Source organism: Ensifer sp. Root954 (genome assembly GCF_001429005.1).
GTDB lineage: Bacteria > Pseudomonadota > Alphaproteobacteria > Rhizobiales > Rhizobiaceae > Ensifer > Ensifer adhaerens.
The window spans coordinates 561,280-616,765 of record NZ_LMJM01000001.1; the positions used below are offsets into that span (position 1 = coordinate 561,280).

General features: G+C 63.6%; 54 protein-coding genes (1 of these 54 cut by a window edge). 28 read left to right on the forward strand and 26 right to left on the reverse strand.

The window, feature by feature from the left end:
* Positions 1 to 85: 85 nt before the first annotated feature.
* Complete coding sequence (locus tag ASE71_RS02460) at positions 86 to 1,897, forward strand: phosphoenolpyruvate carboxykinase (GTP) (RefSeq protein ID WP_060519202.1); 1,812 nt, start codon at positions 86 to 88, stop codon at positions 1,895 to 1,897.
* A 75-nt stretch (positions 1,898 to 1,972) separates the two neighbouring features.
* Here the strand turns inward: ASE71_RS02460 and ASE71_RS02465 are convergent, their stop codons facing one another.
* From ASE71_RS02465 to ASE71_RS02475, 3 genes are all read right to left on the reverse strand, one after another.
* Positions 1,973 to 2,251: a GNAT family N-acetyltransferase gene (locus ASE71_RS02465; protein WP_060519204.1), complete on the reverse strand. Its 279-nt coding sequence runs from the start codon at positions 2,249 to 2,251 to the stop codon at positions 1,973 to 1,975.
* A gap of 113 nt (positions 2,252 to 2,364) precedes the next feature.
* Entirely contained in the window at positions 2,365 to 3,129 is a 765-nt protein-coding gene (locus ASE71_RS02470; RefSeq protein WP_034789829.1) for an SDR family NAD(P)-dependent oxidoreductase, read from the reverse strand.
* Positions 3,130 to 3,351: 222 nt separating this feature from the next.
* Positions 3,352 to 4,392: a LacI family DNA-binding transcriptional regulator gene (locus ASE71_RS02475; RefSeq protein WP_060519206.1), complete on the reverse strand. Its 1,041-nt coding sequence runs from the start codon at positions 4,390 to 4,392 to the stop codon at positions 3,352 to 3,354.
* A 251-nt stretch (positions 4,393 to 4,643) separates the two neighbouring features.
* On the opposite strand from ASE71_RS02475, the gene ASE71_RS02480 reads away from it, so the two are divergent.
* The 12 genes from ASE71_RS02480 (at position 4,644) to ASE71_RS02535 (ending at position 15,158) form a co-directional block, all read left to right on the forward strand.
* Positions 4,644 to 5,927, forward strand: a complete 1,284-nt coding sequence (locus ASE71_RS02480) for an amino acid ABC transporter substrate-binding protein (RefSeq protein ID WP_034789825.1) — start codon at positions 4,644 to 4,646, stop codon at positions 5,925 to 5,927.
* 96 nt (positions 5,928 to 6,023) lie between these two features.
* Positions 6,024 to 6,770 (forward strand): ABC transporter ATP-binding protein, encoded by a 747-nt coding sequence (locus ASE71_RS02485; RefSeq protein WP_034789824.1) that lies wholly within the window; start codon positions 6,024 to 6,026, stop codon positions 6,768 to 6,770.
* Positions 6,770 to 7,498, forward strand: a complete 729-nt coding sequence (locus ASE71_RS02490; RefSeq protein WP_034789822.1) for an ABC transporter ATP-binding protein — start codon at positions 6,770 to 6,772, stop codon at positions 7,496 to 7,498. The genes ASE71_RS02485 and ASE71_RS02490 overlap by 1 nt, the downstream gene beginning before the upstream one ends.
* 11 nt (positions 7,499 to 7,509) lie before the next feature.
* Positions 7,510 to 8,388, forward strand: coding sequence for a branched-chain amino acid ABC transporter permease (locus ASE71_RS02495; RefSeq protein ID WP_034789820.1), 879 nt, complete (start codon positions 7,510 to 7,512; stop codon positions 8,386 to 8,388).
* Positions 8,388 to 9,431 (forward strand): branched-chain amino acid ABC transporter permease, encoded by a 1,044-nt coding sequence (locus tag ASE71_RS02500; protein WP_034789818.1) that lies wholly within the window; start codon positions 8,388 to 8,390, stop codon positions 9,429 to 9,431. The genes ASE71_RS02495 and ASE71_RS02500 overlap by 1 nt, the downstream gene beginning before the upstream one ends.
* Before the next feature lie 9 nt (positions 9,432 to 9,440).
* Complete coding sequence (locus tag ASE71_RS02505) at positions 9,441 to 10,226, forward strand: glutathione S-transferase family protein (protein ID WP_060519209.1); 786 nt, start codon at positions 9,441 to 9,443, stop codon at positions 10,224 to 10,226.
* A 19-nt stretch (positions 10,227 to 10,245) separates the two neighbouring features.
* Entirely contained in the window at positions 10,246 to 11,187 is a 942-nt protein-coding gene (locus ASE71_RS02510) for a dioxygenase (protein WP_082566254.1), read from the forward strand.
* A gap of 39 nt (positions 11,188 to 11,226) precedes the next feature.
* Positions 11,227 to 12,105 (forward strand): 3-keto-5-aminohexanoate cleavage protein, encoded by an 879-nt coding sequence (locus ASE71_RS02515; RefSeq protein ID WP_060519212.1) that lies wholly within the window; start codon positions 11,227 to 11,229, stop codon positions 12,103 to 12,105.
* 27 nt (positions 12,106 to 12,132) lie between these two features.
* Positions 12,133 to 13,137, forward strand: coding sequence for a quinone oxidoreductase family protein (locus tag ASE71_RS02520; RefSeq protein WP_060634934.1), 1,005 nt, complete (start codon positions 12,133 to 12,135; stop codon positions 13,135 to 13,137).
* Positions 13,138 to 13,150: 13 nt separating this feature from the next.
* Positions 13,151 to 13,483: a cupin domain-containing protein gene (locus ASE71_RS02525; RefSeq protein WP_060519216.1), complete on the forward strand. Its 333-nt coding sequence runs from the start codon at positions 13,151 to 13,153 to the stop codon at positions 13,481 to 13,483.
* Positions 13,484 to 13,510: 27 nt separating this feature from the next.
* Positions 13,511 to 14,119, forward strand: a complete 609-nt coding sequence (locus ASE71_RS02530; RefSeq protein WP_063891146.1) for a gamma carbonic anhydrase family protein — start codon at positions 13,511 to 13,513, stop codon at positions 14,117 to 14,119.
* Positions 14,106 to 15,158: an alpha/beta hydrolase family protein gene (locus ASE71_RS02535; protein WP_060519218.1), complete on the forward strand. Its 1,053-nt coding sequence runs from the start codon at positions 14,106 to 14,108 to the stop codon at positions 15,156 to 15,158. Before ASE71_RS02530 ends, ASE71_RS02535 begins: the two co-directional genes overlap by 14 nt.
* 52 nt (positions 15,159 to 15,210) lie before the next feature.
* On the opposite strand, the gene ASE71_RS02540 is transcribed toward ASE71_RS02535, so the two are convergent.
* On the reverse strand, positions 15,211 to 16,269 hold the full coding sequence (locus tag ASE71_RS02540) for an adenylate/guanylate cyclase domain-containing protein (protein ID WP_060519226.1): 1,059 nt from the start codon (positions 16,267 to 16,269) through the stop codon (positions 15,211 to 15,213).
* A 169-nt stretch (positions 16,270 to 16,438) separates the two neighbouring features.
* Between ASE71_RS02540 and ASE71_RS02545 the strand changes: the two genes are divergently transcribed.
* Together ASE71_RS02545 and ASE71_RS36170 are read left to right on the forward strand one after the other, a co-directional pair.
* Complete coding sequence (locus ASE71_RS02545; protein WP_060519228.1) at positions 16,439 to 16,894, forward strand: SRPBCC family protein; 456 nt, start codon at positions 16,439 to 16,441, stop codon at positions 16,892 to 16,894.
* A 165-nt stretch (positions 16,895 to 17,059) separates the two neighbouring features.
* A complete protein-coding gene (locus ASE71_RS36170; RefSeq protein ID WP_089042981.1) occupies positions 17,060 to 17,227 on the forward strand; it encodes a hypothetical protein in 168 nt (55 codons plus the stop codon).
* A 98-nt stretch (positions 17,228 to 17,325) separates the two neighbouring features.
* Here the strand turns inward: ASE71_RS36170 and ASE71_RS02550 are convergent, their stop codons facing one another.
* Positions 17,326 to 19,395 carry an ATP-dependent helicase gene (locus tag ASE71_RS02550; RefSeq protein ID WP_060519230.1) on the reverse strand — a complete coding sequence of 690 codons (2,070 nt, stop codon included), beginning with the start codon at positions 19,393 to 19,395 and terminating at the stop codon, positions 17,326 to 17,328.
* Between the two features lie 375 nt (positions 19,396 to 19,770).
* On the opposite strand from ASE71_RS02550, the gene ASE71_RS02555 reads away from it, so the two are divergent.
* Positions 19,771 to 19,950 (forward strand): hypothetical protein, encoded by a 180-nt coding sequence (locus ASE71_RS02555; RefSeq protein WP_034789801.1) that lies wholly within the window; start codon positions 19,771 to 19,773, stop codon positions 19,948 to 19,950.
* Positions 19,951 to 20,156: 206 nt separating this feature from the next.
* Here the strand turns inward: ASE71_RS02555 and ASE71_RS02560 are convergent, their stop codons facing one another.
* From ASE71_RS02560 to hmpA, 9 genes are all read right to left on the reverse strand, one after another.
* Entirely contained in the window at positions 20,157 to 20,465 is a 309-nt protein-coding gene (locus ASE71_RS02560) for a hypothetical protein (RefSeq protein ID WP_060519232.1), read from the reverse strand.
* Positions 20,465 to 21,937, reverse strand: a complete 1,473-nt coding sequence (gene cysG / locus ASE71_RS02565; RefSeq protein ID WP_060519234.1) for a siroheme synthase CysG — start codon at positions 21,935 to 21,937, stop codon at positions 20,465 to 20,467. The genes ASE71_RS02560 and cysG overlap by 1 nt, the downstream gene beginning before the upstream one ends.
* Entirely contained in the window at positions 21,909 to 24,566 is a 2,658-nt protein-coding gene (locus tag ASE71_RS02570) for a nitrate reductase (protein ID WP_060519236.1), read from the reverse strand. The genes cysG and ASE71_RS02570 overlap by 29 nt, the downstream gene beginning before the upstream one ends.
* A 2-nt stretch (positions 24,567 to 24,568) precedes the next feature.
* A complete protein-coding gene (gene nirD / locus ASE71_RS02575) occupies positions 24,569 to 24,904 on the reverse strand; it encodes a nitrite reductase small subunit NirD (protein ID WP_370689609.1) in 336 nt (111 codons plus the stop codon).
* Positions 24,905 to 24,908: 4 nt separating this feature from the next.
* Entirely contained in the window at positions 24,909 to 27,359 is a 2,451-nt protein-coding gene (gene nirB, locus ASE71_RS02580; protein ID WP_060519238.1) for a nitrite reductase large subunit NirB, read from the reverse strand.
* Positions 27,360 to 27,376: 17 nt separating this feature from the next.
* Positions 27,377 to 28,633 carry an MFS transporter gene (locus ASE71_RS02585; protein ID WP_060519240.1) on the reverse strand — a complete coding sequence of 419 codons (1,257 nt, stop codon included), beginning with the start codon at positions 28,631 to 28,633 and terminating at the stop codon, positions 27,377 to 27,379.
* 325 nt (positions 28,634 to 28,958) lie between these two features.
* Positions 28,959 to 30,173, reverse strand: a complete 1,215-nt coding sequence (locus ASE71_RS02590; protein ID WP_060519242.1) for a CmpA/NrtA family ABC transporter substrate-binding protein — start codon at positions 30,171 to 30,173, stop codon at positions 28,959 to 28,961.
* The gene (locus ASE71_RS02595; RefSeq protein ID WP_034789780.1) at positions 30,170 to 30,772 is read right to left on the reverse strand and encodes an ANTAR domain-containing response regulator; all 603 of its coding nucleotides are present in this window, start codon (positions 30,770 to 30,772) and stop codon (positions 30,170 to 30,172) included. The genes ASE71_RS02590 and ASE71_RS02595 overlap by 4 nt, the downstream gene beginning before the upstream one ends.
* Positions 30,773 to 30,996: 224 nt before the next feature.
* A complete protein-coding gene (gene hmpA / locus ASE71_RS02600; protein WP_060519244.1) occupies positions 30,997 to 32,211 on the reverse strand; it encodes an NO-inducible flavohemoprotein in 1,215 nt (404 codons plus the stop codon).
* Positions 32,212 to 32,530: 319 nt separating this feature from the next.
* Here hmpA and ASE71_RS02605 point away from each other — a divergent pair, with 319 nt between their 5' ends.
* Entirely contained in the window at positions 32,531 to 32,980 is a 450-nt protein-coding gene (locus ASE71_RS02605) for an Rrf2 family transcriptional regulator (RefSeq protein ID WP_060519247.1), read from the forward strand.
* A gap of 161 nt (positions 32,981 to 33,141) precedes the next feature.
* On the opposite strand, the gene ASE71_RS02610 is transcribed toward ASE71_RS02605, so the two are convergent.
* Entirely contained in the window at positions 33,142 to 33,615 is a 474-nt protein-coding gene (locus ASE71_RS02610; protein ID WP_034789774.1) for an Lrp/AsnC family transcriptional regulator, read from the reverse strand.
* Positions 33,616 to 33,748: 133 nt separating this feature from the next.
* Between ASE71_RS02610 and ASE71_RS02615 the strand changes: the two genes are divergently transcribed.
* A complete protein-coding gene (locus ASE71_RS02615) occupies positions 33,749 to 34,645 on the forward strand; it encodes a DMT family transporter (RefSeq protein ID WP_226020735.1) in 897 nt (298 codons plus the stop codon).
* Positions 34,646 to 34,663: 18 nt separating this feature from the next.
* Here the strand turns inward: ASE71_RS02615 and ASE71_RS02620 are convergent, their stop codons facing one another.
* The 3 genes from ASE71_RS02620 to ASE71_RS37305 are packed head-to-tail and all read right to left on the reverse strand — an operon-like array spanning position 34,664 to position 39,105.
* Positions 34,664 to 35,815 carry an efflux RND transporter periplasmic adaptor subunit gene (locus tag ASE71_RS02620; RefSeq protein ID WP_034789769.1) on the reverse strand — a complete coding sequence of 384 codons (1,152 nt, stop codon included), beginning with the start codon at positions 35,813 to 35,815 and terminating at the stop codon, positions 34,664 to 34,666.
* 15 nt (positions 35,816 to 35,830) lie between these two features.
* The gene (locus ASE71_RS02625; protein WP_060519252.1) at positions 35,831 to 38,974 is read right to left on the reverse strand and encodes an efflux RND transporter permease subunit; all 3,144 of its coding nucleotides are present in this window, start codon (positions 38,972 to 38,974) and stop codon (positions 35,831 to 35,833) included.
* Positions 38,971 to 39,105 carry a hypothetical protein gene (locus ASE71_RS37305; protein ID WP_255381203.1) on the reverse strand — a complete coding sequence of 45 codons (135 nt, stop codon included), beginning with the start codon at positions 39,103 to 39,105 and terminating at the stop codon, positions 38,971 to 38,973. Before ASE71_RS37305 ends, ASE71_RS02625 begins: the two co-directional genes overlap by 4 nt.
* Positions 39,106 to 39,431: 326 nt before the next feature.
* On the opposite strand from ASE71_RS37305, the gene ASE71_RS02630 reads away from it, so the two are divergent.
* Complete coding sequence (locus ASE71_RS02630) at positions 39,432 to 40,034, forward strand: TetR/AcrR family transcriptional regulator (protein WP_060519254.1); 603 nt, start codon at positions 39,432 to 39,434, stop codon at positions 40,032 to 40,034.
* A gap of 10 nt (positions 40,035 to 40,044) precedes the next feature.
* Here ASE71_RS02630 and ASE71_RS02635 read toward each other — a convergent pair whose 3' ends face one another.
* Both ASE71_RS02635 and ASE71_RS02640 read right to left on the reverse strand, forming a co-directional pair.
* On the reverse strand, positions 40,045 to 41,367 hold the full coding sequence (locus ASE71_RS02635; protein WP_060519256.1) for an MFS transporter: 1,323 nt from the start codon (positions 41,365 to 41,367) through the stop codon (positions 40,045 to 40,047).
* 48 nt (positions 41,368 to 41,415) lie between these two features.
* Positions 41,416 to 41,691 carry a metal-sensing transcriptional repressor gene (locus ASE71_RS02640; RefSeq protein WP_089042985.1) on the reverse strand — a complete coding sequence of 92 codons (276 nt, stop codon included), beginning with the start codon at positions 41,689 to 41,691 and terminating at the stop codon, positions 41,416 to 41,418.
* A gap of 48 nt (positions 41,692 to 41,739) precedes the next feature.
* Here ASE71_RS02640 and ASE71_RS37310 point away from each other — a divergent pair, with 48 nt between their 5' ends.
* Positions 41,740 to 41,874, forward strand: coding sequence for a hypothetical protein (locus tag ASE71_RS37310; RefSeq protein WP_274533438.1), 135 nt, complete (start codon positions 41,740 to 41,742; stop codon positions 41,872 to 41,874).
* A 42-nt stretch (positions 41,875 to 41,916) separates the two neighbouring features.
* Here the strand turns inward: ASE71_RS37310 and ASE71_RS02645 are convergent, their stop codons facing one another.
* Positions 41,917 to 42,375 (reverse strand): SRPBCC family protein, encoded by a 459-nt coding sequence (locus ASE71_RS02645; protein WP_060519258.1) that lies wholly within the window; start codon positions 42,373 to 42,375, stop codon positions 41,917 to 41,919.
* 81 nt (positions 42,376 to 42,456) lie between these two features.
* Positions 42,457 to 43,818: a dicarboxylate/amino acid:cation symporter gene (locus tag ASE71_RS02650; RefSeq protein ID WP_060519260.1), complete on the reverse strand. Its 1,362-nt coding sequence runs from the start codon at positions 43,816 to 43,818 to the stop codon at positions 42,457 to 42,459.
* A gap of 398 nt (positions 43,819 to 44,216) precedes the next feature.
* Between ASE71_RS02650 and ASE71_RS02655 the strand changes: the two genes are divergently transcribed.
* The 5 genes from ASE71_RS02655 to ASE71_RS02675 all read left to right on the forward strand — a co-directional run bounded on the left by ASE71_RS02655 (position 44,217) and on the right by ASE71_RS02675 (position 48,762).
* Complete coding sequence (locus ASE71_RS02655; RefSeq protein ID WP_060519262.1) at positions 44,217 to 45,569, forward strand: LLM class flavin-dependent oxidoreductase; 1,353 nt, start codon at positions 44,217 to 44,219, stop codon at positions 45,567 to 45,569.
* A 9-nt stretch (positions 45,570 to 45,578) separates the two neighbouring features.
* The gene (locus ASE71_RS02660) at positions 45,579 to 46,463 is read left to right on the forward strand and encodes an ABC transporter permease (protein ID WP_060519264.1); all 885 of its coding nucleotides are present in this window, start codon (positions 45,579 to 45,581) and stop codon (positions 46,461 to 46,463) included.
* 35 nt (positions 46,464 to 46,498) lie between these two features.
* Positions 46,499 to 47,482: an ABC transporter substrate-binding protein gene (locus ASE71_RS02665; RefSeq protein WP_060519266.1), complete on the forward strand. Its 984-nt coding sequence runs from the start codon at positions 46,499 to 46,501 to the stop codon at positions 47,480 to 47,482.
* A 9-nt stretch (positions 47,483 to 47,491) separates the two neighbouring features.
* On the forward strand, positions 47,492 to 48,262 hold the full coding sequence (locus ASE71_RS02670) for an ABC transporter ATP-binding protein (RefSeq protein ID WP_034789724.1): 771 nt from the start codon (positions 47,492 to 47,494) through the stop codon (positions 48,260 to 48,262).
* A gap of 113 nt (positions 48,263 to 48,375) precedes the next feature.
* Entirely contained in the window at positions 48,376 to 48,762 is a 387-nt protein-coding gene (locus ASE71_RS02675) for a hypothetical protein (protein WP_060519268.1), read from the forward strand.
* Between the two features lie 112 nt (positions 48,763 to 48,874).
* Here the strand turns inward: ASE71_RS02675 and ASE71_RS02680 are convergent, their stop codons facing one another.
* The 4 genes from ASE71_RS02680 to ASE71_RS02695 form a co-directional block, all read right to left on the reverse strand.
* A complete protein-coding gene (locus ASE71_RS02680; protein ID WP_060519270.1) occupies positions 48,875 to 49,897 on the reverse strand; it encodes an LLM class flavin-dependent oxidoreductase in 1,023 nt (340 codons plus the stop codon).
* 133 nt (positions 49,898 to 50,030) lie between these two features.
* Complete coding sequence (locus tag ASE71_RS02685) at positions 50,031 to 50,345, reverse strand: cupredoxin family copper-binding protein (RefSeq protein WP_060519272.1); 315 nt, start codon at positions 50,343 to 50,345, stop codon at positions 50,031 to 50,033.
* An 8-nt stretch (positions 50,346 to 50,353) separates the two neighbouring features.
* Positions 50,354 to 50,875 carry a DUF4142 domain-containing protein gene (locus ASE71_RS02690; RefSeq protein WP_060519274.1) on the reverse strand — a complete coding sequence of 174 codons (522 nt, stop codon included), beginning with the start codon at positions 50,873 to 50,875 and terminating at the stop codon, positions 50,354 to 50,356.
* A gap of 89 nt (positions 50,876 to 50,964) precedes the next feature.
* The gene (locus tag ASE71_RS02695) at positions 50,965 to 51,663 is read right to left on the reverse strand and encodes an RNA polymerase sigma factor (protein WP_060519369.1); all 699 of its coding nucleotides are present in this window, start codon (positions 51,661 to 51,663) and stop codon (positions 50,965 to 50,967) included.
* A 304-nt stretch (positions 51,664 to 51,967) separates the two neighbouring features.
* Here ASE71_RS02695 and ASE71_RS02700 point away from each other — a divergent pair, with 304 nt between their 5' ends.
* The 3 genes from ASE71_RS02700 to ASE71_RS02710 form a co-directional block, all read left to right on the forward strand.
* Entirely contained in the window at positions 51,968 to 52,378 is a 411-nt protein-coding gene (locus tag ASE71_RS02700; protein ID WP_034789708.1) for a hypothetical protein, read from the forward strand.
* Positions 52,379 to 52,703: 325 nt separating this feature from the next.
* Positions 52,704 to 54,407 (forward strand): amidohydrolase, encoded by a 1,704-nt coding sequence (locus ASE71_RS02705; RefSeq protein ID WP_060519276.1) that lies wholly within the window; start codon positions 52,704 to 52,706, stop codon positions 54,405 to 54,407.
* Positions 54,408 to 54,613: 206 nt separating this feature from the next.
* Positions 54,614 to 55,486: the 5' portion of a LysR family transcriptional regulator gene (locus ASE71_RS02710; RefSeq protein ID WP_060519278.1), read on the forward strand. Its footprint extends 66 nt past the window's final position; the window shows 873 of its 939 coding nt (coding positions 1-873); it begins with the start codon at positions 54,614 to 54,616; its stop codon lies beyond the right edge, outside the window.

Here is a 55,486-nt window from a genome sequence, read left to right on the forward strand (position 1 = left end):
TGAAGGCCCGGTCTATCCGAACATGTGAGTTCGGGAGGCGGGCCGCGCGGACCGAATTCATTATTGCCAAGCGAGAGACGCATCCATGCAAGACCCGACTGTCATAACCAACCCCGTTCTCAGCCAATGGATCGACGAGGTTCGGGCCCTGTGCGAACCGGATCAGGTCCATGTCTGCGACGGCAGCGATGCGGAATACAGGCGTCTGTGCAGCACCCTTGTCGCCGCGGGCACCTTTATCCGGTTGAACGAAGCGAAGCGCCCAAGCTCGTTCCTCTGCCGCTCCGATCCCCGCGATGTCGCCCGCCTCGAACATCGCACTTTCGTCTGCACCTCCAGCCGGGAGGACGCAGGGCCCACCAACAATTGGGCAGATCCTGCCAGCATGCGCGTGGAGCTTTCGCGATTGTTCAAGGGATCGATGCGCGGGCGCACCATGTATGTGATCCCGTTCTCCATGGGGGAACCCGGCTCGGACCTTGCGATGATCGGGGTTCAGATCACCGATTCCGCCTATGTCGCGGTCAGCATGAAGTTGATGGCGCATATCGGCCTGCCGGTCCTGCGCGCACTTGGCGCCGGCGAATTCGTGCGCTGCCTGCACTCGGTCGGAGCCCCGCTCGCGCCCGGCGACCGCGATGTGCCGTGGCCCTGCAACGCGGAGCACAAATATATTGTGAGCTTCCAGGACGACGGCTCGATCGCATCCTTCGGTTCCGGCTACGGCGGCAATGCGCTTCTCGGCAAGAAGTGCCTGGCACTGCGCACGGCCTCGCTGAAGGGCCGACAGGAGGGGTGGCTTGCCGAGCACATGCTGATCATGGGCGTGGAGGATCCCACTGGGAAAACGACCTATGTCGCGGCCGCCTTTCCGTCCGCCTGTGGCAAGACCAATTTCGCCATGCTTCTGCCGCCCGAGGGTTTTGCGGGATGGAAGGTCAAGACGGTCGGCGACGACATCGCATGGATCCGGCCGGATGCGGACGGCAGGCTGCGGGCCATCAATCCGGAAACGGGCTTCTTCGGGGTTGCCCCGGGCACCAACGAGAAGACCAATCCCAACATAATGGCGGCGATCGCGCGCGAGACCATCTTCACCAATTGCGCGCTGACGCCCGACGGCGACGTCTGGTGGGAGGGCATGACGGAGGAGGCGCCGCCGGCGTTGGTGGACTGGCGCGGTCTCGACTGGACGCCTCAGGCCGGTCGCCCGGCCGCGCATCCGAACGCCCGTTTCACCGTTTCGCGCGACCGCTGCCCGAGCATGGACCCATCGGCCGCGCACCCCGCCGGCGTGCCGATCTCGGCCTTCATCTTCGGCGGGCGGCTTTCCCACACTTTTCCGCTTGTCTTTGAGGCAAGGGACTGGCGCGAGGGCATCTACTGGGCGGCAACGCTGGGGTCGGAAGCGACGGCGGCCGCGGAAAATCAGGCCGCGACCCGGCGCGATCCCTTCGCGATGCTGCCCTTCTGCGGCTACAACATGGCCGACTATTTTGCCCACTGGCTTTCGATGGGAGACCGGCTTGTGAATGCGCCGGCAATCTTCCGCGTCAACTGGTTCCGGCGTGACGAGGACGGTGCATTTCTCTGGCCGGGCTTCCGGCAAAATATGCGCGTGCTCAAATGGATCGTGCAGAGGACGGAGAGGACTGGCGGCGGAAAAGCCACGTCGATCGGCCTTGTGCCGGGCTATGACGACATCGACTGGCATGGCCTCGACTACGACCGCCAAACCTTCGACGCGCTGATGAGGTTCGATCCGGCCAAACTCGCCAAGGAACTGCAAAGCCACGACGTCTTGCTGCAGTCCTTCGGCCAACGATTGCCGTCAGCGCTTTCCGCCATTCGTCGCGCCTTGCTCGACGGGGTTGACCAGACGCCGGATCAAGCCTGAGGTCCCGGGCACGCCGCCCCGTCATCCAGCCAGGCGGCGGCCGCGGCCACCGTCTGGCTCAGCATTGCCGGGCGCTCAGCCGTCGAGAAGCGCCATATATTCGGGGTGTTTGGCCGCAAAAGCGGCCATAAACGGGCACTTGGCGATCACCCGTGCGTTTCGCGCGCGAAGAATGTCGAAGACGCCGGTCGCAAGCCGCGTGCCGATCCCCTGTCCCGACAGGGTCTGCGGCACTTCCGTGTGCGTGAGAACGACCCGGCCGTCCTCCAGCCGATAGTAGGCAACGGCGATCTCGTCGCCGATCGGCAGCTCGAATCGAGACGCCCGCGTGTTGTCGATGACCTTTTCGACCATTTGGTCCCTACCTTCCTGCAACCGTTATCCGCGCCGTCGCTGTACCCTGGACTATAGGAGGGACGAGGCATCCGCGCGACCACTCTGTCGCGCGGATGCGGAGTTCTGTGGTCTCAGAGCGCCCGGCCGCCATCCACCTGGATGATGTGGCCGGTCGAAAAGCCGAGCAACGTCGCGCTCGCCAGGATGGCGGCGGCGATGTCGTCGACTTCGCCGATGCGGCCGAGCGGGGTCGAGGACGCGACCTTGTCGTTGAAGTCCGAGCCTCGCCCGGGGACGAATTGCGTGTCGACGACACCAGGAGAAACCGCAAGGACCCGGATTTCCGGGGCAAGGACGCGGGCGAGCGCCTTGGTCATCACGTCGATGCCGGCCTTGGCGGCGCAATAGGCGATGTTCGAGCCAATACCGGTGAAGGCGGCGATCGACGAGATGGAGACGACGAGCCCGTCGCCGGATTTTTTCAAAAGTGGCGCGAAGGCGCGGATCGCCGCAAACTGGCTTCGCCAGTTCACCTTGAAGATGTCGTCGATCAGTTCATCCGTCAGCGCGTCGAGATCCCGGTGGGCGATAGGCTTGGTGAAGCCCGCGGCATTGACCAGCACATCGAGCTTACCGAACTTCTGTTCGATGGTGCGGGCAAGGTCGCCAAGAGCGCGGGAATCCGTGATGTCGACGGCATATCGGGCATGACGTTCAGCGTTCGCAAGGGAGGAAATCACCGCGTCCGCGCTTGCGGCCCCCTGTTCACGCGGCGTGTGGGTGATCAGCACGGTCGCTCCCGCATCTGCAAACAGGCGCCCTGTCGCGGCGCCGATTGCGCCGTTTCCGCCGATGACGAGAACTGTCTTTCCAACCAAGGACCGCGGATACGCCATAAGTTCCTCCCTCTTGACGTGATGTCTTTCAAACCGACGGAAACGTCCGCCCGGCAATTTGACGGTTGATCGATGCGACCTTAGGGCAATCGATTGCACGAAACAATAGGCAATCGATTGCATGAAGGTTCGCGGAAAACGCTCGCGCAGAGGCGTTCGCAGGGGAAAGCGGTGCGAAGGGCCGAAACCGCCGATCCGTCGCGAACTGCCTGCTGGGGATTGTCAGCGCTTCTGCGCTGCCACCGGTCCCGTGCTTTCGCGTTCCAGGAGTTCCACCGGCAGCACGGTCTCGAGCGGAATGTCGTCGTCCGCGCCGGCATTCATCAGGCGCAGCAGGATCGATGCGGCGGTGATGCCCGCATCATACTGCTGGATGCGGACGGTGGTGAGCCTTGGACGCGCGAGTTGCAGGAACGGCATGTCGTTGAAGCCGCTGACGGAAATGTCCGATGGACAGTCGAGGCCGTTCTCCCGCAAGACGTCGATGCAGCCGAGCGCCAGGCGGTCGTTTGCGCAGAGCACGGCGGTAAAGTCGTGTCCGGAGGCGAGCAGCTCGCGCGTGCAGCGGGCGCCTTCGTCCTCGTCGAAGCGCATGGCGGTGACGATGAGCTGCGGGTCGATGTCGATCGACATTCTCTCGGCGGCGTTGCGAAAGGCGGCCAGGCGTAGCTGCCCGGTCGAGAGATCCTGCGGCCCGGCCAGATGCGCGATCCGCCGGTGGCCGAGTTTCGTCAGGTGGCGCAGCATTTCGCAGATGCCCATGTCCTCGTCATTGATGACATAGGGGATGTTCGAATTCTCCACGCGCCGGTTCAGCGTCACCACCGACAGGCCGTCCTGGGCGGCCTTGGCGATCGAGGGGTCGCTTCTGAGCACCGCTGCATGGATAAGTCCGTCGACACCCCGATCGCGCAACACTTCGAGAAGGCGAACCTCGCGCTCGCGCTCGCTGTCGGTGTTGACGATGATCGACGCATAGCCGAGCGGTTCCAGAACGCTTTCGATCCCGCGCAGGATCGGTGGGAAAATCGGGTTGGTGATATCCGGAATGACGACGCCGACCGTCATCGTCCGGTTGGTGCGAAGCCCGAAGGCGATGCGGTTGGGGCGATAATCCAGGCGTTCAGCCGCGGCCTGGATCTTCGCCACAACCTCTGGCGTGATGCTCTTGCGCTCGGTCGGGTCAAGGGCGCGCGATACGGTCGACACATGAACGCCGGTCGCGCGCGCAATGTCCTTCAGCGTGGTTCGTTTCTTCTGCATGTGTCACCTCTCGCCTCCATTTAAAATCTTGCCGGAGGTTTTGCAATCGTTCGCATGGATGCTTGACAAAGCGCAAACGGTGCGCATAATCGCCCATGTGCAATCGTTTGCATATTCAGTTTGCGGCAGGGCAGTTGAGGAGCTGGCCTGCCGTCGATCGAACAGTGCGCAAGTGTCGTCCGGCGTGGCCGGGCGATTTGTTTTTCGCTTCAATGCAAACGATTGCGCGCAAATGTCTGGGAGGAGACAAAATGGGACTCAATCGGCTGATCGCGGCAGCAACCGTCAGTGTGCTTTCGGCAAGCACCGTTGCGAGCGCTGCGGAAACAATACGGATCGGCGCATCGCTGCCGATCACCGGTGGCCTTTCGGTCAGCGGCGAGAAGCATAAGCGGGGCTACGAGCTCTGCAACAAGCTCATCAACGAAGCGGGCGGCATTCTCGGCAAGCAGGTGGAGCTGATCGTCAGCGACAATCGCTCCGACCCTGCGACGGCCATCAACCAGTACGAACGCTTCATCAACGTCGACAAGGTCGATGCCGTCTACGGTACGTTCTCGAGCCGCTTGACCTTTCCGGTCGGCAACGTTCTGTCCAAGTACAACATGGTTCACCCGGTTCCCTCGGGCGGTGCGCTCCGGATCTATGCCCAGGGCTACAAAAACCTCTTCTATTTCCAGGTCAATGCTGCCGAATACACCGGCAAGGACGTGATCGGCCTCCTGAAGGAGATCAAGGATCCGGCGGATGCGCCGAAGACAGTCGCCGTCGTCCATGCCGACGACTTCTTCGCCAATGCGATCGCCACCGGCCTTCTCGGCCAGAAGGTGATCGATCCCGCCAACGACAAGGAAATCGCCGACCTCGCGCCCGGTTACTTCAAGGAAGCCGGCATCGAGGTGGTCATGGAGGAGAAGTGGCCCGAGGAAGGCTTCAACGACTGGCTGAACCTTGCCAATTCGATCAAGCGCTCCGGCGCTGAAATGATCGTCGGCCTGACGGCTTCCGCGGAAGAGGCGGTCCAGCTCATGCGGGCGCTCAAGACCGTCGGCGCATCGGCAAAGCTCGTCTATCTCAGCCAGGGTGCCCAGACGGAGTTCATCGAGGGTGTGGGGAACGACGCGGCCGATGGCGTCGTCATCCACACCACCTGGCACAAGGATGTTCCGTTCAAGAGCACGCTTGCCGGAAAGCCCTTCGACAACGCCGATTTTGTGAAGGCGTTCGAAGCCGAATATGGTGTCGAGCCGGATGAAGACAGCGCCATCCCCTTCGCCGTCTGCCAGGGTATCGAGCAGGCCATGGTTGGCGCCGGCAGCACGGATAACGCCAAGATGGGCGAATGGCTGCACGCCCGCACCAAGGAACAGCCTGTCCAGACAGTGCTCGGCGATTTCAGCTGGGACGATCTCGGCCTGCCCGTCGAAAAGTCGCACATCATGACCCAGTGGCAGGATGGCAAGCTGACCTTCGTCTACCCGACCGGCCAGTTCGAGGGCATCGTGCCCTTCCGCTATCCCAAGTCCGGTTTCTGACCCTTTGCGAGGCAGAGGAGGGTGTTTCGCTCGCGAGGCGCCCTCCCGATTGGCAGGCATCTACTACCCAATTTCTAGTACAAGGAGATCGCGCGGATGCTCGAGGTTAAGAACCTGTGCAAGCACTACGGCGGAATTCGCGCCGTGGACGGCGCAAGCTTCAAGGTCGAGAAAGGCTCGATCACGGCACTCATCGGGCCGAACGGCGCCGGCAAGACCACGGCCTTCAATTGCATCAGCCGCACCGTCGTCCCGACCTCGGGCGAGGTCTGGCTGGATGGCGAGCGGATCGACAATCTGCGTCCGCACAAGATCACGGCAAAGGGCCTGAGCCGGACCTTCCAGATCTCGCGCAACCTCGCTGACATGACGGTGCTGGAAAACGTGATCGTGCAGGCGCGCTGCCGCGGCTTTGCCGACCTGTTCCGGCCGGCGGTCTCGGCGGAAGAGCGCGACAAGGCAATGTCGATCCTCGATTTCCTCGGGATCACCCGCATTGCCTACGAGGATGGGCACAACCTGTCCTACGGCCAGAAGAAGCTGATGGATCTGGCAGCGCTGCTGATGGCCGATCCGAAAATCATCCTGCTCGACGAGCCCGCCGGCGGCGTCAACCCGACGTTGCTCGAAGAGATCGTCGGCCACATCCGGGCGCTCAACGCCAAGGGCCTGACGGTGCTGATCGTCGAACACAACATGGACCTGATCATGCGGCTCTCGCATCGCGTCGTGGTCATGGCGCACGGGCGGGTGATCTGCGACGGCACGCCCGATGTGGTGCGTCGCGATCCGCATGTGCTCGAAGCCTATCTGGGCGGCGTACTGGAAGAGGAAGCGGCCTGATGAGCGATCTCCTGCAAGTCACCAATATCACCGCCGGCTATGGCGACGGCCCGGCCATTCTCGATGGCGCGCGGCTGACGGTCGAGCCAGGCAAGGTCCACTGCATCATCGGCCCGAACGGCGCCGGCAAATCGACGCTGCTGAAAGCGATCTGCGGCATGCTGACGATCCGCAAGGGCGACGTCATCTTCAAGGGCGAGCGGCTGAACGGCCTGCGCCCCGACCAGATCCTGCGCAAGGGCATCTGTTTCGTACCGCAGGAACGGGCGCTGTTTCCGAAGATGACGGTGCGCGAAAACCTGCGCATGGGTGGATATGTGCTCAACGACGCAAAGCTTCGTGACCGCCGCATCGACGAAATCCTCGAGCGCTTTCCGGTGCTGCGCGAGCGCGCCGACCAGCATGCCGGCACCATGTCGGGCGGCCAGCAGCAGACGCTTGCGATGGCGCGCACGCTGATCGTCAAGCCCGACATCGTCATGCTCGACGAGCCCTCCCTCGGGCTGGCGCCGAAGATCGTGCAGGAGATGTTCGACATCATGAAGATGATGTCTCAGGAGGGCGTCACCGTCCTGCTCGTCGAGCAGAACGCGATGATGGGCCTCAAGAATTCCGACTGGGGCGTTGTGCTCGATCTCGGCCGCACCCTCTTCGAGGGGCCGGCCGAGGCGGTTCTGGCGGACCCGCGCATCCAGGAACTTTACCTCGGCGGCCGCAAGGTCGCGTAGCGGAGGACGTGATGACAGACATTCTTCAGATACTGATACTCGGCCTCGCGCTCGGCGGCGTAATCGCGCTGATGGGGTCCGGACTTTCGCTGGTCTTCGGCGTCATGCGCATCGTCAACCTGGCCCATCCGTCGCTGATCATCTGCGGCGCCTATGTCAGCTATTGGGCCTTCAAGCTCTGGGGCCTCGACCCGATCGCCACGCTGCCGATCGCGGCACTGATCATGGCGGCGATCGGCGTGCTGCTCTATCGCCTGATGTTCGAGAGCCAGGCCAAAAGCGCGCGCTACTCGGAAATGACGGTACTTCTGACCTTCGCGCTGGCGATGATCGTTGAAGGCTTCCTCGGTGCCGCCTTCACCAACACCCAGCGCGTGACCTCGCCGGAATATGCGACGGACGCCTTCTTCATCGGCAGCCTGTTCATCCCGAAAGGGCAGCTCTATGCCGGCTGTGTGTCGCTCGCGATCATCGGCGCGCTGACGCTGTTCCTCAACTACTCGCGGCTCGGCTACGCCATCCGCGCCACCACGCAGAACCGCGAGGCCGCCGAACTGCTCGGCGTCAACGTCAACCTCATCAGCATGATCGCCTTTGCAATAGGCATCGGGCTTGCAGGTGCTGCCGGTTCGCTGGTGAGCTTCGTCTTCAGCTTCTTCCCCGCCAAGCAGTGGGAATGGATTGCAATGCTAATGTCGGTCGTCGTCCTTGGCGGCATGGGCAGCGTGCTCGGCACCGTCGTCGCCGCTCTTCTCCTGTCGGTCATCGCCGCATTCGTCGGCACCTGGGTGGGCGCCACCTGGTCGACCATGACCTTCTTCCTCGCACTCTTCGTCATCCTGCTGATCCGTCCCCAGGGCCTGTTCGGCGAAAAACCGGAGTTGGCATAATGGCCGTAAACCTACAACAAGCCGACGCGAGCTCGGTGCTCGAGGCCCGTCGCATTCACAACCAGAAGCTTGCGCGCCAGCATGACCAGACCCGCGCCACATGGTTCCCTCTCACCGTTCTCGGTGTGCTGCTCGCCCTGCCGCTCCTGCAACTAACCGGCAACTACAACTACCTGCTGCACCTTGTCCTGTTCACGGCTTCTTATGCGGTCATGGCCAGCGGCTGGAACATCATCGGCGGGTTCGCCGGCTATATCTCGCTCGGCCACGCGGTGTTCTTCGCGATCGGCGGCTATTTTTCAGGCGTGCTCCTGGCGCGCTACGGCATCTCTTCGCTCTTGACGGCACCGCTCGCCGGGTTGGCGGCTGCGGCCTGCGGCTATCTAGTCGGCCTCATCACGCTGAAGGTTCGTGGCCCGAGCTTCATCATCTCGTCGATCGCGCTCCTGATGATCGCCCGTATTCTGTTCGACCACTGGGAGTTCATCGGCGGCGCCAACGGCCTGTCGCTGCCAGTGACCGATCTGCCCGTTCAGACGGCGAAGCTGCCCTACTACTACGCCTTCGTGCTGATGGCTGCCTTCACCGTTTGGGCGACCTATCGCATCAAGCATTCCAAGTTCGGGCTTGGCCTGCGCGCGCTCTCCAAGGACGAGGTCAAAGCGGAAAGCGCCGGGATCAACACCCGCTTCTACAAGGTGCTGGCCTTCGCATTGTCCGCCTTCTTTGTCGGCATGGCCGGTGCAGTCTGGGGTGAGTATCTCACCTATCTCCGGCCGAACATCTTCCTGATCATCCTTGTTTCGGCAAACCTGGTGCTGATGTGCATTCTCGGCGGCAAGGGCACGATTGCGGGGCCGGTCGTGGGCGCAATCCTGATCGTCGCCTTCAACGAAATCTTCGTGGCGACCCTCGGCGCCTCCGAGATCAACATTCTCGCGACCGGTTTCGTCATGGTTCTCGGGCTGATGTTCTTCCCGAACGGCGTGATCGGAACGCTCGCCCGCAAGGGCAAGCTGCCCCGCGTCCTCAACTGGGATTGAGAGGCGACGATGCAGGACTTCATCCTCTACAACGCCCCTCAATCGACGTGCAGCCAACGGGTGCGATACGTTCTCAACGCCAAGGGCCTCGCCTTTAAGGAGCACAAGCTCGATCTCTTCACCGGCGACCAGCTCAAGCCCGAGTATCTGGCGATCAACCCGAACGGCGTCGTGCCCTCGCTCGTCCACCAGGGCCGCGCGGTCACCGATTCCGCCGTCATCATGGAGTATCTGGAAGACATTCTCCCTGGTGGGCTTCGGCCAAGGGGCGCCTTCGGCGCGGCGACGATGCGGGCGATGATGCGCTTCATCGACGAAGTGCCGACACCGGCGATCCGCGTGCCTTCCTACAACCTCGCCTTCCTGCCGCACTATCAGGCGATGACGGCGGAGGAGTTCCAGGCGGTCTGCGATGCAAAGCCGCTTCGCCGCGAGTTCCTGATGAAGATGGGGCGAACCGGCTTTCCCGAGCCGGAAATGGAAGAAGCGCTCGGCCGCCTTGAGCGCGGCGTTCAGCGCATGGCGACGTGGCTTTCCGACAATGGCGGGCCGTGGGTCATGGGCGATCAGCTGACGCTGGCGGATATCGCGATCATGCCGGTGATCGTCCGGATGGACGATATCGGACTGTCCTCGATGTGGGCGGAGATGCCGGCGATCCAGGGCTGGCTCGATGCCATCCGCGCAACCGGCGCCTTCGCTGAAACCTATTACCACGGGTCGCTGCTGACCGAAAAATATCCGCACCTGAAGACGGCCAAGCCCGAACTTCGGCTCGCCGGGTCCGGCCTGTGACGCGGAAAGGAGAACAGGGATGAACAGCCATATCAGCCCCGAGGCAAAACTGATTTCCAAGGAGGCCGACGTCACGCCGACGGTGCTTGCCGCCATGTCGCGCGGCGACGATCCGCGGCTCAAGCAGATCATGGACACGATGGTCAGGCATTTGCACGCCTTCCTGCTGGAAGCGCGCCCGACCGAGGCGGAATTCGAGTACGCCCTGCGCTGGATCACGGCGGTCGGCCAGGCGACCAACGAGGCGCACAACGAGACCGTGCTTGCCGCCGACGTGCTCGGCGCTTCGACGCTGATCGACCTGATCAACAATGACGGCATGCAGGGCGAGACGCTGTCAGCGCTCTTGGGGCCGTTCTATCGCGGGGGTGCGCCGAAATGCTTAAACGGCGACTGCATCGCCCGTTCGGATACGCCGGGATCGCAGCTCTACTTCACCGGGCGAGTGACCGATCCAGCCGGCCGACCCGTCGAAGGGGCGACCCTTGATGTCTGGCAGGCGTCCCCGGTCGGGCTTTACGAGAACCAGGACGAGACCCAGGACGACTTCAACCTGCGCGGCCGTTTCACCACGGATGGCGACGGTAATTTTCACTTCGTGTCGGTGAAGCCGGCAGGCTATCCGGTTCCGACCGACGGGCCGGTTGGCGACCTGCTTCGAGCGCAGAAGCGGACACCGATGCGTCCGGCCCACATCCACTTCATCGTCTCGGCGCCGGGCTACAAGACGCTCGTCACCCAGATCTTTTCCGACAGCCACGAGGCCCTGGTCAACGACGTGGTCTTCGGCGCGAAGCAGCAGATCGTCGGGAAATTCTTCCGCCACGATAGCCCGGACCCGGAATTTCCGGGCGCCGAGGCGCCCTTCTACAGCTGCAACTATCACTTCAAGCTGGTGGAGGGTCAATCGGTCCTGCCGCTGCCTCCGATCTCCGGAAAGAAGGTGGCGCACCATGGCTGAGAGATCAAACAGGTCGCGCCCTGGCGCGGGAGGCTTGTGATGCAGCAGAACGTCATCATCACCTGCGCGGTCACGGGCAATCTTACGACGAGGGAAAACCATCCCGGACTTCCCGTCACGCCCGAAGAGATCGCCAATGCCTGCCTAGAGGCGGCCGATGCCGGCGCGGCGATCGCCCATATCCACGTGCGCGATCCGGTTACGGCAAAGCCTTCCATCGAGCTAAAGTATTACCGCGAGGTCGTCGAGCGCATCCGGGCCAAGAACACCGCGCTGATCCTCAACGTCACGACCGGGCCCGGTGGACGCTACCACCCGAGCGACGAGAACCCGGCGGTCGCCGGACCACGCACCACGCTGATGCGGCCGGAAAAGCGGGTCGAGCACATCGTCGCGCTGAAGCCTGATATCGCCACGCTCGACCTCAACACCATGACCTTCGGCTCCGAGGTCGTCATCAACACGCCGGCCAACGTCAAGATCATGGCCGACATTATCAACGAGGCGGGCTCCAAGCCAGAGCTTGAGGTCTTCGACACCGGCCACATCCAGCTGGCGCAGGATCTCCTGAAGGCGGGCGTGTTGAAGTCGCCGGCGATGTTCACGATCGTCACCGGCGTCAAATACGGCTTTCCCTCGACCACCGACGTGATGGCGACCGCGGCCCGCATGCTGCCCGCCGATGCCGTCTGGACCGGCTTCGGCGTCGGGCGGATGTCGTTTCCGATGGCCGTTCAGGCCTATCTGCTCGGCGGTCACGTTCGGGTTGGCCTGGAGGACAACTCCTACATCGCCAAGGGCGTGCTCGCCAAGGGCAATGGCGAACTGGTCGAGCGGGCAAGAGACCTGATCGAGAAGCTCGGCGGCCGGATCGCCGAGCCCTCCCAGGCCCGCGAAATTCTCGGACTGCGTGCATAGGCATCGATTTCTGCAAGGAGGCATAGAATGAACATTCAGGTGGACGCGAAGATCGCCCGAGCGCTGAGGGTGACGGAAAAATCCCCCGATCTCGACAATCTCAAGATCGACGTCGTCGATGTCGCGGTGCCGCGGCCGGGTCCCGGGCAGGTGCTGGTCGAGATCGTGGCGGCAGGGGTCAATCCCAGCGACGTGAAGGCATCGCTCGGGCACATGCCGCATGCCATCTGGCCGCGCACGCCGGGCCGCGACTTCGGCGGCATCGTGCGCGAAGGACCGTCGTCGATAATCGGCATGGAAATCTGGGGCGGCGGCGGCGAACTCGGCATCACCCAGGACGGCAGCCACGCCAAATGGATGGTGCTCGACCAGAAAGCCGTGCGCCCCAAGCCTGCGAATTTCACCATGCAGGAAGCGGGCTCGATCGGCGTGCCGTTCATCACCGCTTTTGAGGGCCTGCGCGAAGCCGGCGGCGTGCAGCCGACGGATGTCGTGCTCGTCTGCGGCGGCAACGGCAAGGTCGGGCAGGCGGTGATCCAGCTCGCGACCATGGCCGGCGCCAAGGTCTTTGCGGTCGAGTACAATGAGCAGCCGCTTCTGGCGCACACCAACGCGCCGGTCGAAATGCTCAACAGCGCCAAGGATGACGTTGCGGCGATCGTGCGCGAAAAGACCGGCGGTCATGGGGCCGACATCGTCTTCAACACGGTCGGCAGTCCCTATTTCGAGATCGCCAACAACGCGATGGCGAAGCAGGCGCGCCAGGTCTTCATTTCCACCTTCGACCGCGCCGTGCCGTTCGATATCTTCAACTTCTTCCGCGGGCGTCACAAATATATCGGCATCGACACGCTGGCGCTGTCGTCGGTCGAGGGTGCCCGAATCTTCGACAAGCTCAAGCCGAAGTTCGAGGAAGGCAAGTTGAAGCCGTTCCCGATCAATCCGGCGACCGTCTATGCCTTTGCCGACGCCGCCAAGGCCTACGCCTCGGTGCTGCGCGGCACGCCCGAGCGCGTGCTGCTGGTGCCCTGAGGAGGAGCGGACGATGCAGGTGACGCGCTACGGCGATGCCAGATCCTATGAGGCGCCGGAGCACTACGGCATGCACTGCCTGCGGCTCCAGGGAAAGGAGGCGACGGCAACCGATACGATCTGGATCGGCCTGTCGCACCTCCTGCCCGGTGGTCATACGTCGCTGAAGGACGCCACGGTCGAGAAGATCTACATCGTCGTTGCCGGAGAGGTGACGGTCGAAACCGGCAGCGAGAGCGTCACGCTCGGCTTTCTCGACAGTTGCCGGCTTGCGCCCGGCGAGGCGCGTGCGCTCGCCAACCGCACCAATGCGCCGGCGTCCATCCTGCTCGCCATGCCGACCTGAGCGGCGCCGCAGAACGGAGAATATTTGATGGTTTCATCGGGTCTTTACCGGCTGGGCGCGCGCGCGCCGCGCGTTCCCGCCAATGGACGATTTTACGTCGCGCCCGGCGCCGTGGTGATCGGCGACGTGTGGCTCGAAGAGGATGTCAGTATCTGGTTCAACGCCGTCTTGCGCGGCGACAACGAGCCGATCATCCTTCGGCGCGGCTGCAACGTCCAGGACGGATGCGTCGTTCACACCGATCCCGGATACCCCGTGGAGATAAGCGAGGATGTTACCGTCGGACACAACGCCACAATTCACGGATGCCGGATCGGCAAGGGAAGCCTCGTCGGCATGGGGGCGGCGATCCTCAACGGCGCGCAGATCGGTGAGCGATGCCTGATCGGCGCCGGCGCATTGGTGCGGGAAAACATGGTCATCCCGGACGGCTCTCTGGTCCTCGGGGTGCCCGCCCAGGTCGTGCGCGTTCTTGACGGAAAGACGGCCGAAGCTTTGTCGATCGGGGCGCAAAGCTATCGCGCGAAAGTCCGGAGCTATCCCGGGGATCTCCAGCCGGTCTCCGTCGAACACGTATCGTCGGGGGCGGACCCAAGCAATTACATCATGCGGGAGAACATGCATGACGCAGAATGAGAACCGATTGGTCGGTGTCGTCGAGCATTGGCTCCCGCGCATGGAGGTCGCCGGGATCCCGTCGGCAACCGCACGTGCCGTCATCGAGCGAGCCGGCGTCTGGCAGAAGTGGCTTGCTGCCTGGAGCGAGGAGGGCGAGCGTCACGCAGAGCTCGGCGCTGCGGCTCTGGTCGCCGGCCGCAACGTGACCGCCGGCGAAGCCTATGCCCGCGCCAGCCTTTTTTATCATTTCGGACAATTCATGGCCTTCGAGGATCTGGAGGCAAAGGCGAGGGCCGCCACGCGAAAGGTGGAACTCTACCGTCTCGCGGCACCCTTGCTTGATCCGCCTGGCGAGATGGTCGCTGTGCCCTTTGAGGACGGCGAACTTCGGGCCGTTCTTCGCGTGCCGAACGGAGACGGCACACACCCGCTGGCGCTGATCATCCCGGGCTCGGATTCGACCAAGGAGGAATTCCCGGCCTTCGAGCGGCATTTTCATGCCCGCGGCGTTGCGACCCTTTCGCTCGACGGTCCCGGCCAGGGTGAGGGCCGTTCGATGGGTACGCTGCGCCCGGACATCGGTCCGGCGGTTGAGGCGGCCATCCGGTCGGTTGAGGCGCACCCGCGCCTTTCGGGCAAGGTCGCGCTCGTTGGCATGGCCTTCGGCGGCTTTCTTGCCCTGCGCGCCGCCGCGTCCGTGCCAACGCTCGCCGGCGTCGTCTCCATCAACGGCTTCTTCGATCTCGGTGGATTCTGGGACGCGCTGCCGCAGGTCTATCGCGACAACATGCGCTTCTCGCTCGGGGGCGCGGACGTTCGCGAACGTGCCGACCGTTTCACGCTGGCGCGCTGCCCGCCGCCGACCGCCCCGGCGCTCATCCTCCACGGCGGACGCGACAAGATCTTTCCACCCTCCGAAGCGGTAAAATGCGCAGATATCTGTGCGCGTGGAACCGAACTGCACATCTTCGAGGATGGCAACCACGTCTGCAACAACATCCCCTGGCTCTACCGCCCGCTTGTCGCCGACTGGGTGGCGGAGCGCACGCGCGTGTAACCGTCGAAGACGGACGCTTCGCCGTTCACGGCATGGCCGTGGAAGGGCTGCGTCACGCGTCCGGCAAGGTGAAGACGGCGCAGGGTGCTGCGATGCCGCGCAAGGGATGCTCGCCGAGCGGCAGCAGCGGCGTCGACGCGGCCTCAGCCACGGCACCGGAGATCAGCACGGAGCAGCCGAGCGGCCGGCACAGGCCCTCCAGGCGGCTGACGAGATTGACCGCCGGGCCGATTGCTGTGAAGTCGAGCCTATCGGCGGCACCTATATTGCCCCAGAGAATGTCGCCGAGGTGCAGGGCGACGCCGAAGGAGAGCGGCGGTAGCCCCTCGGCCTGCCGGGCCTGGTCGAGATGCGCCATGCCGGCGCGCGCGGCGGTGACCGCGCGCAAGGCTGCGTCGCAGGCTTCGCTCGGCGAGCCGCTCACCGGAAAGATCGCCAGAACGCCGTCGCCGATGAATTTCAGCACCTCGCCGCCAAAGGCATGGATCGCGCCGGCGAGGCGATCGAACCAGGCGTCGAGGGCCGCGATCACCACGGCGGGTTCCGATGTTTCGGACAGCGCCGTGAAGTTGCGCAAATCGGCATAGAGCAGGGCCGCGCGAATGGTTTCACCGGTGCCGCGGGTGAGCGCTCCGGCGCGGACACGGGCGGCGCTGCGGCGGCCGAGATAGGCGTCGAGCAGAGCGGTGAGCGCGGCCCGCTCGGCAAGAACCGCCAAGGGCGCGACGGCAAAGCGCGCGACATCACCAAGCCGCGCCGTCTCTTCCGGGCCGAACGGGCGCGTCCCGGCCCAGCCGAGCGACGCGCGTTCATTCCCCGAACCGGTCGATTGTTGCAGCAGTGGCCCGAGCCCGGCCAGCCACTCCTCTCCCGCCCGGTCGGAGACGGCGCCGGCAAAGCCCAGGCTCTCGATCACCACGCCGGTCTCGGCTCGCCAAAGCCAGGTGCGGCGGGCGATGATCGGATGCGGCACGGCGAGCGTAAGCGCGCCGCCCGAGAGCGGCAGACCGTCGGCGACGAGCCGGCGGCCAATGTCGGACAGGAATCGGTCCGGCTCCTGCGAGGCGCTTGCCTCGTCCACGAGCCAGGCAAGGGGGGCGGACAAATCCATGCCGAAGAGGATAGGGTCGAGCGCCCTATGGACAAGCCCTTTCCCGCCGCCGCGCTGCGCGCAAGTCAGGGGCGGACGGTGGCGCCGTCCGTCACGGCGGTCTATGATTGCGGCAGCCTGCAGAAGGACTCTCAAGCCGCAGGCAGGCCAATCAGCAAAGGGAAGACCGATGCCAGAAGCCCTCGTCGTCCGCCGCGAAGCGCATATTCCGGCGCCACCCGCCGCAGTGTTCGCTCTTTTGACCGACCCGGAAAAGATCCTGCGCTGGATGGGAACGGAGGCCGACACCAAGGCGGAGCCCGGCGGTCTCTATCTCGTCAACGTGACCGGGGCCCGTTTTGCCCGCGGGTCTTTCCGCGAGGTCGTGCCGGTGCATCGGCTCGCCTATAGCTTCGGCTGGGAAGGCAGCGACATTGTCCCGCCCGGCTCGAGCCTGATCGAGATCGACCTGATCGAGCAGCCGCCCGGAACATTGCTGCGCCTTACGCAAACGGGTCTGCCCAGCGCCGAACAATGCGCCGGCCATGCGGAAGGCTGGGCACATTATCTGGAGCGGCTGGGCCAGGTTGCGTCGGGCAGCGATCCAGGCCCAGATCCCTGGCTCGGCCGCGACGGCGCGGCTTGATGCAGACGTCCCTTGCTTGCCACGACTGGGCCTGAAGGCTTGACGACGGCGCTCCTGCTTTCACATCTTATTGATGCCAAATCAGGACGTTAGGCGGCACATGTCATTGCGGTGCGCTGGCTGAACGCACCGGAACATATATGAGTTTACTCGGGATGGGAGCGAATGGACGACAACAACATCATCAAATTTGAACGACCAAAGCCGAAAAAGGAGGCGAAGCCGGCCAGCCCTGTGCCGCGGAAGGCGTTGATTTGGCTGGCACTGATAGCGGCCTTGGTTGCGGTGTGGTCGTACTATCAGTTTATCGCACCGCCGAGCTTGCCAGGCTAACAACGCTACAGACCGGCGGTTGGCGAGCGGCACGCGCTCCTCGCTTGGTCTGTCTGCAGACACGAGCGCACAATTGGCGAGCTCGCCACCGCCTTCGCTCACTTCCACATGGAGCGCATGCGGGCGCCGACGTCGATGCGGATCTGGTTGGCGCTTCGCTCGCTGGCGCTTGCCGAGATTTTCGGCCAGCTCGTCGTCTCGAAAAACTGAAGCAATGTCGCCGGGATGAAGCGGGTTCGCGAGGCGTAGACATGCCGGTCGCCCTGGGCGTTCTGGCCGTGGGTGAAGAAGCGCTGCGGCGTCACCAGGGAGAGATGATCGCGTGCCCGTGTCATGCCGACATAGAGCAGCCGCCGCTCCTCTTCGAGTTCGGCAGTTGTGCCCACGCCGAGATCGGACGGAATGCAGCCGTCGACGACGTTGAGCATGAAGACCGAGCGCCATTCCTGGCCCTTCGCCGAATGGATGGTCGACAGGATCAGATAGTCCTCGTCGAGCAGCGGCACGCCCGCCTGGTCGCTCGTGGCATCGGGCGGGTCAAGGGTCAGCTCGGTCAGGAAACGTTCGCGGTTCTGGTAGCCGCCGGCAATCTGCTCGAGCTGCAGCAGGTCGGCCTTGCGCGTGTCGGCGTCTTCATGGATCCGGTCAAGATGGGGCTCATACCAGGCGCGCGCAGCGCCAATCTCCTGCGGCCATCCGGGCTCGGCCCGTCGCAGACCGGACACCAGGTCGACGAAGCCGGTCCAGTTCTCGCCGGTCTTGGCGGGAGGCGGGATCTCAGCAAGAGCCGCGAGCGGTTCCGGATCGGCGGCGATCGCATCGAGGATCTTTCCAGCGGTCTGCGGGCCAATACCGGGCAGCATCTGCAGCAACCGGAAACCTGCGACGCGATCACGCGGGTTCTGCGCGAAGCGCAGGACTGCGAGCAGGTCCTTCACATGGGCGCTGTCGAGAAACTTCAGGCCACCGAATTTCACGAACGGAATGTTGCGGCGGGTGAGTTCGACTTCGAGCGTTCCGCTGTGATTGGACGAGCGAAAAAGCACCGCCTGCTGCTTCAAGGCGATACCGATCTCGCGGCCAGCGAGAACCTGCTCCACGATGTAGGCGGCCTGATCCGCTTCGTCCTTGACGGCGACGAGCAACGGGCGCTGCTCCGATTGCCTGTCCGTCCAGAGGTTCTTGGTAAATCGCTCCCGCGCCAGGCCGATCACGCCGTTCGCAGCGGCGAGGATCGGCTGCGTCGAGCGGTAGTTCCGGTCGAGGGTGATGACGTCGGCAGGCTCGGGCGAAAAGGCGTTCGGGAAATCGAGAATATTGCGAACCGTCGCAGCCCTGAAGGAATAGATCGACTGGGCGTCGTCGCCAACGACCGTCAATCCGTGGCCGCCGGGTCTGAGCGACATCAGGATCGACGCCTGCAGCCTGTTGGTGTCCTGATACTCGTCGACAAGAACATGATCGAAGCGTCCGCCGATATCTTCGGCAAGCTCCGGATCGGAAACCATCTGCGCCCAGTAGAGCAGGAGATCGTCATAATCGAGCACGTTCTGCGCCTGTTTGGCATCGACGTAGGCCGCAAACAGCGCCTTGAGCTGTTCGTCCCAGCCGGTGACCCAGGGATAGGCCGACTTCAATACGTCGCCAATCGAGCTTTCGGAGTTCACGACGCGCGAATAGATCGAAAGGCACGTTCCCTTTGTCGGGAAGCGGCTTTCCGTCTTCGAGAAGCCGAGCTCGTGGCGCACGAGGTTCATCAGGTCGGCACTGTCCTCCCGGTCGTGGATCGTAAAATCCGGGCCGAGACCGATTTGTTCGGCGTAGATGCGCAGGATCCGGGCGCCGATGCCATGGAAGGTGCCGGCCCAGGAGAGCGCGTCCGTCATGACTGCAGCGTTGTCGCCAAGGACCTGGCGGCAGATGCGCGCGACCCGGCGGGTCATCTCGGCTGCTGCGCGTCGAGAAAAGGTCATCAGCAGAATGCGGCGCGGATCGGCACCGTTGACGATGAGATGCGCGACGCGGTGGGCGAGGGTATTCGTCTTGCCGGAGCCGGCACCGGCGATGATGAGAAGCGGGCCGCCGACCTGTCCTTCCGGCAAGCCGATACCGTGCTCGACCGCCTCACGCTGGCGGTCATTGAGTTTTTCGAGATAGGCGGCGCTCATGCGTTCCCGTTCGTTTTCGTCGCACTCAGTCACTGCCCGCATCGATTTGCATCCAAGAGACGGGCAGGAACAAAGAAAGAACTAGCAATTTAGCATCCAGATGAAAACCCTGACGTCGCCGAGTTTTCCCTCCTGCAACGTCGGAATGTCACTCTTCCAAGGTTTTGATGACCTGCGAGATCGCCGATGGGCTTGATTGCTGCAGGTAAGGCCAATCGGCCCTGGATCGAGATCTGTCGCGGGTGATCGCCGGCTTATCGATCGGCCTATACCTATGGCTGTGCGCCGCACGAAGAACGCGCGACGGCTTGTGGCCTTATATAGTAGATTAGAAATATGCTCCGCTCCTGCGTCCACTCGAAAGAGGAAGAGCACATGGACGAACGGAGCGTTGAAAATACCTGCGAGGCCACCGGCTCGACCGCCGAATTGCAGGAGATTGCGCGCAAGCTGGCGTCGCTCGCCCAAGAGATCAGGTCAATTGCAGCGACCCCGCTCGGCGAGACGGTCGTACTCGACGAAAGCGGCGATGGATCGGAAACGGCAGTCGACTGACTTCGGCCGCGGGGCAGCGGCTTTACTTGTTCGGTACAGGCATTCATTCCTCAATTGGGGGATGGCCGTGATCTGCCTGCGCGCTTAGAACCAGCCTACGGTGGCGACCTTGGGATATTCGGGACGTCGATACGAGGCGACGCCTTCGAATATCCCTTGGCGCGTCAGCAGACGCTGGTGTCTGTTCAGGGGCAGCATTGAGCTCGTCACGCCACGACCGTCATCGTCGTTTCTATGTAGGCGGCAAGGCACACGGCTGAAGCCAAGATGCCCGGCGTTGAAGGCACGGCTTGCATTATTTTCGCGAAGAACATACCGCCGGCGATGAGCAATCCGCCGAAAAGCAGACCGTGTTCTGCAACAGCGAGGCCGATGGCGCAGAGGTTCACGGCACTCGCAACCATGGTGAGGGGCGCTGCGGCCAGCGCAGCGTTCGATTGAGCCAGGAAGATGAGCCTGAAACGCGGCCAGCTGAGGCCGATGGCGAGAACGAGGAACACCAGGGACATGCCCATCAGCATGCTCCGGCGAGAGTGCGCTCGATCGATCCGGCCTGCTTGTCTCGGGCCGAAAACACGTCGCCGACAGCGATGAGGACCGGGTTGTCGTAGCCGATCTCCCCTATGCCCTCCGGGATTGTGGCGAGCATGCCTCGCCAGCTGCGTTCCGTCGGACGGCTGACATCGCTCATGATCACGGCCGGTGTTTCAGGTGAACGGCCTTCGCCGATAAGCTTTTCGGCAATCAGCCCCGCCGTTCGGCCACCCATGTAAAAGACCGCTGTGCTGCGCGGATCGGCAATGCCTGCCCAGTCGACATCATCGGGCAGGCCGCCGTGGCGGGAATGACCGGTCACCAGCCGAAGCGACTGGGCATAGTCGCGATGGGTCAGCGACAGACCGAGACGGGAGGCCATGGCGCTTGCGGCAGTGATGCCGGGGATAACGTCGACGGGAATGTTCTCGCGGTCGAGATGGGCGATTTCCTCGCCGGCCCGGCCGAAAACCATGGGGTCGCCGGATTTCAGCCGCACCACGCGTTTCCCAGCCTTGGCGAGCTTGACCATCATGGCGTTGATGTCTTCCTGCCGGCAGCTTTCGCGGCCGCCGCGCTTTCCGACGAGCATACGCTTTGCCTCCCGCCGGGCGAGTTCGAGCACGTCTGAAGAAACGAGGTCGTCGAAAAGGATGACATCGGCCGCTTGCAGCGCGCGCACGGCCTTCAGCGTCAGGAGTTCGGCATCGCCCGGTCCCGCGCCGACCAAAGTCACGTGACCGATGGCGGGGGCTCCCGCGAGCCTTTCGGCATCAGCAAGAAGCACCCCGCCTACGCCCTCCTCCGGCGTATCCATGGTCGAAAAGACGCGATCGGCAAAACGTTCCCAGAAGAGGCGGCGCCGGGGACCGGGTTCGATCCGGCGGTTCACCGCTCCACGAAGAGACTGTGCCAGCGCTGCCCAGGCCTTCAGGCTTTTCGGCAGCAGCGTCTCGATCTTGCGGCGGATCGTCTGGGCGAGGATCGGGGCGGCGCCATCGGTCGAGATTGCAACGATGACGGGCGAGCGGTTGACGATCGAGCCGAACTGGAACTCGCAGAAGTCCGGCTTGTCGATGACGTTGACCGGAACGCCCGCTGCGCGGGCGGCGGCGAAGAATGCCCGCGCCTCCGCCTGGTCCTCGCAATCGCCGACGGCGAGCGCGGCACCGTCAAGATCGGCGGGCGCCCAGTGCCGGCGGTTTAGCGTGACGCTGGCGGTGGGGTGTTGCGAGGTACGGCCGGCAAATGCCGCGAGCGCCTCGTCATTCCCCTCAGCGTAAAGGTCGACGCGGGCGCCGCAGGCGGCCAGAAGCTCGGCCTTCCACATCGCTCCGTCCGTTGCACCGGCCACCACGACGCGCCGGCCCTCCAGCGCCCAGAAGACGGGCAGCTTGGCGAGCGCCTCCATGCGGGCGGGTCCGTCACTCTGCGGCTGCTGCAAGACATCCATCGATGATCCCCCTGATTTCGGCGCGGCACGAGCCGCAATTGGTTCCGGCATTGAGCGCCACGCCGACGGCCTCGACGCTGTGGCAACCGCCGCGTACGGCCGCGACGATCTGGTTGACGCCAACACCGAAGCAGGAGCAGACGGTGGCGCCGGGATCCGGCTTGTCCGCCCCCGGACGGCCCGCGACGAGCGCGAAGCGCTTGCGCAGATTGGCGTGGTCAGCGCCGAGTTGTGCGATCGCCCAGTTGCGCGCGACGGCGACCGGTTCGCGCGCGAGGAAGAAGGCCGCGAGAAGCTGCGGACCATTGAAGAAGGCGAGCCTGATGTCGCCGGTCTGTGCATCCGCATAGCCGAGCGGCTCTACGCCTTGCGGGATCGCAAGAACGCGGCGGCACCAGCCGGCCCAGTCGTCCACCGGCTCGGCAAAAGCCAGTTCCAATCGCCAGCCGCCAGCCGCCTTCGCCAGCGCCCAATAGGCAGCATCCGGATCGACCGGCTTTGCCAGCGAGACAGCGAAGGCGTAGTGCGTCGCCTTGAACTTTCGCGCGGCGACCGCAATGTTCTTCGATGCCGGCTGGCCGGAAAGACGATCGGTGATCGGCGGCACGAGGACATCGATGCGTGCCTTCGCCGCAAACTGGTCGTTCCAGTGCATCGGCGCGAAGATGCTGCCGCGCGCCTGGCGCTCGGTGATGAGCGCACGCACGAACGCCTTGCCCTCAGGGCTTTCGATCTCGATAAGGTCGGCGTTGCCGACGCCGATCTCCATCGCATCACGCGGGTGCAGTTCGGCAAACGGTTCGGCGATATGGGCCGAGAGGCGCGCGCTTTTGCCTGTGCGGGTCATCGTGTGCCACTGGTCGCGGATGCGGCCGGTGTTGAGCGTGAACGGGTAATCGGCATTGGTGCGATCGGTCTCTGCCGGGCGAACGGCCACGAACCGGCCTCTGCCGTCAGCGTGATAGAAGTTGCCCGCCGCAAAGAAACGGCTTTCGGCGCGCTTCTGGCCTTCCCGTTGGGGCCACTGGAAGGGCGTCAGCCCGTCGTAGTCCTCAAGCGCAAGATCGGCATAGGCGCCAATGTCGAAATCGCGGCTGCCGGCATTTTCGAAGGCCGAGAGCGCGGCATGTTCGCGGAAGATCGCGGCGGGCGCTTCGTAGGCGAAAGCATCGGTATGGCCCAGGCGGCGACCGACCTCGGCCAGTTGCCACCAGTCCGCCCGGGCTTCTCCCGGTGCGGCGAGGAACGCCCGCTGGCGCGAGATGCGGCGTTCGGAATTGGTGACCGTGCCGCTCTTTTCCCCCCAACCGAGCGACGGCAGCAGCACATGCGCGTGGCGGGCGGTATCAGTTTCTTTCAGGATGTCGGAAACCACGACGAAGGGACAGGCCCTGATCGCGGCCTCGACGGCGTCGGCATCCGGCATCGAGACGACGGGGTTCGTTGCCATGATCCAGAGCGCCTTGACGCGACCGTCTGCCACCGCCCGGAAGAGATCGACGGCCTTGAGCCCCGGCTTTTCGGCAATCTTTGGCGAACGCCAGAAGCGCTGGACGCGATCGCGATCACCGGCATCTTCGATCGCCATGTGTGCTGCGAGCATGTTCGCAAGCCCGCCGACCTCGCGGCCGCCCATCGCATTCGGCTGCCCCGTCAGCGAGAACGGCCCCATGCCCGGCCGGCCGATGCGGCCGGTCGCAAGGTGACAGTTGAGGATCGCGTTGACCTTGTCGGTGCCCGAAGACGACTGGTTGACGCCTTGGCTGTAGCAGGTCACGACCTTCTCGGTTGTCGAAAACAGCCGGTAGAATTCGCGCAACTGCATCGCCGGAAGACCGGTCCGCTCGAGCACGTCGTCGAACGAAACACCGCCCGCTGCGAGCAAGGTATCACCGAAGCCGGCCGTATGCGCCGCGACATAGTTCTGGTCGACGGCATTGCTGGAAACCAAATGTGAGAACAGCCCGACGAAGAGCGCCACATCGGCGTCGGGCCGGATCGCGAGATGCAGGTCTGCGATATCGGCCGTCATGGTGCGGCGCGGATCGATGAGAACGATTTTGAGGCCCGGCCGTTTCGCCTTGGCGGCGGCAAGGCGCTGGTAGAGGACGGGGTGGCACCAGGCAAGGTTCGATCCGGTGAGTACGACCAGATCGGCCAACTCCAGATCTTCATAGGTCCCGGGTACCGTATCCGAACCGAAGGCTCGGCGATGACCGGCAACCGACGAGGACATGCAGAGACGTGAATTGGTATCGATGTTGGCGGAACCGACAAAACCCTTCATCAGCTTGTTGGCGACGTAGTAGTCTTCGGTGAGCAGCTGGCCGGAGACGTAGAAGGCGACCGAATCCGGGCCGTGTTCGGCAATCGTTTCCGCAAAGCGCGTAGCGACAAGGTCGAGGGCTTCGTCCCAGCCAGCCTGGCATCCGTCGATCTCCGGATGCAGCAGCCGACCGTCGAGGTCGAGGGTCTCGGCGAGTGCGGACCCCTTGGAGCACAGCCTGCCGAAATTGGCGGGATGGTCGGCATCGCCGCGCACGGCGACGGCGCCGTTGTCATCGACCGTCGCGATGACCCCGCAGCCGACGCCGCAATAGGGACAGGTGGTCTTGACCTCTTTTTCCATGGTCATTCCGCCGCAATCAGCAGGCTTTCGAGCGCAATGAACAGCGCGCCGCCGTCAATACGCACCGGAATGGTGCGCACCGCGCCTTCGTCGGCCCCGAGCGCTTTGCCGGTTTCGAGCGAGATCGCCCAATTGTGCAAGGGGCAGGTGACCGCCTTCGCGTGGACGATGCCTTGTGACAGCGGCCCGCCCTTGTGCGGGCAATGGTCCTCGATGGCGAAGACCTCGTTTTCGGCTGTGCGGAAGACGGCGATCTTGCCCTGAGGCGTCTTCACGCAGCGCGCGCCTCTCAGCGGAATGTCCGAGATGTCGCCGATCGGGTGCCAGGTCATGTTCATCATCTCACTCCGCAGCTTGGGGGAAGCCGACCGTCGCCATCGGTCGGAACTCGTGTTTGTCCTTGCCGGAGACGCGCTCCGACCAGGGGTCGACCTGGGCGAATTTCTGGCTGAAGACGAAGCGGTCGAAATAGGCCTTGCGCTTGTCCGCATCGTCCATGATCTGGCGGCGGATCTCGTCGAGGCCGACGCGTTTCGCCCATTTGTAGATGCGCTCGAGATAACGCGCCTGCTCGCGGTACATCTGCGTCAGCGCCACGATATGCTCCAGCGCCTCGTCCTCGCTTTTCACCAGGCCCAGGACCTCGGTGCCCTTGATGTCGAGCCCGGCAGCACCGGCGAAATGGATCTCGAAGCCCGAGTCGACGCAGATGACGCCGATGTCCTTGCAGGTGGCCTCCGCGCAATTGCGCGGACAGCCGGAAACCGCCATCTTCAGCTTGGCGGGCGTCCAGGAACCCCACATGAACTTTTCGATCCGGATGCCAAGCCCGGTGGAATCCTGCGTGCCGAAGCGGCACCAGTCCGAGCCGACGCAGGTCTTCACCGTGCGCAGACCCTTGGCATAGGCTTGGCCCGAGATGAAACCGGCCTTGCCGAGATCGGCCCAGACGGCAGGTAGGTCTTCCTTTTCGATCCCGAGCAGGTCGATGCGCTGGCCGCCGGTCACCTTCACCAGCGGGATTTCGAACTTGTCGACCACGTCGGCGATGGCCCGCAACTCGCCGGAATTGGTGACCCCACCCCACATGCGCGGCACGACGGAATAGGTACCGTCCTTCTGGATGTTGGCGTGAACGCGCTCGTTGATGAAGCGCGATTGGTAGTCGTCGGCATATTCGTCGGGGAAATCGCAGACGAGGTAGTAGTTGAGCGCCGGGCGGCACTTGGCGCAGCCGCAGGAGGTCTTCCATTCCAGCTCCTGCATGACCGCGGGAATGGTCTTCAGGCCCTTGGCCTTGATCAGCCGACGTACGTCGTCGTGGCCGAGATCGGTGCAGCCGCACATCGGCTGGACGGCGGCAGGACTATAGCTCTCGCCGAGCGTCAGCGTCATCAGCTGTTCGACAAGGCCGGTACAGGAGCCGCAGGAGGCCGATGCCTTGGTATGGGCGCGCACCTCGTCGAGCGACGTCAGGCCCTTGTCGGCAATCGTGGAAACGATCTTACCCTTGCAAACGCCGTTGCAGCCGCAGATTTCCGCATCATCCGGCAAGGCTGCAACGGCCGCCATAGGGTCCAGCGGAGCGCCCCCCTGGAAGGCCTGGCCGAAGATCAGGGTCTGGCGCATCTCGGAGACGTCGGTCTCCTTCTTCTTCAGATCGTTGAACCAGGCGCCGTCGGATGTTTCGCCATAGAGCACGGTGCCGATGATGCGGTTGCCCTTCAGCACCAGCCGCTTGTAGACGCCGGCCGTGGCGTCGCGCAGGACGATCTCCTCGCGGTCGTCGCCATCGGCAAAGTCGCCGAGCGAGAAAAGTTCGATGCCGGTGACCTTGAGCTTGGTCGGCGTGTCGGAATGGACAAAGGCGGCGGAGCGGTCGCCAGCCAGATGCGAGGCGGCGACACGGGCCATCTCGTAAAGCGGCGCGACGAGGCCATAGACCATGCCGCCCACTTCCGCACATTCGCCGAGCGCCCAGATGCGGCCATCCGAGGTCTGCATGCCCTGGTCGACGACGATGCCGCGGTTGATCGCAAGGCCGGCCTCCTTCGCAAGGCCGACACTCGGCCGAATGCCGACGGCCATGACGACGAGCGTCGCCGGAATGATGCGGCCGTCGTCGAGCTCGATGCCTTCGACCCTGCCGTTGCCGACGATCGCCTTGGTGTTGGCCTTGCAGATGATCTTGATGCCGCGGCCTTCCAGCTCCTTCTCAAGGAGATAGCCGGCGGCCGGGTCGAGCTGGCGGTCCATCAGCGTCGGCATCACGTGAAGAACGGTGACGTCCATGCCGCGACCGGCAAGGCCGGCGGCCGCTTCAAGGCCGAGCAGGCCGCCGCCGATGACGACGGCTTTTTCGCGCGACTGGGCGGCGAGCAGCATGGCCTGCACGTCATCGAGATCGCGATAGGTGATGACACCGGGCAGGTCCTTGCCGGGCACCGGCAGGATGAAGGGCACCGAACCGGTCGCGATCACCAGCTTGTCATAGCTTTCGGTCACGCCATGGTCGGAGGTCACGGTTTGGGCATCGCGGTCGATCGCGACGATGCGATGACCCTTGTAAAGCGTGATGCCGTGTTTGATGTACCAGCCGTCGCCGTGGATGATGATCTCTTCGTAATCCTTTTCGCCCGACAGCACCGGCGACAGCATGATGCGGTCGTAGTTGACGCGTGGTTCGGCGTTGAAAATGGTCACGTCGTAGTGCCCGGGCGCCTTTTCCAGCAGGTGCTCCAGCATGCGCCCCGGCGCCATGCCATTGCCGATGATGACGAGTTTCTCGGTCATGGTCTGTCCTTGTCTGTTTACGCGGCAGCAGCCGTCGGCAGGGTGAGCGCGCGGCGTTCCATCTGGCGGATCGAAAGATGCATCCACAGGAGCGATGCTACGACGACGGCAAAGAGAAGCAGGAAGCAGCTCGACCACAGGCCGGTCGCGTCCTTGAGCAGGCCGAAGGCGATCGGCAGCACGAAGCCCCCGAGCCCGCCGACCATGCCGACGATGCCGCCGACCGCCCCGACGTTTTCCGGGTAATAGGCCGGGATGTGCTTGTAGACGGCGGCCTTGCCAAGGCTCATGACGAAGCCGAGCACGAAGACCGTGACGATGAAGACGGCAGGCGTAATGCCGAAGCCGTGGCCCTCGCCGGCGGCCGGCAGCGACAGGATCAGTGTTGCCACCGCCGAGATGCCGAGCATCCAGTACATGACGCTACGCGCGCCCTTGCGGTCGGAAAGCACGCCGCCGAAGGCACGGAAGACGCTGCCGGGGATGGAGTAGGCGGCTGCGACCATGCCCGCCACGGCGATATCGAAGCCGTAGACGCCGACGAGATAACGCGGCAGCCAGAGCGAGAGGGCGACGAAACCGCCGAAGGCGAAGAAATAGTAGAGCGAGAAACGCCAGACCTGGGCGTTCTTCAGCGGTGCGAACTCCTGGAGCAGGCTGCGCTTTGGCAGCTGGCGCTCGCGGCGGCTGCGGAAGGCCGGATCGTCGCTTGTCGTGAACCAGAAGACGAGTGCCGTGACGACGAGTGCGGCCGCCCAGATCTCGGCAACCGTCTGCCAGCCCCAGGCAATGAGGACGAAGGGCGCCAGAAATTTCGTCACCGCCGCGCCGACATTGCCGGCGCCGAAGATGCCAAGCGCCGTGCCCTGCTTTTCCGGCGGAAAGAAGGGCGAGACATAGGCGACGCCGACCGCGAAAGAGCCGCCGGCAAGACCGATGCCGAGGCCGGCGAGCAGCATCTGCGGATAGGTCGTGGCGTAGGTGAGCAGAAAGGTCGCAAGGGCTGCGGCCAGCATCGTCAGCGTATAGACGAGGCGCCCGCCGTAGCGCCCGGTCCAGACGCCGAGCAGGATGCGCACCAGTGAACCGGTGAGGATGGGCGTGCCGACCAGCAGGCCGAACTGCGCTTCGGTGAGCGCGAGGTCCTGCTTGATGCGGATGCCGATGATGGCGAAGATCGTCCAGACGGCGAAACAGATGGTGAAGGCAAAAGTGGACATCCACAAAGCCGTGGTGGGTTCGCTGGCGGATAATGGCTGCTTGTTCTCAGACATGGCTTCTCCGAGGCCCGACAAGGTCGTGCCGCTCCATCTTGGGGGTGAAAAACAAAAAGCCGCTGGCCAGGTATGCCCGACACGGTTCGCCCCGTGTGCGCAGTCCTGATCAGCGGCTTTGCTGCTAGGGCGCCCGTCGTTGGACACCGATCTCTTGGCCCGAGGGCCTGAGAATATAAAAGCAATCAGCGTGCCAGTTTTGGCAAGCTATTGATCTAAAAGAAAAAGTGAAATCGTCGGCCTGGCGTCATCCCGGTGGGTGACATTCCTTGGTGCAGTGCGAAGCCATTTTTTGTGCAATGCGCATAAATTAGGCGTCGCGCATTCAGCCTGCAGACTGGGCAGCGATGTAGGCATCGAGGTCGTCGGGATCGAAGCGTCCGCCATCGAAGAAACCATCCGGCCCGAGCGTCAGCGCGCCCGATGAGCCGACTGGGGTTTCGACGGTCAAGGCGCCTTCCACCTTGGCGCTTGCCGACGGCATGGCGATACCAAGGTGCTTCAATGCGGCGCGGTAGATGTCCGGCCGGTAGGTTTCCGCGGCGATACGCTGGCGCGCTGACGTATGCTCGATCTGCCGCCAGCGCACCATCTGGGTGTAGAACCAGAGGGCATGGCTCTTCCAGGGGAAGGTCGCCGCCTTGGCATTCGGAACGAAGAAATCTCTGACCACCCGGACCTCACCGCCGCCGACCGGCAGCGTGCCTTTGAGGGCGGGAAGAAGCAGTTCGGCGTCGCGCCCCACATAGGCAGGCTTTGCCAGAAGGGTCGCGAGTGCCTCGTGGTTATCCGGGCGGGCGCACCAAATTGACGCCTGATGAAGCGCCACGAGCAGGGCGGCCATCGCCTCCGGGTTGGCCTCCCCCCACTTTGCGTTGACGCCAAGCACTTTCTCGGGGCTCGACCGCCAGATCGCCGCCTTGACGGTGGCGAGATGTGCGCCGCGGCGAAGCACGCCGAAGGTGTTCCAGGGCTCGCCGGCGCAATAGCCGTCGATCACGCCTTCGGCGAGCGCATCGCCCATGTCGGGTGGCGGCAGCACGACGATCTCGATATCACGGTCCGGATCGATGCCGCTCGCCGCCAGCCAGTAGCGCAGTTCGTAATTGTGCCCGGAATAGGGATGCACGACGGCAAAACGCAGCGGAGCGCCCGCCTGCGCATCGATCGCCTTGCGCAGGGCTGCACCGTTCGCGCGCGCATCGAGATCCGTGGTCGCGCCGTTTTCCGCCATCCTTTGCCAGAGCGCCGGAGACACCGTCACCGCATTGCCGCCGAGACCCAGCGACATCGGCACGATCATTTCAGGGGCAGGCACATTGAGGCCGAGATTGCCGGCGATCGGCATGGGACCGAGAATATGCGCCACATCGACATGGCGAACCGCAAGCCGATCGCGGATGCTCGCCCAGGAGCGCTCACGCAGCAGGGTCAGGTCGATCCCCTGTTCTTCAGCAAAGCCCATCTCGCGGGCGACAACGAGCAAGGCGCTGTCGAGGAGCGGCACAAAACCGGCGGTGATGGCGTGGCGCGTCGTCATTCCTTTCCTCCCGGATCGAGCAGGCTTGCCGCCGTGACGAGGCTTTGGGCGATGTCGACGATCTTGCGGTTCTGGTTCATCGCCGTGCGGCGCAGCAGCGCATAGGCCTCTTCCTCGGAGAGCCCGCGCGAGCGCATCAAGAGGCCCTTGGCGCGGTCGATCACCTTGCGGTTTTCCAACTCGCCGCGGGTTTCTTCCAGCTCGCGGTTGAGGCGGGAGAATGCGTTGAAGCGGCTGATCGCCATCTTCAGGATGGGGCGCACCCGTTCCTGCTTCAGACCGTCGACGATATAGGCCGAGACCCCGGCCTCGACAGCCGCCTCGATGGAGGCCTCGTCGGACTTGTCGACGAACATCGCGATCGGGCGCTTCACCGCGCGCGAAAGCTGGAAGATGCTTTCCAGCATGTCGCGGTTCGGGTTTTCGAGATCAATCACGATGACGTCGGGATTGAGGTCCGCGATGCGTCGCGCCAGGCCGTGCATATTGTCGATGACGGTGACATGGTCATAGCCCGCGTCGCGCAGCCCGTCCTCGATGATGGCGGCGCGGATGCGATTCTCGTCGATGACCAGGACGTTTAGTCTGCTGTGCTGCATGCCACGACCGCATTCTGACCAAGCTTGACCTGCCGTGTCGGCTCTTTTTGCAATGCAGCATGGCGGGTCCGAAAGCAAGGGCGATCTTTCGGATGGCGTTTACGCACAGGCGGGACTGCCGCAATCCTCGGCGCAGGTCGGCTTGCCGCGGCGCGAAGGCAGCGCCGCGGCAATGAGGAGATCAAGCTCTTCCACGGTCCGTGAAAGTGCCGACCGAAGGCATTTTAGGCTGCAATGAGTTCGTCGGCTGGGCCGAAGAACTCGTAGTGGACCCGCTCGCTGGAAACGCCTTCCCTGGCAAGAGCCGGGACGAGCGCACGAAGGAACGGTTTGGGGCCACAGAGATAGAATTCGGCATTGGCGATCGGCGTGTGCTCGCGAAGCCATTCCGCGGTGATGAAGCCATCGAAGTCGTGCGACAGCCCCACGGCATCCCCGTTCGCCGGCGCGCTATAGAAGCTGCTGATCGTGATCTTGCCATGTGCATCGGCGAGTTCGCGAACATGCCGATCCATGGCATGCGTGCCGCTGTTCAGCGCGCCGTGGACGAAGTGCGCCTCGAGGTTCGGATGTTCCTCGGCGATCGTCTCGAGAATACTGACCATGGGGGTCAGGCCGACGCCACCCGACAGCAATACCACCGGTGCTTCCGGCGCTTCGGGGAGGAAGAAGTCGCCGGCCGGCGGGGTCGCGCTCAAGACCGTGCCGACGGTCGCCTGATCGTGGAGATATCGCGATCCGCCTTGCCCCTGCGCCTCGCGCTTTACCGAGATGCGGTAGAAGCTGTCGTTCGGCCCGCTGGAGATCGAGTAGTTGCGCTTCATCTCCAGGCCATTGTCCAGTTGGAAGCGAAACGTCAGATATTGGCCGGGTCTGTGGCGCGCAACGCGACCGCCGTCCTTGGGTTTCAGGATAAACGAGGTGACGACGTCGCTCTCGCGAACTTTTGAGGCGATGACGAAATCTCTCCAGCCGTTCCAACCGCCCGAGCGCTCCATCAGTTCGCCGCGTATGGCGGTTTCGCGCTCCTTGAGAATATCGGCCAGGAACCAATAGGCCTCGCCCCATGCGTTCAGGAGCTCAGGGGTTGCAGCACTTCCGAGCACATCCTCGACGGCGGCGAGAAGAGCCTTGGCTACAAAGGGATAGTGCTCCGGAAGGATATGGTAGCCGATGTGCTTGTGGGCGATCCGTTCGACCACCGGGCCAAGCACGCCGAGATTATCGATGTTCTGCGCATACGCGAGAATGGCGGCGGCAAGCGCGTTGACCTGTGAACCGCCTTCGCCCTGATTGGCGTGGTTGAACAGCGCGCGGATATGATCGTCACGGAAGAGGCGGGCATACATGCTCTTCGTGATTTCCGTTCCGTGGGCCGCGAGCGCCGGAGCGCTGGCTTTCACGATCTGGACAGTCTCGGGGGAGAGTGGTTTCGGCATGATTTTTTCCTTTCGGTGGGACGTATCAGTGGGGGCAGGTTGGTGATCCTGGAAATGCAGCCGGCAATTCACCGGGCCCGGTGATCGGGAACTGTGTCCCAATCTCTCGCGGCAGCGAATCCCGCGCTCAAAATGCTGTTAATGCGGACTTCGCCCTGGAAGCATTCGACGATCATCCTGATCTCAGCTCCGGCTACCGTTCGCGCGTTCATCGCGAATGACCCTTAAAGATGTATCTGAAATGCATCTATTCGCTTGCGATCAAAGATGCTAATCAAATGCATGTTTTTTGAATGGACTTTTTGACGCAGATCCCGCGATGAGGCTTACGAAATACACCGACTATGCGATGCGCCTGATGATCTATCTGGGCTCCCAGCCCACTGGGCTCAGCTCCATCCGGGAGATATCCGATACCTTCTCGGTCTCGCAGAACCATATGATGAAAGTGGTTCAAGACCTCGCGAATGCGGGGTTTCTGGAGGCTGTACGCGGCCGGAACGGCGGTATCAGGCTCGCTAGGGCTGCGAACGAAATCAATCTCGGCGCTCTCCTCCGGCACACGGAGGAGTTGTCCGATCTGATCGATTGCCGAGGTTGCCGCATCGCTCCGGCCTGCAGCCTGCCGTCCGTCCTTTCGGAAGCCACGGCCGCCTTCGTCGCGGTCTTCGACAAGTACACGCTCGCGGATCTCGTCGAAAAACGCTCGACGCTCGGCGTGCTCCTGGGTTTCCGGGCAGCGTTGCCGGGCGAAGATTGCACCCTGTGACGAAGGGATTGGTGGCCCGCGCGCGTTAGGTCGCCAGTCGCTCGAGGAATAATAACGCCCGGCACCCCAATGACTCGCCGCGGCCTGCTACTTCACGTCCGATTTGAGGTTGCGCCGCTTTGCTGGGGCGAACCTGGCAGTGGCCGGAGCCCGCCTGAGCATCAGATCGGTAGCAGCGCGTCCGGCTTGACGTCGCCGACCGAGGCGTAGGTGTGCGTCTCCCTGACGCCGGGCAGGGGCAAAATCACCCGTTCGAGAAAATCCTGGAACAGCGACATGTCGGCAATGCGCGCCTTCACCAGATAGTCGAAGCCGCCGATCACCATGTGGCATTCCAGAACTTCCGGCGCCTTTGCAACCGCGTCAGAGAAGCGCTCGAAGATATGCGGGGCGGTATGGTCGAGGCGCACCTGGATGAAGACGACGGTGCCCCGGCCGATCTTCTTCGGATCGAGGATCGCTCGCACGGCCTTCACGTAACCCTCGCGGAAGAGGCGCTTCACGCGCTGGCTCGTGCCCGTTGGCGACAGGCCGACACGCTCTGCCAGCTCCAGTGTGGTCCGCCGGCCATCTTCCTGCAGCAATCTCAACAAGGTGCGATCGATGGTGTCGAGGCCTGCAATTTCGTTCTTCACACTATTTGGTCCATGAAAGAGTGATAATCGCTTAGATTCATTGAAATCAGTGTATTTTGACGCGGCCGTTCGCGCAATACGGTGCTTCTGTCGAAGCCGCCGGGTAAGGCTTCCGCAATGTGGAGAGACGGGCGTGCAAAGTGTTACGATGGGGGAGGGCGACCGCAGCCGGCGGCTGGCGATATGGGCAGGGGTGGCGGTCGTCGCAATCACCACCTTACAGTTCGTGGCCGCCCGGTTCAGTCTGCGCGAGCATCTGACCGCCGCCGACATCGTCACCTTGCGGTTCTCTGGCGCCGCCCTGGCCTTCCTGCCGGTGTTCCTCAGCGTCGGCCTGCCGAAGTTGATGCAGCTTGGCTGGCGCAAGGCAACCGTGCTGGCGCTGCTGACGGGGCTGCCCTATCCGCTCATCATCAACCAGGGACTTTCGCTGGCACCGGTCGCCCATGCGGCAGCACTGTCTCCCGCCGTAATCGTCTTCTTCTCGTTCCTGTTTTCCCGTCTCGTCTTCAAGGACAAGGCCTCCGGCACGCGTCTTGCTGGCGTTGCCACGGTCATTGCCGGCCTTTTGCTGTTCGTGCTCCAATCGGGCGTCGCCGACGCCGGGACATTGCGCGGTGATCTGTTGTTCGCCGTTTCGGGGTTGATGTTTGCCACCTTTGCGGTGCTGGTGCGGCTATGGTCCGTCGACGCCGTGACGGCGACGATCGCAGTGGTGTTCTTCTCCTGTCTGCCGTTGCCCTTGCTGCACATCCTGGCGCCCAGCGGGCTCGCTGCCGCCTCTTTCACCGAAATTGCCACGCAATTCGTCATCCAAGGCTTTCTCGCCGGAGCGCTCGCGAGCGTTCTCTACACCTATGTCATCCGTCAATTGGGTCCGCAGCCTGCGTCGCTGTTCATGCCGTGCGTCCCGGTGACGACGACCGCGGCGGGGGTCGTCGTTCTTGGTGAAGTTCCGACGCTGCTTCAGGTCGTTGCCATTGCCGTCATCACGTTCGGCATGGTCTTCCCGATCCTGAAAAGGGCGTAGGCCGGGCCGGCGAACGGCCTATTTCTGCGCCTGCTCGGCCGGCATCGGTTTGACCGGTGCGCCCGGGAAAATCTTCTGCAGGTTTCCCGCGATCACCTGATCGCCTTCCGCAACGCCTGAGGTCAGGCCGATGAGATCACCGCTCGTCGGCCCGAGGGTGACGAGCCGCTGCTCGACCGTTTCCCCCTTGCCGACGACATAGATGTATTTGCCGAGCTGGCTCGAGCCGAGCGCCGTTTCCGGCACCATCAGCACGTTCGGCTCGTCGCGGATCTTCAGCCGGACGCGGACATATTGGCCGGGCAGCAGGGAAAGATCAGTATTGTCGATCGTCACGCGCGCCACCACCGTTCCGGTATTTCCCTCGACCGTGTTGTTGATGAAGGTGAGGTCGCCGCGATAGCGCGGTTCCTTGTCGCCAGGCAAAAGCACTTCCGCCTGCACTTTCCCCTTCGCCCGGGCCTTCTGGATGTCGGCGAGTTCTGTTTCGCTCGGGTTGAAGGAAACATAGATCGGCGAAAGCTGCACGAGGTTGTTGAGCGGTGTCCCGGCGGTGTTGCTGACAAGCGTTCCCTCCGGCGCCTGGTCGCGGCCGAGCCGGCCGGCAAAGGGCGCGTGGATTTCGGTGTAGTCGAAATTGATCTCGGCGGTGCGCACCGCCGCCCGAGACATCTCCAGTGCCGCTTCGGCCTGGTGCACAGCACTCTGGCGCTGATCGAAGCTGTCCTTGTCGAGGTAACCCGTCGTGGCCAGTTCGTTGCCGCGGTTGAGATTGGAGCGGAGATAGGCGAGCGACGCCTGGTCGCGCTCGACCTGGGCCTTTGCCTGATCGAGAGCTGCCCGATAATCGCGCGGGTCGATCCGATAGAGCAGATCACCTTCCTTCACATCCGAACCGTCGGGCACCGCCTGCGACTCGATATAGCCCGTGATCTTGGCGCGGAGCGTCACGTTGCGGATCGCTTCGGTGCGGGCCGAATAGTCGAGATAGATCGGAATGGTTTTCTTGACGACCGAGGCGACCGGCACGGGCATGGCCTGTTGCGGCGGCCCCACCGCCGCGCCGGCGTCGCCGCCCTTCAGCTCGAAGCCGCCGTTCTTGTAATGATAGGCCGCAGCAAGGGCGGCGACCACGACCGCTGCGGCAAGGACCAGTCTCGAACCACGCATGTCAGGCTCCAATTCCTATTCCGCCGCCTCCGGCTCGTGACGCTGGCCGATCGGCTGCGAGGACGTGCCCTCGCGCCATTTTTCGATGACCGCGTAGAAGACCGGGACGAAAATGAGTGTGAGGATCGTCGCCGCCAGCATGCCGCCGAAGACGGTGGTGCCGATTGACTGGCGGCTGGCAGCACCTGCGCCTCTGGCATACATCAGCGGCAGCACGCCGAGGATGAAGGCGAAGGCCGTCATCAGGATCGGCCGCAGCCGGAGACGCGCCGCTTCCGCGGCGGCTGCGACGACGTCGAGCCCTTCCTCGCGTCGGCGTCTTGCGAACTCGACGATCAGGATGGCGTTCTTGGCGGCAAGTCCGACCAGCATCACGAAACCGATCTGCGAATAGACGTCGATCTGCATACCGCGCAGCCAGAGCGCCGAAAGCGCGCCCAAAAGCGCGAGCGGCACTGACAGCAGCACCATGAAAGGCATCGACCAGCTTTCATACTGGGCGGCCAGGATCAGGAAGCAGAAGACGAGGGCGAGCGCAAAGACGAGCGCGGCGATCGAGCCTGCCCGGATCTCCTGATAAGTAATGCCGGTCCACTCGAATGTGTAGTCCCTGGGCAGCGTCGTTTTTGCCACCCGCTCCATCGCCGCCACCGCCTGGCTCGAGCTGAAGCCGGGTGCTGCCGCACCGTTGATCAGCGCCGAGGGGTAATTGTTGTAGTGGGTGATGGTCTCCGGGCCGACCGTCGGCTTGAAGGTTCCTAGCGTATTGAGCGGCACCATTTCCCCCTCAGTGTTGCGCACGTAGAGACGAGAGAGATCGGTGGCCGAGGCGCGTGCGCCTTGATCGGCCTGCAGCGTCACGCGGAAGGTGCGGCCGAAGATGTTGAAGTCGTTGACATAGAGCGAGCCGAAATAGATCTGCAGTGTGCTGAAGATATCCGGCAGGCTCAGGCCCAGCAGCTTCGCCTTGTCGCGGTCGAGGTCATAGTCGAACTGTGGGCTCGAGGTGCTGAAGGTGGTGAACAGCTGGTAGGGATTGATTTCCGGCTGCTTGCGCGCCTCGGCGATCAGCGCCTGCGTCGCGTCGTTCAGCGCCTCGGCGCTGCGGCCGGCAAGGTCCTCCACCTGGAACTCGAAGCCACCGGTAGCACCCAGCCCCTGGATCGACGGCGGGTCGAAGGCGAGCACCAGCGCGTCCGGGATCTGCAGCAGTTGCGGCATCACCTCTTCACGCAGCGCCGAGGCGCCTTGTTCGGGCGGCCGCTCGTCCCATGGCTTCAATACGGCGAATTGCACGGCCGAGTTTGACTGGGCGGCGAAGGACAGGAAGTTGAAGCCGACGACCGAACCGACGAAATCGACGCCGGCGGTGCCGCGCAGGATCTCTTCGGATCGCCGCGCGACCGCCTCGGTGCGTTCGAGCGAGGCACCATCGGGCAACTGGATGACGACGAAGAAATAGCCCTGGTCCTCGACCGGCAGGAAGGTCGAGGGGATGCGCTGCCATAGCGCATAGGTCGAGGCGATCGCGGCGAGGAAGACGGCAAACAGCGCCCAGCGCCAGCGCACGAGCCCGGCGACGCTGCGCGCATAACCGTGCGACAGGGCGTGAAAACCGCTGTTGAACCAGCGGAAGAGGGCAAAACGCGGCTCGCCGCGATAGCGCAGGAACGCGGCGCTCAGCGCCGGACTGAGGGTCAGCGAGTTGAAGGCGGAAAAAGCGACGGAGATTGCGACCGTCAGCGCAAACTGGTTGTAGAGGCTGCCGGCGACGCCCGGAATGAAGGCGACGGGGATGAAGACGGCCAGCAGCACCGCGGTCGTCGCGATGATCGGGCCGGTCACCTCCTGCATCGCCTTTTTGGTGGCCTCGAGCGGCGGCAGCCCGGCCTCCAGCTGGCGTTCGACGTTCTCGACGACGACGATCGCGTCGTCGACCACAAGTCCGATGGCAAGCACCATGCCGAGCAGGCTCAGCATGTTGAGCGAGAAGCCGAAGAGATACATGACGACCAGCGTCGCGATCAACGAAACCGGAATGGCGATCGTAGGGATGATCGTCGTGCGCAGGTTTTGCAGGAAGATGAAGACGACGAAGACGACGAGGGCGAGCGCCTCGAGCAGCGTGAACACGACATCCTTCATCGCCGCCGAGACGAAACGCGTGGTGTCGTAGAACATGTGGTAGGCGATGCCCGCGGGGAAGCGCTGCGACAGCTCGTCCATCTTCGCCTGCACGCGGGCCTGCAGGTCGAGCGCGTTGGAGCCCGGTGCCTGGAAGACGGCAAGCACGACGCTTTCCTTGCCGTTGAAGGTGACCGACGAGGAATAGAGCAGCGCGCCGAGCTCGATGCGCGCCACATCGCGCAGCCGCGTCGTTGCCCCCGTCGTCTGGTCGGCGCGCAGCACGATGTCGCCGAACTGGGACGGGTCGCTCAAGCGTCCGAGCGCGTTGATCTGCATCTCGAAGGGCGTGCCGGCCGGTGCCGGCGATTGCCCGATCTTGCCGCCGGCGACCTGGATGTTCTGCTCGGCAATGACGTTCTGGACGTCGACGGCGGTAATGCCGAGATTGGCCATGCGATCCGGATCGAGCCAGACGCGCATCGAATAGCGGCGCTCGCCGAAAAGCTGGACGTCGCCAACGCCCGGCAGGCGTTTGAGTGGATCGAGGATCTGCAGGTAGGCGTAGTTGCTGACCGCGGCGAAATCGACCGAATTGTCAGGCGAATCCAGGCTGACGAGCACGGTGAAGTTCGGGATCTGCTTGGCGATGGTCACGCCGGTCTGGTTGACGAGGGCCGGAAGCGAGGAGGCGGCCTGCGAGACGCGGTTCTGCACGTCGAGCGCGGCGACGTCGATCGGATAGCCGACCTCGAAGGAAATGATGATGCGCGACGAGCCGTCGTTCGAACTCGTCGAGGTCATGTAGAGCATGCCGGGCACGCCGTTGATCTGCTGTTCGAGCGGCGTCGTCACCGTGTCGGCGACCACCTGGGCGCTGGCGCCCGGATAGTTGGCGGCAACGACGATCTGCGGCGGCGTGACGTCGGGAAACTGCGAAATCGGCAGCAGGAAATAGCAGATGCCGCCGGCGAGCGTCATGATGATGGCGATCGCCGATGCGAAGATCGGCCGGTGGATGAAGAAGTCAATCATGGGGCCGATCCTTTGGGAGCGCCACCATCGCAGCAGGCGGCGTGGCGGAAACTCGGCACCGGCACGCCCGCCGCGCGGACCTTGCGGTCAGCGACGGTCTCCCCAGCCTTCAGCCCATCCAGCATGCGCATCATAAGGCTCCAGCACGAGATCATGAAGGGCCGCTCCGGTCCTAATCACGACGACCAAATCACGAGCGTTATCGAATCTAAAAAGTCTCTGCGGTGTGCGCTCTGGCTAAAAGACGCCTGGCGACCGCGCTCACCGACACTGCGCATGAAATTTTTCTGCTGTTACCGCCGCCGTTTCCGGAAGAGCTCTTTGCCGCAAGCGGATGCTCCTTGATTTGCCACGGTGGCGAAAATGTTACTGGTCGGTAACATCGTCGCATGTTATCGACCAATGACAGGGCGTCAAGGGGCAAGATTTTCCGCGCCGTTCACGCCGGACCACTGCGATGACAACGGATTTCTGCAAACCATCCCGTCGTTCGCCGCGCGATCGCATCGTCGAGGCGGCGCGTGATCTCTTTCGCCGCCGCGGCATTCGCGGAACCGGCGTCGATGCGATTGCCGATGCTGCCGAGAGCAACAAGATGACGCTCTACCGCCACTTCAGTTCGAAGGACGAGCTGATCGTCGAATGCCTGCGCCATGCGGGAATGGAGATGGATGGCTTCTGGCGCGAACTGGAAGACCAGCACCCGGGCGACGGTCTCGGTCAGCTCAGGGCCTGGGTTCGGCGTATCGCCGAACACCTCGGCGAGGACAAGTGCCAATGTGAAATGATGAGCGCCGCCGTGCAGCTGACCGATGAGGATCACCCCGGCCGCGAGGTGATCCGCCTCTTCAAGGATGCGCAGCGCGACCGGGTCGTCGAGCTGTGCCGCCGGGCCGGCATCGCCGACGCAGAGCTGCTCGGCGACACGCTGCTGCTGCTGATCGATGGCGCGCGCGCCGCGCAGCAGAGCAGCGGCGCCGAAGGGCCAAGTGCTCGTTTCGCCGAGATCGCCGATGCGGCGATCCTGTCTTTTGCCGGCAACAGCACCGCTTCCAAGTAGCGGCCGTTGCCTACCGCTGGGCTGGCCAGTCCGGGTGATGGCTGTCGATCACGAACACATGGGTGTGGCGGTGGCCGCTGCCGACGCGCGTCGCACCGGCAAGATGGGGGTGATCGCCCGCCAGCGCGTGATGGGTGTGTTCGATTTCGTCCGGGTCGGGCGCGGGCCAGAGCCGGGCGGCCGCGGCGACGGCGCCGATGGCGATGAGGCCAAGCGCGATGAAGGTCGTGCCGAGCCCGGCGGTAGCGCCGAGCCAGCCGGCCAGCGGATAGGTGATCAGCCAGCAGGCATGCGAAAGGGCGAACTGCGCTGCAAAGAGCGCCGGCCGGTCTTCGGGCTGGGCGGAGCGGCGCAGCAACCGGCCGGACGGCGTCTGGGTCAGCGAGTAGCCGAGACCGATGGCGAGCCACAGCGGCAGCAGCGAAGCGAAATTTGGAACGAGGGGCCCGATGAACAGGCCGGCGACGAGGATCGTCGCCCCGGAAAACATTGCGAAACGGTCGGGCGTCCTGTCGAGCAGGCGCGGCAGCATCAGCGCGGCAATCATCGAGCCGCAGCCAAAGGCGGCAAGCGCGATCGCCGTGTCGGTCTGGGTAAGGTCGAAGCCGGCCTGAACCAGCACCACCGTGTTGACGATGACCATTGAACCCGCCGCCGAGACCGCGAGATTGAGCGCGAGCAGGCCGCGCAGCCGTGGCGTCGAGAGATAAATGCGCAGACCCCGTGTCGTGCGGTCGTAGATACCGCGCCGTTCCGTAGCCTTCGGGCTTGGCAGCGCGACGGACACGACGAAGGCGGCCGAGGCGAGGAAGCCGATCACCGTGCCGGCAAACAGGTCGTGGAAACTGACGACGCTAAGCAGTGCCGCAGCGAGCATCGGGCTTGCGACGCTTTCGAGATCATAGGCAAGCCGCGAGAGCGACAGGGCGCGCGTGTATTCCTTTTCATCCGGCAGCACGTCGGGAATGGTCGCCTGGAAGGTGGGGGTAAAGGCGGCCGAGGCCGACTGCAGCACGAAGATCAGCCCATAGACCTGCCAGATCTCGGTCACGAACGGCAGGAACAGCGCGACGGCAGCGCGCACCAGATCGAGGCTGACGAGCATGGCACGGCGTGGAAGCCGTTCGGCGAAGGCGGCGGCGATCGGCGCCACGCCGACATAGGCGATCATCTTGATCGCGAGCGCCGTCCCGAGCACCGCGCCCGCTTCGGCGCCGGCCAGATCATAGGCGAGAAGGCCAAGCGCGACGGTTGCGAGGCCGGTTCCGATCAGCGCGATCACCTGCGCCAGGAACAGGTGGCGATAGGTGCGGTTTGCGAGGATCTGCAGCATGATGATTGGGCCTCGCTCGGTGGCGGTTTGTGGCAGCGGATTTGCTGCTCAGAGGTATTTCGTGATCGCCTTGAACTCGTCGATGGAGTGGCGCTGCTCGTGCGGAAGCGCCCCGATCGTGTCTTCAAGGCAATGGTCCAGGTGATCCTGGATCAGGGTTCGCTTCGCCTGGCTGATCGCCTTCTCCACTGCGTGGAGCTGCTGGGCGATGTCGAGGCAGGAGCGGCCGCCTTCGATCATGGTGATGACGCTCTTCAGGTGCCCCTCCGCGCGTTTCAGCCGCTTGACGATCTCGGGATGGGTGTCGTGTCTGTGCTCGCTCATGTCGATATCCTATCCCCCTGGATAGGATATTTCAAGGAGTGATTTTCGATGGTTGCTGCGGTGTCCGAAGGCGGGCGTTGTGGCGCCATGTATCTGGTCTATCCGGATCCAGATGCGACGGGACCGGGCGCCCAGCGCCTGGGCGAAATCATCAGGCACGAGGAACGCGCTCTGGCGCAATAGTCGTCCGCCGGCGCGTCTTTCCGGAATGTGCCCGCCGTTGCTTTAGGCCAGCCTCTTCGAGAGGCCGCGGCGGCCGCGCTCCATCACCACCCCGTGGTTCCAGCGAAAGACGGGTCTGAGGATAAAGGAAAGACGGACCATCCAGGGCTTCGTGACGGTCACGATCCAGTCATAGCGAACGCGGCAAGCGCTGCCTTCGCCTTGCAGGGTCCAGCGGCCGATGCCGTCGAGTTCGCCCAAGGCCCGGCCTTCGATGAAGAGAGGCGGCTCGACTTTGGTGGTCTCCATGTCGAAGACCAGTTCGTAGGGGAGTGCCGTCGACCAGCGCATGCGCCTGACGGCGCCGACACCATGTTCGTCCCCCTCGTTTACCAGCTTAACCTGCTTCACCGATGGCCACCACTCGGGCCAGCGTTCCGGCGTGCTGAGTTCACGCCACACGTCTTCAAGCTGGGAGGAGATCGTCCATTCGGTGACGAGATGAAAGTTGGTCGACGACATCGCCGATCCCTCAACAGGCGGAACGCCTGAAGTATAACACGGCATGCGGACCTTGCGGCCCGCATGCGTCGTTTCACGCCGTCAGGCAGCGCGTGCAGCGGCGCCAAGCGGTTCCAGGTCGTCGAGCACCTTGTCGCCATTGTAGACGGTCTCGTCGAGAATGCCTTCGCGCTTGGCGACGATCGTCGGCACGAGCGCCTGACCGGCGACGTTAACCGCCGTGCGGCCCATGTCGAGGATCGGGTCGATGGCGAGCAGCAGGCCGACGCCTTCGAGCGGCAGGCCGAGCGTCGAAAGCGTCAGCGTCAGCATGACAGTCGCGCCGGTGAGGCCGGCGGTTGCGGCAGAGCCGAGCACCGAGACGAAGACGATCAGCACATATTCCTGGATGCCGAGCGGCAGGCCGAAGAACTGCGCGATGAAGATCGCCGAGATGGCCGGGTAGATCGCGGCGCAGCCGTCCATCTTGGTGGTGGCGCCGAGCGGCACGGCGAAGGCGGCATATTCGCGCGGCACGCCGAGGCTCTTTTCTGTCACTGTTTCGGTAACGGGCAGGGTGCCGACGGAGGAGCGTGAAACGAAGGCGAGCTGGATCGCCGGCCAGGCGCCGGCAAAGAAGCGCGAGGGCCTCAGGCCGTGGCCGACAAGCAGCGCCGGGTAGACGACGAAGAGCACGATCGCAAGGCCGATATAGACGGCAGCGGTGTACCAGCCGAGCTGCGCCAGCGTTTCCCAGCCGTACTGGGCAACGGCGCGACCGAGCAGGCCGATCGTGCCGATCGGCGTCAGCCGGATAACCCACCAGAGGACCTTGCGCACAATCGCGAGAAGCGACTGGTTGAAGGCGAGGAACGGCTTGGCAGCATCGCCCACCTTCAGCGCCGCGGCGCCGACGGCGATCGAAACGACGAGGATCTGCAGCACGTTGAAATTGAGCGAGGTGGTGGCACCCGTGTCGGTGACCTTGGTGCTGGCTTCAAGGCCGAGCATGTTGGCGGGCACGAGGCCCTTCAGGAAATCGAGCCACGAGCCGGAATAGGAGGGGGCCTTGGCAGCTTCCTGCGAAACGGCCGAACCGATGCCCGGCTGAATGATCAGGCCGAGTGCGATGGCGATGACGACGGCGATGAGAGAGGTGATCGCGAACCAGAGCAGCGTCTGCCACACGAGCTTGGCGGCATTCTGCAGCGTCGCCAGGTTGGCGATCGAGGCGACGATGGCGGTAAAGACGAGCGGCGGCACGAGCGCACGCAGAAGCTGGACGAAGATCGAGCCGATCGTCTGCAGGGTGACCGTCAGCCAGTTGGCATTGCCGCTGGCATCGACGCCCATATTGCGGGCGACGAGGCCGAGCAGCAGGCCGATGACCATGGCCGCCAGGACTTGGAACCCGAAGGAAGCATAGATCGGCTTTGGTGAGGATTGGGTGGTTGCTTGGGACACGTCTTTCACTCTCATTGTGTGGCGGCGGCCACATTTTTAGGCAATGGCCGCCGCAAGTGCCCGAAAAATAGTCGAGTATTCTGGTCGAGATAAGAAAACCTTTGGCTCGAAAACTATTCCAAGTGGAATATTTTCCCGGATCAACCGCGCACTCTCGCTCCGGCCGGATTGCGCCTGAGGGCGGCGAAGCGGTCATCGATCTCTAAACCGGGCGAACTGACGAAAAACATTTCAATCCCGGCACGTCTCGTTGAAATCCTCTTTCTCTATAAAATTAGTGTATAATGTAACCTGTCTGTCGTGGCCGGAGTTCGCCGCGTGTTGCGGAGCGCCTTGTGCGCTTCGCCTTCGGCAGGGTGATCTCCTCGAGTTTAAAGCGAGAACAGGAGAGGATTGAGATGACACGCAAGATCCGGCTTGGAGCCTTTCTTCCCGGCGGCGGGCAGCATATTGCCGCCTGGCGCCACCCCGACCAGCCAGCCGACGGGGCGACCAGTTTCGAGTTTCACAAGCAGCTGGCGCTGACCGCCGAACGTGGTCTGTTCGATGCCTACTTTCTTGCCGACGGGCTGGCGATCGGCTTCGGTGGCGCGCGAGAGGGCGGCAATGCCCGTGTTGCCGGCTTCGAACCGGTGACCCTGTTTTCGGCGCTGGCGCCACTCACCACCCATCTCGGTTTCATAGCCACCTCGTCGACGACCTATGAGGAACCCTATACGACAGCGCGCAAGTTCGCGTCGCTCGACCTCATTTCCGGCGGTCGCGCCGGATGGAACGTGGTGACGACCACGGGTGATCCGACCGCCCAGAATTTCAACCGCGACACGCAGCTTCCGCATGCCGAGCGTTACCGGCGCGCCGCCGAGCATGTCGATGTGGTCAAGAAGCTCTGGGACAGTTTCGAGGACGATACCTTCATCCGCGACAAGCAAACGGGCGTCTTTTTCAATCCGGCGAAGTTGCACGACACGGATCACCGCGGCGAGCATTTCAAGGTCCGCGGTCCGCTCAACATATCGCGCTCGCCGCAGGGACATCCCGTCATCGTGCAGGCCGGCCAGTCCGATGATGGCAGGGGCCTTGCCGCCGCCACTGCGGAGGTGATCTTCACGGCGCACCAGCACATCGAAACGGCGCAGGAATTCTATCGCGATATCAAGGCCCGCGCCCGAGGCCTGGGCCGCAACCCGGACCACATCCTGGTCATGCCCGGTGTCTCGCCCTTCGTCGGCCGTACGGAAGCCGAGGCGCGGGAGAAATACGAACGGCTGACCTCGCTCATCGTCGAGGAGGACGGCATCGGCCTGCTCAACGGCCTGACCGGCGGAACGCTCGATCTCCGTGGCTACGACCTCGACGGGCCGCTGCCGCCGGCGCCGCCGACCGAGGGCATGAAGAGCCGCCAGGCGCTGATCCGCCAGATCGCCGACGAGAACAACTTCACCATTCGCCAGCTCTACCAATGGATCGCGTCGGCGCGCGGCCACTACACGATTGTCGGTACGGCGGGGCAGATCGCCGATACCCTGCAGGAATGGTTCGAGAACGAAGCCGCCGATGGCTTCAACATCCTGCCGCCATGGTTCCCGACGGCGCTCGACGACTTCGTCGAGCTGGTGATCCCGGAATTGCAGCGTCGCGGCCTGTTCCGCACCGCCTACGAGGGCAGGACGCTGCGCGAAAACCTCGGCCTGCCCGTACCCGTCAACCGCTGGACTGCCGCCCGGTCGGTCGTTCAAGCAGCGGAGTGAGGTGTTGCCATGTCCTATGAAACCATCAACCCCTCGCTTGCGGCAGGCTTTGCAACGGCGCGCCGTGAGGCTCTTGCCAAGAGTTCCACTTCGCCCGCCGCGCATTCCCGGCCGAACTCCGTGCCGCGCTGGCGCCGCCTGCTCGGCTCGATCGTCGCCCGCTACGGCCTCGTGCTTGCGTTTCTGGCCTTCTGGCAGGTTGCAAGCACCGTGGGCTGGGTCAACGCGGCGGTGTTTCCGCCGCTCGACGTGATCCTGTCGGCCCTTTGGGACGGCATCGCCGGCGGCGCGCTGCTCGACGACATCGCCATCAGCCTGCAGCGGTCGGGCATTGCCTTTGCAGCCGCCGTCGCGGTTGGAATCCCGCTCGGGCTGTTCATGGGCCAGGTCCGGCTTGTCGAACAGGCACTCGACCCCGTCCTGCAGCTTTTCCGCCAGACCTCGGCCCTGGCGCTCTACCCGGTCTTCATTCTGCTGCTCGGTCTCGGCGAAACGTCGAAGGTCTTCGTGATCTTCTGGGCGACGCTCTTTCCGATCCTCCTGTCGACGATCGGTGGGGTCAAGGAGGTCGACAGGAAGCTGATCGAGATGGCTCGCACCTACGGCGCCGGCTCGCTCGCCGTCTTCCGCCGCGTGGTTCTGCCGGCCTCCGTGCCTGCGATCTTCGTCGGCCTCAGGCTCTCGGCCACGACCGCGTTGCTGCTTCTGATCGCTGCCGAAATGATCGGAGCGAACAAGGGCATCGGCTTCCAGGTGATGAACGCCCAATACAACTTCCAGATCCCGCTGATGTTTGCATCGATCCTGCTGCTTGCCCTGCTCGGTCTCGCCGCCAATGCGCTGCTCGTTCTCATCCAGCGCAATCTCTGCCGCTGGTCTGCGCCGAACGCCTGACCGCCTTACCAGTTCCCCTTCGAAAGGATATCGAGATGACCTTCCACCCCCGCAATCTTCTTCTCTCGGCAGCCGTCACACTTGGCCTTGTTTCACCGGCGGCCGCTGCCGACGCGGTCACGCTTCGCTATCTCGCCAGCCAAGGCGGTCTGTCGGCACATGAACTCGCGCAGGAACTCGGCTATTTTGATGGAACCGGCATCACGATCGAGAGCGTCGGCTACGCCACCGGCGGCCCGGCATCACTGATCGCGCTGGCCTCCGGCGACGTCGAGATCGGCAGCGCGGCGACATCGGCCGTGCTGAACTCGATTATCAGCGGCAACGATTTCGTGGCCGCCTATCCCTCCAACGGCATCAATGACGAAGTGCAGTCGATTTTCTACGTGCTGGAAGACAGCCCGATCAAAAGCATCAAGGACATCGCCGGCAAGAGCATAGCGGTGAACACGCTCGGTGCGCACCTCGACTATACGATCCGCGAGGCCTTGCACTCTGTCGGCCTGCCGACAGATGCCGCCAACCAGGTGGTCGTGCCCGGTCCGCAACTGGAACAGGTCCTGCGCTCCGGCCAGGTGGATATCTCGGCCTTCGGCTATTGGCAGACGACCTTCGAGGGCGTGGCTCGTAAGAATGGTGGTCTGCGCGCGATCTTCGACGACACCGACGTGCTCGGCGAGATCGCCGGCGGCTTCGTCGTGCTCAGACGCGACTTCGTGAAGGAGCATCCGGAGGCGGCAAAGACCTTCGTGCTGCAGTCGGCCCGCGCGCTCGACTATGCCCGCGAACATCCGCAGGAAACGAAGGACATCCTTGCCAAGGCCCTGAAGGCCCGCGGGGAAAATCCTGAGATCGCCCAGTACTTCCGCGGCTATGGGGTGCGGGCCGGTGGCCTGCCGGTCGAGCGTGACCTCCAATTCTGGATTGACGTGCTGGTGCGCGAAGGCAAGCTCAAGCAGGGCCAGCTGGCGCCAAAGGACGTTCTCTTGGCCGTCGACGGCGCAACGGCCAGCAACTGAGGACGTTCCATGAGCGTTACCCAGAACCCTCGCCGGGGAGAGGTGACGATCCGTCACCTCTCCAAGTCCTACCGCCTGAACGGCACGCCCTTGCCTGTGCTTCGGGATATCAACCTTAATATCCGCTCCGGCGAGACGCTCGCTATCGTCGGCGCCAGCGGTTCGGGCAAGACGACCCTGCTTCGGGTGCTGGCGGGTCTTGAGGATCCGGATGCCGGAGAGGTGCTGATCGACGGAAAGCTGACGAGAGGTGTCGGCACCGACCGTGCCGTGATCTTCCAGGAGCCGCGGCTCCTGCCCTGGCTGACGGTGCTCGACAATGTCGGCTTCGGGCTGGAGACGCGTGGTCTTTCCCGTGGGCAGGCACGAGACCGGGCGCGGCGCTACGTGCAACTGGTCGGCCTGCAACAGTTCGAAGACGCCTATCCGCGGCAATTGTCGGGCGGTATGGCGCAACGCGTCGGCATTGCCCGGGCGCTTGCGGTCCAGCCGGAAATCCTGCTGCTCGACGAGCCGCTGGGCGCGCTGGACGCCATGACCAAGATCAGCATGCAGCAGGAGTTGGCGCGGATCTGGCGCGACGAGGACGTGACAACCGTGCTCGTCACCCATGATCTCGAGGAGGCGATCTATCTCGCCGACCGTATCCTCATCCTGCCGCGCGAAAAGGGCGGCGAACCTCGGCTGATCGAGATCGACCTGCCGCGGCCGCGCGACCGCAGCGCCAGCGCCTTCGTGCGCCAGCGCGAGGAACTGCTCGGCATCTTCGGACTGCACTAAGGTCGCGTGCGGAACGGTTGCAGCGATTACGCGTTATTCTCTCTCGACGTTCGCATCCACCGGGGGCGATGCTGCCAGATGGTCGGATGCTCAGCCGAGACAGGAGCAACGCCATGAAGCTTTCGAACGGAATGTCATTCGCCGCAATCGTTTTTGCCCTTGGCACGGCAGCACCGGCGCTCGCCAACGGCTTCTACACCGGCATCGATCCGCACAATCCGCCGGGCACCCAGAACCGGGTGCTCTACGGGCAACCCTACTATGTCGAACCCGCGCCCGGCCCGGTCTATGTCGAGCCTGTAGAGCCGCAAGTCTATGTCGATCCGATGCCGACTGGCAGCATCTATGTCGATCCGTATGTCGATCCGGCGCCGGGTTATGTCTACCGCCCTCCGGCCCGCACGCTGGGTGATGCCCGCCAGCGCTATACGGGCGAGTATCAGAGCGGCGGACAGGGCGACTACTATCTGGGCGTCGCGCATCCGCCGCAGGTTCCCTGAAGAACTGGCTAAGCGAAGGGGCGCGGCAGTACCGCCGCGCTCCCTGATCCGGCCGGGTGCCTGAATTCAGATGCCTATTTCAGATGCCTGGAGTTTGAGGCGTCGCCTGTCGCTAGCGCCAACCAAGTGCCGGCGCGACATGCTTGAGGATCGCCTCGATCACATGGGCGTTGTACTCGACGCCAAGCTGGTTCGGGACCGTCAGGAGCAGCGTGTCGGCCTCGGCAATCGCCTCGTCCTTTGCCAGTTGCTCGACCAGCACGTCGGGTGCTGCGGCGTAGCTGCGCCCGAAAATCGCCCGCGTCTTGTCGTCGATGAAACCGATCTGGTCTTCCTGCTTGTTTCCGCCGCCGAAATACATGCGGTCGCGATCGTCCACCAACGCAAAGATGCTGCGGCTGACCGAGACGCGCGGCTCGCGCATGTGCCCCGCCGCCTTCCAGGCTTCCCGGTAGGCGCGGATCTGGTCGGCCTGCTGGACATGGAACGGCAGCCCGGTCTCGTCATCCTTCAGCGTCGAGCTCTGCAAGTTCATGCCGAGCTTGGCGGCCCAGACGGCCGTGGCGTTCGAGCTTGCGCCCCACCAGATGCGTTCTCTGAGGCCCGCGGAATGCGGCTCGAGGCGCAGCAGGCCGGGAGGATTGGGGAACATCGGCCGCGGATTGGGTTCGGCGAAGCCGTCGCCGCGCAGGACGTCGAGCAGCACTTCCGCGTGCCTTCTTGCCATGTCGCTCTCAGTCTCGCCCTCGGACGGCTGGTAGCCGAAGTGGCGCCAGCCATCGATCACCTGTTCCGGCGAGCCGCGGCTGATGCCGAGCTGCAGCCGACCACCGGCGATGAGGTCGGCCGCACCCGCATCCTCGGCCATGTAGAGCGGGTTCTCGTAGCGCATGTCGATGACGGCGGTGCCGATCTCGATCCGGCTCGTCTTTGCACCGACCGCCGCCAGAAGCGGAAACGGCGAGGCGAGCTGGCGGGCGAAGTGATGAACGCGGAAATAGGCGCCGTCTGCGCCGAGTTCTTCGGCCGCAACGGCGAGATCGATCGATTGCAGCAGGGCGTCGCCCGCCGATCGCGTCTGCGACTGCGGCGAGGGCGTCCAGTGTCCGAAGGAAAGAAAACCGATCTTCTTCATGGCCGTGCCGCCTCCTCGATGGAACCAGCCGCTTCCATGGCATAATTCGGTTTCCGGATACAGCCGGTGTCCGGTGACTTCGCCGTGAACGGCGGCGCGTGGGGATGCGCTCGCACCGCCGTCCTCAAGTCTTTCATCGCACCTGCAGTCGCGCTTTCATGTTCGGGTGAAAGCGGCAGGTATAGTCGAAGGTTCCGGCCTTGGTGACGGTGAGTGTCGCCATCTTTTTCGGTGGTATCACCACGTCGAAATCACCCTTGGCCGTTGCCGTGTGCGCCATGACGTCCTTGTTGTCCCACTCGATCACGTCGCCGACGGCGGCGCTGATTTCGGCGGGCGAAAACACGAGCTTTTCGATCGTCACCCGGATGGTCTCCGCCCACGCCGATGGCGCAGCCAGCATCAGAGCCAGGCCGGAAAGGGCGCCAAGGCTTCGCTTCCGGATCATGGCGCGGCCTACTTCATCATCCCGGCGACATGCTCGGCATGTTGCTGGTGCCCCTGGAACAGCTTGAGCCCGGTCTCCAGCAGGTCCTTGAGCTCGGCATTCTTCGCGGAGGGAATAAGCAGGGTTTCAAGCGCGCCATTGACCTGCTTGTGGTAGGCCACCTCGTTGGCGACATAGGCCTTGTCGAAGTCGGCGCCGCTCAGCTTCGCCAGCTTTTCACGCTCTTGCGTAGCCGCTTTCGTCAGCGCGCGGCTGGTGTCGTTGTCTTCGGGCGTCACCTTGAGCTTCTTGACGAGATCGAGGGCCTGCTTGTTCACGGCCTCGTGGTCGCGCAGCATGTCGTTGGCAAAGCCGATGACCTCCTTGTCCTTCGAGATTTTCAGGGCCTGCTTGGCGGCCTCGATATCGATGACGCCGGCGGTATAGGCGATATGGGCGATTTGCGGATCTGTGACCTTCGTGTCGGCTGCATGGGTAGCGCCACCGATGAGACAGGCGACGGCGAGGGCTGAAGTGAAACGGGCATACATCGGGAACTCCTTTTCCGGCCGCAAGTGGCACCGGTCTTGATGGATGACACCCGTTGGATGCGCGCCGCAGTCAAAGGTTCCTGAAAATGTCAGCCTGATAGCCCGAGCCGGTGAATGACCGCCTCCGTCAATCGCGCGCAGCGACGTCCGGCGAAGGGAAAGGCATTCATGAGCACCGGCCCGACCTGGCGATCGATCTGCTGACGGACGAGCTGACGAGCCCGGTAGAGGCGGCTCCTGACCGTCTTCGGGTTGATGCCGAGGAGGGCGGCGGTTTCTTCGACGCTCATCGCTTCGATGACGCGGGCGGTAAAGACCAGGCGGAAGGCTTCCGGCAAAGCGTCGGCGGCCTCTTCCACCAGTCGCAGGATCTGACGCTGCGCGAGACTGCGTTCCGGATCGTCGGCGTTCGCAGCATTGGGAAAGGGTACGATCTCGGCGCCGGCGTTGTCCGTCGCAAGCGGAACCTCCCGTCGCGTCGCCGACCGGCGCAGGCGTCCGAGCGCCTCGTTCAACACGACCCGATGCAGCCAGGTGGCGAGGCTGGCATCGCCACGAAACGTTTCGAGGTGTTCGAACGCGCGCAGATAGGCTTCCTGCACCACATCCTCGGCGATGCTGTCGTTGCGCACGACGGCGCGCGCGATGCGAAAAAGCCGCTGGTTGTGCCTTGTCATGATGATCCGGAAGGCTTCCGGATCCCTCGCAAGCGCACGCTCGACGAGAGTCTCGTCCGTCAAATGGTCCGCTTCCGCCGTGGCGGGTTTTGTCTGCACGGCATCCTTCATCATCCACCTCCAAACCACCGTTTGATGCGGATCGGGCAAAAACGTTCCCGAGAAAACATACGCCGCGATAGCGGAAACCGAAATAGGGACAGGGGCGTGCTTCCAGTTCTTCGAGGCGGCATTTTCGCGTGTTTTCGCCAGCGGAAGTTGGGCCTTGGCGCGCCGTTCGCGCAGCGGTATTGGCAAGCCCTCTTTTTTTCTCTGGCCAGGGAACTGTGGTTCCCTCTGGCGAGTTTGAGGATCGGCGACCCCGGTGTGCAGGGGCGCGTATCGCGGTCGCATCTTCGCACTAGGAGAGACGACGATGAAGCATCAAACAATAGAACAGTTGCAGGCGCTCGCCGAAATTCGTCCCGATCCCGTCATGACGAGAACGGAACGGCTTCAGCGTTGGGCCGAACTCTTGGAAAGCAATCCCGATCGCCGGCTTGGCACGCTTTCCGGTACTGAACGTGCGACTGCTGCCGTGCGTCAGGCCATGCAGGTCAACGGTTCGCCCATGACCGTCGCCTTCGAGGATACGCAATTGCGCCTCGCGGGGCTCGCAGACGACAGCTACGGCGAAGCAAAACGCTTTTTCGAAATATCGGATCATCAGCTGCACGACATCGTCTGCGACTGCAATTTCGGTAGTTCGGTGCGGGCTGCCTATGCCGCCCGTCGGGTTCGCGCGGCCATTGGTCTCTGGCCGCGTCTGAAGGCGCTCTTTAGCTGAGGGCTGAGCCCATCGGCCAGCCTCGGGGGAAGCCAGGGCGCCAGCCGGAAGCTTCCCTAACCTCCTGTTTCTTGTGAGCGGCGCGGCCTCGGTTTCGCGCCGGGTAAGGATATTGCGCCCGACTGGGTGGAAAACCTGGTTGTGGTCAGCCCGAACCGATGCGCACCGCGTCGCAACGGACACGGTGTGGTCGTCGCGCGGCATGGCGCAAACCTAGCCCGAGGGAGTATATCGCGATCCTCCCCACTTGCAGCATCATCCCCTCAACGCCGGTGCCGCGCGGCTCGCCGGGGGTGGAGGGATGCAGCCGCGGGAGGAGGATTTCATGACATTGGCAGCAATAACCCGGGCTCTGGGTGCAACGTCCGCGCTGGCGATCCTGGTCGGCACGGCGCAGCCGGTTTGGGCCGCACCCGATCTGATCGTGCTCAACGGCGACGTGCGCACGGTGGACCAAGGCAAGCCGAAGGCACAGGCCTTCGCAATCGAGAACGGCAAGTTCACCGCAGTCGGCAGCAACGACGAGATCAAGGCACTGGCCGATGCCGAGACCAAGGTGATCGACGCCGGCGGCAAGACCGTGACCCCTGGCTTCATCGACGGGCATACGCACCTCACATCTGGCATGGACATGGTGACCGGCGTCGACCTCTCCTACATCCCGGACAAGAAGACCTGGCTCGAAAAGATCAAGGAAGCCGATCAGCGCCTGCCGAAGGGCGTCTGGCTGATGGGCGGCGGCTGGGACTACACGCTCGGCGAGGGCAAGCTGCCGACAAAGGAAGACCTCGACGCCGTGGTGCCGGATCGCGTGGTGGTCCTGCGAGATATCGATTTCCATTCCGTCTGGGTCAATTCCAAGGCGCTCGAAGTGGGCGGCGTTACCGCGAAGTCGGAAGTCGAAGAGGGCGGGCAGGTGCTCTTGAACGACAAGGGCGAGCCGAGCGGCATCCTGCTCGAAAAGGCCGGCGACCTCGTCGAGAAGCATCGTCCGGTGGCGACCGATAGCGAGCGGCGGGCAGCGCTGCTTGAGACGATGAAGTTTGCCAACAGCCTGGGGATCACGGGCGTCAACGACATGTCGGATCTCGCGGCCGTGCACGACTATGCCGCGATCCTCTCGGAAAAGAAGATGCCGCTTCGCGTCTGGTACGGCTTCTTCGAAGGAGATCCGAAGAAGATTGCCGCAGCGGTCAAGGATCGCGACGAGGTCGACAAAGTGGCCGCCGGTTCCGGCGAGCAGGAGGTAAAGGGGCCGATGCTCAAGCTCGGCTACACCAAGTCGGTGATCGACGGCGTGCTCTCGACCCGCACCGCCTATATGCATGAGGACTATTCCGACCAGCACGGCTGGAAAGGCAAACCCTTCGAGACCAAGGAGCAGCTGGCTGCGGCAATCAAGGCCTCCAACGAAAACGGCTTCCCGACGGCGGTGCATGCGATCGGCGATGGCGGCGTCAGCCTCGTTCTCGACGCTTTCGCCGAAGCGTCCGTGCCGCGGCCGCAGCCGAACCGTATCGAGCATATCGAGGTGGTCGAGACCAAGGACATCCAGCGCTTCAAGGATCTCGGTGTCGTCGCCTCGATGCAGCCGAACCATGCGACCGGCACGATCGGTAAGTACATCACCGAACGCATCGGTACCGATCGCGAGCCGCGGGCCTATGTCTGGCATTCGATGCTCGACGCCGGCGTACCGCTGGTGTTCGGTTCGGACTGGCCGACATCGCCGCTGAGCCCGCTGACTCAGATCAACGATGCCGTCTTCCGCGAGAGCCCCTTTGGCTTGGGCGATGGTCCCTGGCACCCCGAGCAAGCGGTCACCTTCGACCAGGCCCTGCATGGTCTCACCCAGGCGGGTGCCGACATGACACCTTGGGGCGGTGAGATCGGCTCGATCAGCGTCGGAAAGTGGGCGGATTTCGTCGTGATCGACGGCACTCTGTCCGATCCACTCGACCGTTCGATCCGCGAGCGCAAGGTGGAGGCGACCTATCTCGCCGGAAACGAGGTCTATCGCCGGCCCTGATCGGGGGCGGCAGCGTCCGTCTCCTACCGGTCGCCGTGCGAGGACACGTCGATCGGCAGCCTTCCCACCGATCCAGATCACGCTCGGCCGGCGCTACCAGCGCCGGCCGATTTGCCGTTCAGGGCCATGGTGCACTAGCTTAGTGCCTGAAAATTCATAATAATTGCGCTTCACTTTGGAGCTTATCAAGCTAAGGACGCGATGGAATGGCGTTGGACTCGTTGGATGTGCGGCTGCTGCGGATCTTCGTGACGATCGTGGAGGCGGGTGGTTTTGCGGCTGCACAGGGCGAGCTCAACCTGTCGCTCTCGACGATCTCCAACCATATCTCGGCGCTGGAAAGTCGCCTGGGTCTGATCCTTTGCCAGCGGGGCCGGTCCGGTTTCCGTCTTACCGAGGAGGGGCGTGCAGTCTACGAGGAGGCCAAGCGCCTGTTCGGCACGATCGACCAGTTCGATATCCGCATGAAGGGGCTGCAACACCGGCTGAACGGCACGCTTTCCGTTGGTCTGATCGACAACACCCTGTCCGACCCGGCCTCCCGTCTGACCCGCGTCTTTGCGCGGATGACGGATGAAGCGCCCGAGGTGGCGCTTTCGATCGTCACCCGACCGCCGCATGAACTGTTGCGCGACGTGATAACGGGCGAGCTCCACATCGCGATCGCGAGCTTCCCGCGCACGACGCTGGGGCTCGAATATGTCGATCTTTACGAGGAGACGCAGCGCTTCTATTGCGGGGCCGAGCACCCGCTGTTTTCCCGCGATGACAGCACGATCGAAATCGACGACATCCGGTCCTACAATCTGATCGGTCGCTCCTACTGGAATGCGCGCGACCTCAAGATCTTCTCGATCGCCAATCCGCGCGCGACGGTCAGCGACATGGAAGCGGAGGCGCGGCTGATCCTTTCCGGGCGCTATCTCGGCTATCTGCCCGATCATTTCGCCAGCCGCTATGTCAGCGAAGGGTTGCTGCGGCCGATCCGCCCGGATCTCTTCAGCTACAGGGCGCCTTTCCAGGCAGCCTTCGACAAATCGCGGGCGAAATCGGGGCTGGTGCCGTTTTTCGTCAAGCTG

Bases quoted from the DNA above. Each gene is read 5' to 3' on its own strand.
- ASE71_RS02460 (WP_060519202.1), top strand. From the start codon at position 86: ATGCAAGACCCGACTGTCATAACCAACCCCGTTCTCAGCCAATGGATC.
- ASE71_RS02465 (WP_060519204.1), bottom strand. From the start codon at position 2,251: ATGGTCGAAAAGGTCATCGACAACACGCGGGCGTCTCGATTCGAGCTG.
- ASE71_RS02470 (WP_034789829.1), bottom strand. From the start codon at position 3,129: ATGGCGTATCCGCGGTCCTTGGTTGGAAAGACAGTTCTCGTCATCGGC.
- ASE71_RS02475 (WP_060519206.1), bottom strand. From the start codon at position 4,392: ATGCAGAAGAAACGAACCACGCTGAAGGACATTGCGCGCGCGACCGGC.
- ASE71_RS02480 (WP_034789825.1), top strand. From the start codon at position 4,644: ATGGGACTCAATCGGCTGATCGCGGCAGCAACCGTCAGTGTGCTTTCG.
- ASE71_RS02485 (WP_034789824.1), top strand. From the start codon at position 6,024: ATGCTCGAGGTTAAGAACCTGTGCAAGCACTACGGCGGAATTCGCGCC.
- ASE71_RS02490 (WP_034789822.1), top strand. From the start codon at position 6,770: ATGAGCGATCTCCTGCAAGTCACCAATATCACCGCCGGCTATGGCGAC.
- ASE71_RS02495 (WP_034789820.1), top strand. From the start codon at position 7,510: ATGACAGACATTCTTCAGATACTGATACTCGGCCTCGCGCTCGGCGGC.
- ASE71_RS02500 (WP_034789818.1), top strand. From the start codon at position 8,388: ATGGCCGTAAACCTACAACAAGCCGACGCGAGCTCGGTGCTCGAGGCC.
- ASE71_RS02505 (WP_060519209.1), top strand. From the start codon at position 9,441: ATGCAGGACTTCATCCTCTACAACGCCCCTCAATCGACGTGCAGCCAA.
- ASE71_RS02510 (WP_082566254.1), top strand. From the start codon at position 10,246: ATGAACAGCCATATCAGCCCCGAGGCAAAACTGATTTCCAAGGAGGCC.
- ASE71_RS02515 (WP_060519212.1), top strand. From the start codon at position 11,227: ATGCAGCAGAACGTCATCATCACCTGCGCGGTCACGGGCAATCTTACG.
- ASE71_RS02520 (WP_060634934.1), top strand. From the start codon at position 12,133: ATGAACATTCAGGTGGACGCGAAGATCGCCCGAGCGCTGAGGGTGACG.
- ASE71_RS02525 (WP_060519216.1), top strand. From the start codon at position 13,151: ATGCAGGTGACGCGCTACGGCGATGCCAGATCCTATGAGGCGCCGGAG.
- ASE71_RS02530 (WP_063891146.1), top strand. From the start codon at position 13,511: ATGGTTTCATCGGGTCTTTACCGGCTGGGCGCGCGCGCGCCGCGCGTT.
- ASE71_RS02535 (WP_060519218.1), top strand. From the start codon at position 14,106: ATGACGCAGAATGAGAACCGATTGGTCGGTGTCGTCGAGCATTGGCTC.
- ASE71_RS02540 (WP_060519226.1), bottom strand. From the start codon at position 16,269: ATGGATTTGTCCGCCCCCCTTGCCTGGCTCGTGGACGAGGCAAGCGCC.
- ASE71_RS02545 (WP_060519228.1), top strand. From the start codon at position 16,439: ATGCCAGAAGCCCTCGTCGTCCGCCGCGAAGCGCATATTCCGGCGCCA.
- ASE71_RS36170 (WP_089042981.1), top strand. From the start codon at position 17,060: ATGGACGACAACAACATCATCAAATTTGAACGACCAAAGCCGAAAAAG.
- ASE71_RS02550 (WP_060519230.1), bottom strand. From the start codon at position 19,395: ATGAGCGCCGCCTATCTCGAAAAACTCAATGACCGCCAGCGTGAGGCG.
- ASE71_RS02555 (WP_034789801.1), top strand. From the start codon at position 19,771: ATGGACGAACGGAGCGTTGAAAATACCTGCGAGGCCACCGGCTCGACC.
- ASE71_RS02560 (WP_060519232.1), bottom strand. From the start codon at position 20,465: ATGGGCATGTCCCTGGTGTTCCTCGTTCTCGCCATCGGCCTCAGCTGG.
- cysG (WP_060519234.1), bottom strand. From the start codon at position 21,937: ATGGATGTCTTGCAGCAGCCGCAGAGTGACGGACCCGCCCGCATGGAG.
- ASE71_RS02570 (WP_060519236.1), bottom strand. From the start codon at position 24,566: ATGGAAAAAGAGGTCAAGACCACCTGTCCCTATTGCGGCGTCGGCTGC.
- nirD (WP_370689609.1), bottom strand. From the start codon at position 24,904: ATGAACATGACCTGGCACCCGATCGGCGACATCTCGGACATTCCGCTG.
- nirB (WP_060519238.1), bottom strand. From the start codon at position 27,359: ATGACCGAGAAACTCGTCATCATCGGCAATGGCATGGCGCCGGGGCGC.
- ASE71_RS02585 (WP_060519240.1), bottom strand. From the start codon at position 28,633: ATGTCTGAGAACAAGCAGCCATTATCCGCCAGCGAACCCACCACGGCT.
- ASE71_RS02590 (WP_060519242.1), bottom strand. From the start codon at position 30,173: ATGACGACGCGCCACGCCATCACCGCCGGTTTTGTGCCGCTCCTCGAC.
- ASE71_RS02595 (WP_034789780.1), bottom strand. From the start codon at position 30,772: ATGCAGCACAGCAGACTAAACGTCCTGGTCATCGACGAGAATCGCATC.
- hmpA (WP_060519244.1), bottom strand. From the start codon at position 32,211: ATGCCGAAACCACTCTCCCCCGAGACTGTCCAGATCGTGAAAGCCAGC.
- ASE71_RS02605 (WP_060519247.1), top strand. From the start codon at position 32,531: ATGAGGCTTACGAAATACACCGACTATGCGATGCGCCTGATGATCTAT.
- ASE71_RS02620 (WP_034789769.1), bottom strand. From the start codon at position 35,815: ATGCGTGGTTCGAGACTGGTCCTTGCCGCAGCGGTCGTGGTCGCCGCC.
- ASE71_RS02625 (WP_060519252.1), bottom strand. From the start codon at position 38,974: ATGATTGACTTCTTCATCCACCGGCCGATCTTCGCATCGGCGATCGCC.
- ASE71_RS37305 (WP_255381203.1), bottom strand. From the start codon at position 39,105: ATGCGCATGCTGGATGGGCTGAAGGCTGGGGAGACCGTCGCTGACCGC.
- ASE71_RS02630 (WP_060519254.1), top strand. From the start codon at position 39,432: ATGACAACGGATTTCTGCAAACCATCCCGTCGTTCGCCGCGCGATCGC.
- ASE71_RS02635 (WP_060519256.1), bottom strand. From the start codon at position 41,367: ATGCTGCAGATCCTCGCAAACCGCACCTATCGCCACCTGTTCCTGGCG.
- ASE71_RS02640 (WP_089042985.1), bottom strand. From the start codon at position 41,691: ATGAGCGAGCACAGACACGACACCCATCCCGAGATCGTCAAGCGGCTG.
- ASE71_RS37310 (WP_274533438.1), top strand. From the start codon at position 41,740: ATGGTTGCTGCGGTGTCCGAAGGCGGGCGTTGTGGCGCCATGTATCTG.
- ASE71_RS02645 (WP_060519258.1), bottom strand. From the start codon at position 42,375: ATGTCGTCGACCAACTTTCATCTCGTCACCGAATGGACGATCTCCTCC.
- ASE71_RS02655 (WP_060519262.1), top strand. From the start codon at position 44,217: ATGACACGCAAGATCCGGCTTGGAGCCTTTCTTCCCGGCGGCGGGCAG.
- ASE71_RS02660 (WP_060519264.1), top strand. From the start codon at position 45,579: ATGTCCTATGAAACCATCAACCCCTCGCTTGCGGCAGGCTTTGCAACG.
- ASE71_RS02665 (WP_060519266.1), top strand. From the start codon at position 46,499: ATGACCTTCCACCCCCGCAATCTTCTTCTCTCGGCAGCCGTCACACTT.
- ASE71_RS02670 (WP_034789724.1), top strand. From the start codon at position 47,492: ATGAGCGTTACCCAGAACCCTCGCCGGGGAGAGGTGACGATCCGTCAC.
- ASE71_RS02675 (WP_060519268.1), top strand. From the start codon at position 48,376: ATGAAGCTTTCGAACGGAATGTCATTCGCCGCAATCGTTTTTGCCCTT.
- ASE71_RS02680 (WP_060519270.1), bottom strand. From the start codon at position 49,897: ATGAAGAAGATCGGTTTTCTTTCCTTCGGACACTGGACGCCCTCGCCG.
- ASE71_RS02685 (WP_060519272.1), bottom strand. From the start codon at position 50,345: ATGATCCGGAAGCGAAGCCTTGGCGCCCTTTCCGGCCTGGCTCTGATG.
- ASE71_RS02690 (WP_060519274.1), bottom strand. From the start codon at position 50,875: ATGTATGCCCGTTTCACTTCAGCCCTCGCCGTCGCCTGTCTCATCGGT.
- ASE71_RS02695 (WP_060519369.1), bottom strand. From the start codon at position 51,663: ATGAAGGATGCCGTGCAGACAAAACCCGCCACGGCGGAAGCGGACCAT.
- ASE71_RS02700 (WP_034789708.1), top strand. From the start codon at position 51,968: ATGAAGCATCAAACAATAGAACAGTTGCAGGCGCTCGCCGAAATTCGT.
- ASE71_RS02705 (WP_060519276.1), top strand. From the start codon at position 52,704: ATGACATTGGCAGCAATAACCCGGGCTCTGGGTGCAACGTCCGCGCTG.